The following is a 44,844-nucleotide window of genomic DNA, read 5'->3' on the forward strand; positions in this document are numbered from 1 at the left end:
CTCTGATCAAACGTTATGCGAAGTCAGCGGACTTCACAGTGATGGCCTGTGATGAGTTCATCGACAAGATCTTTTACAAATATGGCTATGAGTTGTTCGGAACGATCGTCGGTTTCAATTTGCCCTTCGATTTGTCTCGCCTCGCCATCAGCCACACGGCAGCTCATACTACCAAACGGGACAAGAGTATGCATGGCGGCTTTAGCGTCAAGCTGTCTCCATATCCGTGGTGTCCGCCGATCCAAGTGAAACACCTTTCGCGATTTGTATGTTTCATGAGATTCGCCGGATACGAATCTCTCACCAACAGAAGCCAGCGCAAGCACGGACGGCGTGTGCCATACAAGCGGGGCTACTTTCTGGATGTGAGGACGCTTGCCGCAGCGCTGTTCAGCCAGTCATTTACGTTAGAGACACTTGCCAAATCATTGGCCGTCGCCTCTCCGAAGCAGGCAACCGAGGAACACGGGAAGACCCTGACGTTAGAATACCTCGAATATGGCAGGCGGGATGTCGAGACCACCTGGGAATGTTACCAGGCTTTGAGGGTGCGTTATGATGCGATGTCTCTGGACACTCCGATAACTCGAATTTTTAGCGAGGCTAGCATCGGAAAGGCCTACTTTGATCAAGCGGGGATCCAAGCATGGTCCAAATTGCAAAACCCTAAAATGCCCGAAAAAATGTTAGCCAGCATTATTTCAACATTCTACGGAGGCCGTTCCGAGGTCCGGATCCGACGAGAATTGCGCCAGGTGGTACTTTGCGATTTTATCTCGATGTACCCCACCGTATGCACCCTTATGGGACTTTGGCAGTTTGTCATCTCCAAGGGAATGACATGGAAGGACTGAACCCGGCAAATTCGACGTTTGCTGGCGAACCGGACTTTGACGGACCTCCAGAAAAAGGAAAATTGGAAGCTGTTGGTGGCCTTGGTGCAGGTAGAGCCGGACGAAGATATCTTCCCGGTCCGCGCTCCCTACGGTCTGGATGGCGACGGGACAATCGGTGCCAACCATTTATCCAGCAAGCGGGAACTCTGGTTTACATTGGCTGACTGCCTAGCCTCACAACAGCTAACTGGCAAACCCGTAACAATTCGCAGGGCAATCATTTTCAGTCCGAAAAATGCACAGCCTGATCTAAAGGAAATCAGAATCGGTGATGGCATAATAATAAATCCACAGAAAATTGATCTCTATAAAAGCCTCATTGAGCTCAGACAGGAAATAAAGCGTCAGCGTGACAATTCGACTGACCTTGAATATGACAAATTAGATATCGCGCAAAATACCATAAAAATTGCCACCAACGCGACAAGCTTCGGGATTTTTGCTGAAATAAACGTCAACGATCGGCCTGAAGACGAATTCGTCCGCGTGACGGGCGCCTGCGACCCAAGCTTCCTCCACTCGACAAACAAGGTTGAACAACCAGGTCGCTTTTTTCACCCGCTGCTCGCCGCAACGATAACCGGTGCCGCCAGATTAATGCTGGCCATCGCCGAAAAGCTGGTGACCGAAGCCGGCCTGGAATGGGCCTTCTGCGATACCGACAGCATAGCGATCGCCAAACCTGAGGGCATGCCCGTTGAAGTGTTTTACGAAAAGGTCGATCAGATCGTCGGTTGGTTTAAGGAACTGAATCCCTACGATTTCGGCGGCGATATTCTAAAAATCGAGGACGTCAATTACGGCCTCAAGAATCCGACGATTAGAAAGCCACTATTTGTTTGGGCTGTTTCGGCTAAACGTTATGTATTGCTTAATGTAAAAAATGGCGATCCACTGATTCGAAAAGCTTCCGCTCATGGCCTAGGTCATCTTCGCGCGCCTTATACAGCAGGAAATCCCGCGCCAGGAATTCCAACGCCGCAGGTGAAATTGTCAAAAATTGGCGTCCAACTTTGGCAGCACGATTTGTGGTGGACGATCGCGAAAGCTGCCATCGACGGAAAATCAGATCACGACCTGAAATTCGATTTCCACCCAGCGCTAGCGCAGCCTGCAATAACTCAATACGCGGCGACAACTCCCAAAAACCTTAAGTGGTTTGATAATTACAATTCTGACCGGTCTTATTGGGACCAGGTAAAGCCGTTTGGGTTTGTGTGTGCCTTTTACGCTCGCAAGTTCGCGGAAGAGGACGTAGCTAGCACCGGCGACGGAAAAAAAGCAGAGTCCAAGTCAGTAGCCATAAGGCCGGTTGGACCGTTCGAGAAAGATCCCCGGCGAGCCGCGAAAATGGCATTTGATCGGATCACCGGTCTAGCCGTTCTGCCTAAACAGCTAATGACCTACCAGGCAGCGCTCGCTCAATATCATCTTCATCCCGAGGATAAATTCCTCAATGGCGATTACTTCGATCGAGGCACCACGCTACGCCGCCACGTGTTCGCGAAGGAAATTCGATACATCGGCAAGGAAAGTAACAAGTGGGAGGAGATGCAGAATTTTGGCTTCGATCCCGAGGAGGAAATCCACTATGGGGCCAAACCACCGACGCGCAAATCAATATCATATGCCCTGGCCAAAATTGTCGGTGCCCAAGGACTTAGGGCCACCGCAACTGAAATTGGCATTTCCCGGACGAAATTGACGAAATTGCTGGAAAATGAATTAGTCGGGTGCCCAGCCGCATTTTTGCAGCGAATATCCCGAATTGCTGTGGCGATTAATTCGAGGAAAAATCGGGAAAATGAGCAAGATGCGGAATTAATGGGCTTGGTAAAGGCGGAAATTCGAAAAATTGGCATTTCCGAGCTTGCTCGACGTCTACAAGTTGATCCCGCGAACCTTGCTAAAATAGTCGCTGGAAACCGTGCTTTACCGCGCTTGCTACGGGACCTTTTGAGAGCTTATTTTGGTGCAAAATCATGAGTCAATTTAAGCAGTTCCGTCTGGTTAATTCCTTTGAATGTCCCGCGATCTCTCAATTCCGGTAATTTTGGCCATGAGATAGTTACTCTCGGCAAGCGCCTGTTCTTCCGTCATTTGCCCCTGATCTATCTTTCTCGCAATTTCCAGGCGTTTGGTTGTGAGGAATTGCACCAGGTCCATGTAACGATACTTTGCGTCCGCGAAAGCCTGCGCGACGCGAGGATTTGAGCATTGTGTTGACTGGACGTGAGTTTTTAGCTCGCCTTTCAATCGTCTGTCGCGGCATTCTCCCATGATTGCATTTGCCCGTTGAAGCGCAACATCAAAATCGTTCGGCGGTGTTGACACGGGCTGAGCTACCGACGCTTGGACTTGTCGCGGTAGAGTCGCAGCGACCTGAGCCGGCGCTGGTCCGCTTCGACCGCTCAATAACAGACCAACGCATTTTCCAGGGTTAAGCGATCCATATTTTCCGATTAGAGCTATATCTACGATTGCGTCGGGCAATATCGCCGCGAGGCCGTCCAGCTTCCGTTCCGTCTCTCGGAGCATTCCGCAGGGAGAGAGGGTGCCAAAGGCTGCAAGCAACGTCACGGCTGCGACCGCAACCAAGGCAAAGAGCAATTTCATGATGGTGCCCCATCCGCGCAAAAATGCACCTAATAAGGTATATTTATACCCTTATAGTGGCGGTGGGTCGAGAGTCGGTTTTGGTGGTCCAAATGATCACCGCACGACAGATTCGGGCCGCGAGGGCCCTTTTAGGCCGGTCTCAACAGCAGCTAGCCGACAAGGCCATCGTCTCGTTGAACGCCTTGGTGAGACTTGAAAAGGGCAGCGTTGACTCCCGGGTTAGCACTGTCCTGGCTGTCCAAAAGGCGCTTGCAAAGGCTGGGATTGAATTTCTGGAAGCAGATCAGAAGGGTGAAGGGGTGCGGCTCAAGAGCCCGAAGGCGTAGCGGGCACGGCCTGTCCTCGGCGCTCTCAAAAAAACTATTTCGATCAGGCATTTTCTGACATTCGACCAACAAGCTCAGGTGAAGGCGCTTCGCGATCACCAGATAGGCATGCTGCACTTGCACAAAGGTTCAAGAGACCTTGTAGTTCGGCCTCGATATCCTGCCACTCTCCACCAAGGTCGACCGTGGCTACAATAATTGGAATGCCGAGCAGGCGATAACGTAAGCGAAGCGTTTTTCCAACGTCTGGATATATCAGCATACCCGAAAGGCCTCTACCTGGCTGGCGCGCTCGTTCATGCTGAAGATAAGTGATTAGTTGATAGAGGTGCTGAGACCGTACCCGTTCCCCGTAGGGGCCCTGGGCCAGAGCATTTTTATAGAACTTTGCATCTATAATTATCGTGTGATCTGGGTGCCGCAATGTCAGATCCGTGACCATGCGCGGCAGCAGTGCGAGATCGTCTTGGGTCGCATCACTGACGTACCAAGTCGGCGACTCGGCCCGCACGCGATACTCGCTTCGATGCAATTGAAAGAAGCTACGTAGGAAGTCCTCAAATACCGCCGACATTCGTACTTCGTCGTCGAGGACGCGCTGAAACCGCGTTTTACTTCCATGTTCATCTGGCATCAGCGACCAAAAAACAAATTCGCAGAGTCGCATAAGAAAGATGTACTCGCGATTGTTACGTGAAACGGCGATCCGACGGAAATGGCTCGCTGATAGACGCAAGTCTTCAACGTCATAAAAACTCTTGGCCAACGATCTGAGATCGTGCCCAATCGACTTCTCAACATCCATGCAGTCCGCAAGGTTCTTGAGTGTTGCTTTCAAGATCTGATTATGCAGAACGTCATGGGTGAGCTCATCGAAATCGCAGACTGCCGTACCCCGGAGTTGTGTTGCTTCTTTAATCATGCGGTCCAAGCGAAGGCGGCCACGGGGCCCAACCATTTCGTCGGTGAAGGTCTTGTATCCGCGATCGAGACCGCGCCTAAAAAGTCTGCGAGTCCCGGCTACCAACAGTTTGGCAAATAAGCTTGGGAGATCTGGACTTTCGTCGATCCCGGCTTCTCCTATTGCCCCACCTGGAAATCGAGCCCACGCGTACAAGAACAGGTAGTAGAGATTCCGAATAGGAATCATCACGACACACCCTGGAGAAGCTGTTGGCGCCAGCTATCAGCCTTATCCGGATCGTCGAACCAATACTCTTCTAGCAGAGGAATAATTTCTGTTTCGATCACGCGTCGATACCAGCCTGGATCGTAATCAAAGTCTCCCAGGGGGACAAAAAAGCTGTGTCCGATCCGATAGCCTGGCCCAAGGTTGGAGCGATCGTCGCCGATTGCCTGATTAAGAGCCGTCATGCGAGTGATAATCATGTCGACCATCGTCTCCGGAACGCCATGGTCAATAAGGAAGCTCCTGAATTTATTGCTTCCATACATTGGCTCAAGCGAGGCAAACGAAAACCGCCGCCGAAGCGCGTAATCAACCATCGACAGCGATCGATCAGCCGTGTTCATCATGCCAAGTAGATGGACGTTTTCGGGGACAAAGAACCGGGGCTCGTCAGGCTGGGAGTAAGTCAGGCTGGCGGCCCAGGCTGGACCCCGCTTGTCGCTCTCGACAAGAAGCATGAGTTCGCCGAGGATCTTCGAGAGGTTGCCCCGATTGATCTCATCAATGATGAAAACGTGCTTGCGACTGGGCGATAGTCTCGCCTTCTCACAAAAACGATGGAAGACCCCATCACGAAGCGTGAAACCCCCTTTCCCGTCGGGGCGATATCCCTGAACAAAATCTTCGTAACTGTAAGATTGGTGAAACTGAACAGTTTCAACTCGGCCGGAGTCTTTTTGCTCAAGAAGCAGGTATGCGAGGCGTTTCGCTACAAAGCTCTTACCGACGCCCGGCGCGCCCTGGAGGATCAGGTTCTTCTTTCCGGCCCAAATCGCAAGTAAGCGCTCCAGAAACGGCTGCTCAAGAAAAAGCTCAGAAAGTGCATCATCCATCCCGTATGGTTCGATGGCTGGCGGCGTGTCAGTCGGCGTGTGCCTGGAGTCCGGAGTCTTCGCCGGCGGCTCATCGACGGCTCGATCGTAGGCATTCAGGACCGCCTCGAGCAATTCGTTCATTTTTTCGTCGTTCGGAATATCGTTTAGCCCGAATTCGACGTGGGCAATTGTTCCAATCTCGTAATTCTTTGCGAGCCACCCACCGCCACCTAATTTGATCTCGTTATCAAGAATAAATCCTGTCGCCACGAGATCAGGAACAATCGTCCGTGTCTTGACGGCAACATCGAGCATTTGCTTCTGCGCTTCTCGTTGCCCAAGTTCGCGAACCAGGTTTGTTGTTCCCTGGTTTAGGGTCAGATAAATGCGATCTAGTTCGGTTGAAATAAGAAAGACAACATAGATCCCTTCTTGGGTTGATCTCGTAATCTTTGTATTTAAGAGCGCGATCCACGGCACGGTTGCCCAGTTGCCTTGGCCAACACTGATGTTAACCAGCAAATTAGGGCGACTCCGAACTGCAGGGAACTGCTCGAGACGGGTCTTCACGTCGGTCATGGCATTCCAAAGCGGATCAGACTTCTGGAAGGGTCCGAGTTGCGCTTTGGCCAGTTCGCCCAAAAACACATGAATTAGATCACTAAAGGGTCCCAACGCAGCAAGAGGCGTCGCTGTTAACGGGGGTTCGGAGCCGAGTTTGGTGGCAGTGGTGGGCGGAGCATCTGCAATAACGCGCTCCATAAGAGGTCGGAACAGTTGAGCCATATGCCGAACCTCTTCTTCAAAATTTGTCGCGTCGACCTCCTCAGCGAGCGCGTAACGTGAAATTCCGCCTCCGGCATTTTTAATACCGTCGTCGGAACGCAAGAAGGATAGCCATTCCTGGAGAGTTTTAAACTCAGATTGGTTTGGATCTAGCCGTTGTTTGCTTCTAAAACACCATTTACTGGACTTAGACAGTTGACCCGCAAGATCCGCGGCTTCTTGCGACTGGGGCGCGGGCAACTGTTCCAGGACCAACCTAGCAATCTCACGTGTACGCCGTTTGATGTCCTGGTTGGAGAAGTCATCAGGATGCGTTAGAGGCGCAAAGCCCCACTCAATTCCCCGACTAGAAACAATCATGAACACCTGAGGATTGCCGAGAAATCGTTCCTCATTCTCTTTGCGATAAATGCCAAACCATAGGTCCTTCGGCTTCCCTCCGCGAATTCCTGAATTAGGATGAAATCCTGAAGTTAATTTCAGTACGTAGTCCCGTGGTCCGCCGAGTTCCTCAACGGCTATCTCACCGAATCGGCGAAGCGCATCGTGGACGCGCTTGTAGGCAGCCCGTTCGTCAGTAGAAAAATCGGTGTACTTGTCGCGGGACCGACTTTGGCGAATTAATTCAACGTCGTGCTCTGAAAGATTTGCCTCTTTCCATCGTTCGACAATTGGCGACCTGTAGAAATGAAAGCCATCTCCTTGTTGACTCACTAGTTGTCTTCGAATTTCCAACAGATCCGAGTCTATATTCTCGGTAGGGCCCCCTTTAAGGCGGTCGTAAAAAGCGTCACGAATCCGCCGCTTGTCTTTTCTGGAAGAAATGTTCTCAAATGTCTCAGGAAAGATGATATGGAGCCACGCTTCTTGCATGGGCTGATAGGCTCCGCGAGAGAATTCGACGCTCCGAACGTCATCGGCAAAACGCAACGGCTCCTCGAGCAACATGTTCCGGTCGCTCTCTGGTAGCTCTTGCCAATGAATAAGGTACTCATTTAGCCAAGCTAAATGAAATGGCCGGTGTTGGTTGAAGCTTTGATCACCAGCGATTCCATGTTTCACCCCTTGAATTGCCCACTCAGGAATTGACGCCGGATTCGCACACCAACCAAGGACGACATTCACGTTTTCGAGTTTCTTTTCTGGGCCGGTTAGACTCGTGAAAAACTGCTGGACGTACAGCAGTTCCGCTGCCAGCTGAAGAATTTCATCGTTTGCGCCCTCGAGCTGCTTTCTCCACTTTTCTAGAAAGGACCCTTCGCCAGCATCAAAGCGCTCAACAAAAAGCGCGTGAAATTGCCGAAGGTTCTGGAGGGTCCACAGCTTTCGGCCGGGCGAGAACAAACTGTCAAAATCAACCAGAGCCGTCTCGCGGATGCGCTGCATCGCAGCAAACGTCTCGTCGGGAAACCCCTTAAGCTTAGCCATCCCGCCCCCTCTAGCCTTAGGATTTAGAGCTTACCAAGTGATACTAGACCGAAAATTGTATTTGTGGCCTACCCATATTTAGCGCTGACACGCCTTTGAACGTGTTTTCTGAATTCGGTCTGCAGCAGGCTCGTCCAAAGCCGGCATAGCGACGTGCCGGGATCGCCCCAACAAATTGGAGATACCGCCAATGACGGATGGTCGCAAAATTCCTGGTGATCGGCTCGTGCTTGGTATGCTTTCGGTCCTTCGCACTCTGGTGATTGAGTTGTCTAAAAGAGGGGTATTGGACGCGAATGAGTTTGTTCATATAGTCCAGGAGACCGCGATCGCTCATCGCGAGGCCGGCGACCCAAATAACCTTGCTGATGCAATTCATGCCATCAGTATGCAGCTGAGCGATTCCATCACGGATTGACAATCCAGGACTCGCCTGTGTCTGCGTAAGGATGAAAGTTAGATGATCGCTGAGGACGTCAAACACTTTGTTGCATATCACAACAGCGATAAATTTGGTCGGTACCGCACGTCCAAGGGCAAAGCTGATAAGAAACATACATTCTGGACTGCAAAATCATTCAAGAATGAGACACTGCTTGGGCAACACATTTGGGCTTTCGAGGGAATTGGTTCACCAAAGAAATATTGCCTAGTGGCGGCGGGAAAAATCACAAAGATCCGCAAGGCCAGAGGAAACGCCAAGGCTCGACTTGTATATTTTGAAGTCGGACCAAACAATCAACCCATCGACGTCACCGGTTTGAGCTGGTTCAAAGCTCTTCTGAAGCAGCAACAATCGTTTCGCAACGGGCTAAATCGGCTAGGTGATCGAGACGTAATTCGCTCGCTCGAATCCCTTGTTGCATCTAAAAAAGCAAAACTCGGCCAGAAAGTCCGATTGAATGCGTCCTCAGCAATATTGCGGGATGTAAGCCTCCGGTTTTCGAGGCTCGTGCCTCACAGACAGGCCAATGCAGTACTTCAGGCACTGGGTCATTCGATAGATATAGCAAACCAAGCAGACCCAACGAAGTGGGGGGTCCGGATTAATGATCGATCTATAATGCTCAAGGTTGGATTCGTGGAGGTATTGCAGATTGGCAAGGGCTGGTTTCATGAGCTAATTAAAAATGGTCATCGCGTGAGAAACTTGAAGCCTGACCCGACTATTACTTTCTCTAAAGAGCCGTATACAAATGCGCCGGACTGCGACACTTGCAATTTCGATACACAAAACGTGGCACGACTGTATCCGAGATTAAGTAACGCACACGAAGAAGCGATCCGCGTCGCAGCACTCAGCCGCAGGCATACGTCAACGATCAAAGATCACTCACAGGAGCTAGTCGAGTTTCTCTCGAAGACGCTCGGCAGGCGGCTACCTCAGCCGGGGTACATCGAAAAGATTTCCGAACCTAGATTTTTGCAAAAAAAGCATCTCACGGTTAATGATTTCGAAGAAGGAAGGGTAATTCAAGTACTTGCTAATCGCTATGAGCGCAATCCAGCCGCACGAATGCGCTGCATTGAATACTACGGCACTAATTGCTTTGTCTGCGGCTTATCATTAGTCGATCAATATGGCCCAGAAATATCGGGACTAATCCATGTTCATCATCTAAACCCAATATCGAAGATTGGACGTCGGTCATCCGTAGATCCCATTCGCGACCTACGGCCAGTTTGCCCAAATTGCCATGCAGTTATTCACTGGACCGAGCCGCACCAAAGCGTCAAACAAGTCAAAGAGAAGTTGCGCAAAGCAGCAAAACGTTAAGCCACACGACCGGACGGCAGCGAAGCTGTCGGCAGTTTTGGTCCGCTGAACTGTGACGTGCAGGAAAAGAAGTGCCGGACCGAACAGGAGGTTAAGGTACTGATACGTTTGTTCATGGAGGATTAGGTGTGAGCACTGGCCTCTCCGACAAAGATATGGCGGTCATTTTCAAAAAGGATGCTGGCGACTACATGATCGCTGCGGAAAATCTCCGGGTCGACGAGAACAGCATATGGCTAGTCGGTCCGACCAACTTCATGCGCTCGCACGCGATCGAGCTGCTTCTGAAAGCCGCACTTTTGGCGAACGGGTGGACTGTCGAACAATGCCGGAAGAAGCTCGGACATAAGCTGGTCGAAGCGATGGACGAGGCTGAGGCGTTGGGGCTCACGCTCACCGATCAGACAAAAAACGTGATCCGGACCCTTTCGCCCCTCCACGAAGACTATACGTTCCGTTACCAAACTCGTACGCATTTCCCAATCAAGCAGTCGCGACTGATGCAGTCGCTGAACTATTTGATCGGGTACATTCAATAGTGTCCGACAAGTGCTTCGCGGAGCGTCCGACTTAGATGTATCGGCGCTAGTGTTTGCTTTTATGCAAAGCGCTCCACGAGCAATACTTCCTATACACTGGAGCACACCAACATGGATCGGGTTATTCAGTGGATGTTGGCCAACAAGGATCTCATAACGAGCTGGACGGCAATCTTCGCGGTCCTTGCGTCTGCAGTTTCCTTTACCATTGCAGCTATCAATATGATGATGCAACGGAAACACAATCGTAAGAGTGTCTTGCCGATCGGTCATATCAGCGTCGGAGATTACGAGAACCAAATCTTTGTACGCATTTGGAACTACGGTATTGGCCCGATGCTAATCAAAAGAGTCGTTGTCGCAGGAGAAGGAGGCGTTAAGCAAGAAGCCGCCATAATCGATTTGATGCCGAAATTGCCCGGCGAATACCACTGGAGCACTTTTGTTGGGAATATTTCTGATAGGACTATTCCAGCAGCGGACCACATTAGCCTTATTTTGCTGGAAGGCGATGAAGACAACGGGGAATTTGTTGCAGCAAGAGAAATGGTACGAAGGGCTCTGTCGCGCTTGACTGTAACGGTTGAATACAAAGATGTTTACGGAAACAACATGCCGGCTGCTATCCGAAACCTCGAATGGTTCGGTAGGCATTGGGCGCAGGATTCGTAGCAAGAAAAAATCTGGTCAAAACTGGCCTAGATTCTCTATATCACTATACCCCCCCCCCTCCAGGGGAGGGTAAAGCAAAGACGATTCGGCTGTTTGAAATTTTGAATAGGACGCGTCGAAAAAATTACCGCGGGGCGCGCTTGGCCAGAATGCGCTGCAGGGTGCGGCGATGCATGTTGAGCCGCCGCGCGGTTTCGGAGACGTTGCGGTTGCACATCTCGTAGATGCGCTGGATGTGTTCCCAGCGCACGCGGTCCGCCGACATCGGATTGTGCGGCAGTTCGGACTTCTCGTTGCCGCTCGCCAGCAGTGCCGCGACCACGTCGTCGGCATCGGCCGGTTTCGACAGATAGTCGACCGCCCCCATCTTCACCGCGGTCACGGCGGTGGCGATGTTGCCGTATCCGGTCAGCACGATGGCGCGCGCTTCCGGCCGCTTGCGTTTCAAGGCCGACACCACGTCAAGGCCGTTGCCGTCGCCGAGCCGCAAATCCACCACCGCGAAAGCGGGTGCGGCCTTTCCGATCTGCGCCAAACCATCGGAGACGCTGTCGCAGGAGGTTACCGTGAAGCCGCGGGTTTCCATGGCGCGCGACAGGCGCTCCAGGAACGGCTTGTCGTCCTCCACGATCAGGAGGGAGCGGTCGGCGTGGCCGGTCAGTTCGGCGATGGCGGTCAAGGCAAGATATCCCGATGTTGAACGATCAACATATGGCGTGGCAATGCGGTGCTGCCAAGGCCGCCTATAGTCGACCCCGGCGATCCGGAGGGTTCTAGGGTGCTGGTTCCGCGGCGATTTCGCCTGCTTCGAAACGGCTTCGCGGCCACGCGATCTGAACCACGGCGCCATGGTCGGGAAATATCCGGTTGGTGAAGGAGACCTTGGCGCCGGTGCGCTCCAGCAGCGTGCGGGCGATAAACACCCCGAGACCGAGGCCGGTGTGCTCGCCCTGATTTGCTCCCTGATTTAACCCTTGATTCAACCCTTGGGTCTCGTCCGCGTTGCGCCGCCGCGACAGATAGGGTTCGCCGATCCGCTTCAGTATGTCGGGTGCGATCCCCGGCCCGTCATCGGAGATCACGATCTCGACCGTTTCGGTGTTCCACCATGCGTTTACCTCCACCATGGACCGCGCGAAATCGACGGCGTTTTCCAGGATGTTGCCGACACCATAGAGTATCGCCGGATTGCGGGTGCCGACCGGCTCGCGGGTGCCGGCGACCGCGATCCTCACCTTGATGGTGACGCCGAAGTCGCGATGCGGCGCCACCGTTTCCTCGATCAGCGTGGACAATGGCATGCGGTCGAACGGGGCGCCGGTGGAAGACAGTTGGGTGATCTTGGCCAGGATGTCGCGGCAGCGCTGCGCCTGTTCGCGCAGGGTTTTGAGATCGCCGGCGAACTCGCTGTTGTCCGGCGCGGCCTGCTCCAGTTCGCGCGAAATCAGGAAGATGGTCGAGAGCGGGGTGCCGAGTTCATGGGCGGCGGCGGCGGCAAGGCCGTCGAGTTGCGTCAGGTGTTGTTCGCGGGCCAGCACCAGTTCGGTGGCCGCCAGCGCGTCGGAGAGTTTGCGGGATTCCTCGGTGACCTGGAATGCGTACAGGCTGGTGACGCCGATCGCGACCGCGATCGAGAGCCAGACGCCGAACAAATAGATCGTCGGCAGTTCCAGCGGCTCATCGCCATCCCACGGCAGCGGCAGGTGGAAGAAAACCAGCACCGAGGCGCAGGCGACCGCCAGCATGCCGAGCGCGATCGTCAGCCGGATCGGCAACGCGGTGGCGGAGATCAGGACGGGGGCCAAAAACAGAAACGAAAACGGATTTTCCAGGCCGCCGGTGAAGAACAAAAGGCCCGCAAGTTCCGCAATGTTCAAGGCCAGCAACGCCGCGGCATAGGCCGGTTCCAGCCGCTGCATCGGGTTGAAGGCGATTTGCAGCACCAGATTGAGCAGCGCCGACAGGCTGATAATGGTCACGCAGGGAACGATCGGTACATCGAACTCGAGTCCCTGCACCACGATAAAAATGGCGGCGAGCTGGCCGAGCACCGCCAGCCAGCGCAGCCGCAAAATCGTATCCAGGCGGACATAGCGGCGCGGATGGCGAAAATCGGGAACGGCAATTTCGGTCATGGCGGGAGCTTAGCGGCGCAACGCCCCGACCACAAATTCGCCAGTCCGCTTGCGGTTCTAAGCCTTGCGCTTGTGGCCGCGATGGCCCAATGAACGGCCCGCATGATGATGAACGATCCGATATCGCCAGGCCTGATATCGCCAGGTCTGACAAGCCTGCCTGCGGCCGGTCCGGCGATCGAGGTCGCGCACCTCGTCAAGCTGTACAAGACCACCCGCGCGGTCGACGATGTCTCGTTTGGCATTGCGCGCGGCAGCATTACCGGCTTGCTCGGCGGCAACGGCGCCGGCAAGACCACGACGATTGCCATGATCATGGGGCTGGTGCTTCCGACCTCGGGGCGCATCCATGTGCTGGGTTATCCGATGCCCGAGCAAAGTGCCGAGGTGCTGGGCCGGATGAATTTCGAAAGTCCCTATGTCGACATGCCGATGCGGCTCACGGTGCGGCAGAATCTCTCGATCTTCGGCCGGCTCTATGCGGTGGCGGATCTGCGCGCGCGCATCGAACAACTCGTCGCCGATCTCGACCTCGGCGACTTCCTCGATCGCGCCAACGGCAAGCTCTCCGCCGGGCAGAAGACCCGCGTGGCGCTGGCGAAGGCGCTGATCAACCAGCCCGAGCTTTTGCTGCTGGACGAACCCACCGCATCGCTCGATCCCGATACCGCCGACTGGATCAGGCAGCATCTTGAGACCTATCGCAGGACGCATGGCGCGACCATCCTTTTGGCGTCGCATAACATGCTCGAGGTGGAACGGTTGTGCGACCGCGTCATCATCATGAAACGCGGCCGCATCGAGGACGATGACAGCCCGGACAAGATCATGGCCCGCTACAACCGGGCGACGCTGGAGGAAGTGTTTCTCGACGTCGCGCGCGGCCGCGTCCAGGAAGGTGCGTCGTGAGCAACCTCGTGATGGCCGGTGGCATCGCGCCTCACCGCATCGGCGCGATGATCCTGCGCTACTGGTACCTCCTGATCTCGTCATGGCCGCGGCTGCTGGAATTGCTGTACTGGCCCGCGCTGCAGATCGTCACCTGGGGGTTCCTGCAGAGCTACATCTCGCAGAATGCCGGCTTTTTCGCCCGCGCCGGCGGCACCCTGGTCGGCGCCGTGATCCTGTGGGACATCCTGTTTCGCGGGCAGCTCGGCTTCTCGATCTCGTTTCTCGAGGAGATGTGGGCGCGCAATCTCGGCAACCTGATGATGAGCCCGTTAAAGCCGATCGAGTTCCTGATCTCGCTGATGATCATGAGCCTGATCCGGCTTGCGATCGGCGTGATTCCGATGACGCTGTTGGCGATCGCCTTCTTTCACTTCAACCTGTACAGCATCGGGTTGCCGCTGATCGCCTTCTTCTGCAACCTGATTTTCACCAGCTGGTCGGTTGGCATTTTCGTGTCGGGGCTGGTGCTGCGCAACGGGCTCGGTGCGGAAAGCATCGTCTGGACGCTGATGTTCGGCCTGATGCCGCTGGCCTGCATCTACTATCCGGTGACGGTGCTGCCGCACTGGCTGCAGTACGTTGCGTGGACGCTGCCGCCCACCTATGTGTTCGAGGGCATGCGCGCGCTGTTGATCGACCACGTGTTTCGGACCGACCTGATGGTGTCGGCGCTGGCCATCAATGCCGTGCTGTTTATTGCGTCATTCGCGATATTCCTTGCGCTTTTGCGCAGCGCGCGGCGGCACGGTTCGTTGATCGGAGGCGGCGAATAGCTGCAGTTTTCAAGGCATTTCACGGTTTTTGCGGCTATTAACCGTGCACATCGCTTCAACTGCGCATTGACGCTTTATTGCCCAGCGGTCACTATGCTGCGGCGCAAAACAGGGGTTTGAGAGAGCACATGCCGATTGGTGAATTTGGCCAGGCGCCGCCACTGGTGGCCGAAGGCAGTCCAGCGCTGACCACGCCGATGTACTGGATTTACGAGATGGCGCAGGCGTCGCTCAATCCGGCGCGCGCGGTCACCGATGCGGCCAAAATCCTGTTTCAAAATCCGCTCAATCCGTGGTCGTATACCGAACTCGGCAAATCGATCGCCGCCGGCTGCGAAGTGTTCGAGCGCACCACGCGGCGCTATGGCAAGCCGGACTGGGGTATTCAGGATACCGAAGTCAGCGGCGTGCGCACGCCGATCGAAATCCGCACCGTGTGGGAAAAGCCGTTCTGCCGCTTGCTGTATTTCGAGCGCAGGCTGACGCGGCCATTGCGCAGTCCCCAGCCGCGGGTGCTGATCGTGGCGCCGATGTCCGGTCACTACGCGACGCTGTTGCGCGGCACGGTCGAAGCTTTCCTGCCGACGCATGAAGTCTACATTACCGATTGGTCGGACGCGCGGATGGTTCCGGTGACCGAGGGTCGCTTCGATCTCGAGGACTATGTCGATTACGTCATCGAGATGCTGCATGTGCTCGGCGGCAACATGCACATCATTGCGGTGTGTCAGCCTTCGGTGCCGGTGGTGGCGGCGGTATCCATCATGGAAGCCGAACGCGATCCCTTCGTTCCGATCTCGATGACGCTGATGGGCGGCCCGATCGATACCCGCCGCAATCCGACCGCCGTCAACAACCTCGCCGCCGAGCGCGGCATCGAGTGGTTTCGCAGCAACGTCATCACCAAGGTGCCGTTTCCGCATCCCGGGGTGATGCGCGACGTCTATCCGGGCTTCCTGCAGCTCAACGGATTCATCACCATGAATCTCGATCGCCACATGGACGCGCACAAGAACCTGTTCAAGGATCTGGTGAAGGGCGACGGCGACCTGGTCGACAAGCATCGCGATTTTTACGACGAATATCTCGCGGTGATGGATCTGACGGCCGAGTATTATCTGCAGACGGTCGACACCGTGTTCGTCAGGCACGCGCTGCCCAAGGGCGAGATGACCCATCGCGGCAAGCCGGTCGACCCGTCGAAGATCTCGCGCGTGGCGCTGATGACGGTGGAAGGCGAGAACGACGACATTTCCGGCCTCGGGCAGACTGAGGCGACGCACGCGCTGTGCAGTTCGATCCCTCGGGATCGTCGCGTGCATTACGTTCAAAAAGGTGTCGGACACTACGGCGTGTTCAACGGCTCCCGTTTCAAGTCGGAAATCGTGCCACGGATCTCCGATTTCATGATGTCTGCGGCCAGCGCGAAGCCTTCTTTGGCTGCGGCGGCGGAATAACGCGCGGTTTTGCGCGGTGAAACGCGTTGGTGTGATTCGGTGGGGTCAGTAACCTCCTGAATTGGCCCAAAGAAACCCGTTTTAAGAGTCTCGCCAAGGAATGAGTCCAACCTCAATCCTTGAATGCGCGTCTGACAGGCCTGTTGAGCCGAAATTTTCCGGTCTAACCCCTTCCTGTAGGGGTGGATGGGCGGCGACCCCCTGTATATTGGGCAAATGATTTGTTTTTGCGCCGAGCGATTTCACTGGCGGCGGATATGGCAGAATCCGGGCGAACTCCTGATCCCCGGACTTGCAGATATGGCCACTCGCGCCCTTCTTTACCGGCGGCCTGCCGAGCCTTCCAGACTTCTGGTCAAGCACGGCTCGCAAATCTATTCGGTTCGGCTGCGCCGACATCGGCGGGCGCGGCGCTACACCTTGCGCATTCATCTAAGCGACCGCGAAGCGATCCTGACCATGCCGCCGCGCGGCACGCTCGCCGAGGCCAGGGACTTTGCGCAGCGTCATGGCGGCTGGATCGCCGCGCGTCTCGGCCGGCTGCCGAAGGCGGCGCCGTTTCATCCCGGCACAGTCGTGCCGTTGCGCGGCGTCTCGCATCGAATCGTGCATCGCCCCGGCGTGCGCGGCACGGTGTGGACCGAAATGCGCGATAGCGGCGAACGGATTCTCTGCGTGGCCGGAGGAGTCGAGCATATCGAACGGCGGATCCACGATTATCTCAAGCGTGAGGTGCGCGCGGATCTGCAAGACGCCGTGCAAACCTGCGCGGCGGCGCTGGGCGTCAGAGTGAAGCGGCTCTCGATCCGCGATCAGTCGAGCCGGTGGGGCTCCTGCACCTCCGCGGGCTCCCTGTCGTTCTCGTGGCGGCTGATTCTGGCGCCGCCCTATGTGCTGGATTATCTCGCCGCCCACGAGGTCGCGCATCTGGTCGAGATGAATCATTCGGCGCGGTTCTGGCGGGTCGTCGCCAAAACCTGCGGTCATGTCGAGCGCGCCAAGAGCTGGCTCGATACCCACGGCAACGACCTGCATCGCTACGGTATCAGGGACTAGCGGAAAGCGGTCGCCATCGGGTTGTCAGCCCGGCGTAACCGCGAACTGCCACGATCTCGTTGGCAGTCATCGCCAAGCCGTCGCGCTGGTTATCGTCCGAACAGCCGATCCATCAGCCAGCCGTCCAGGCCACTCGCCGCCTCGGGGCGTACCGACGCGCGCGTCGGCGCCGGTCGCACAGCCCCGCCGGCAGGTAACGGAGCGCCTGTGGGCGCGCTGATTTGCGAAGTAGCTTGCGCGAAGTTCGAGAACAGGCCGCCGCCTTGCGAGCCCGGCAATGCCACGACCGGGACGCCCTGATGGGCGGCCTTCATAAAGCGGGTCCAGACCTCCACCGGCAGGCCGCCGCCGGTGGCCTTCCTGGTCGGCGAATTGTCGTCATTGCCGAGCCAGACTCCGGTCACGAGATTGGCGGTGTAGCCGATGAACCAGGCATCGCGGAAATCCTGGCTGGTGCCGGTCTTGCCGGCGGCCATCCAGCCCGGAATCTCCGCCTTGCGCGCGGTGCCGCTGAGCAAGGTCTCCTGCATCATGGTGTTCATGGCCGCGACATTGCGCGGATCGATCACCTGGCCAAGCTGGTCGGCAGGCCGCTCATACAACACCTTGCCGTCGGCGGTGCGGATCCTGGTCACGACATGCGGGGCGACACCCTGGCCGCCATTGGCGAACGGGGCATAGGCGCCGACCAGTTCGGTCAGGGTGACTTCCGAGGTGCCGAGTGCGATCGAGGCGTTGGCTTCCAGCTTCGACGAAATACCGAGCCGGTGCGCGGTCCGTATCACGTTCTTGGCGCCAACTTCGAGGCCGAGCCGCACTGCGACGGTGTTGAGCGACATCGCCAGCGCTTGCGTCAGCGTCACCGCGCCGAAATATTCATGGCCGTAGTTCTCGGGCTTCCAGCCCTTGACGTCGAGCGGCGCATCCTGCCGGATCGTCTCCGGGGTGAGACCGGCTTCGATAGCAGTGAGATACACGAAGGGCTTGAACGCCGACCCCGGCTGGCGCTTGGCCGTCACCGCACGATTGAACTGGCTTTCGGCATAGTTGCGCCCGCCGACCATGGCCCGCACCGCGCCATCGGGCGTCATCGCCACCAGCGCGCCCTGGCTAACATTGAACTTCACGCTTTTGGCCGCTAGTTCGTCGATCACCGTGGTTTCAGCAATGCTCTGCAATTTCGGATCGATCGAGGTTTCGACCACAATGTTCTGATCGATCGGGCCGACGAGATCATCCAGCACTTCGCCGATCCAGTCCGCCACATAGTTGATGGTGCCGGCGCCGACCGCCTTGACGTTGTAGGAGGGATGCCCGATCGAGGCTTGAGCCTGCGCCTCGGTGATGAATTTGGCGTCCGCCATCGCCGCCAGCACGGTTTGCGCGCGTTTCTCGGCGCCCTCCGGATTGCGGTTCGGTGCCAGCCGGGTCGGCGATTTCACCAGCCCTGCGAGCATCGCGGCCTCGGCGATCGTGACATTCCTGGCGGACTTGCCGAAATAGCGTTGCGCCGCCGCCTCGACGCCGTAGGCGCCTGAGCCGAAATAAACCCGGTTGAGGTAGAGCTCCAGAATCTCGGCTTTGGAATGCTTGCGCTCCAGCCACAGCGCGAGTTCGACTTCCTGCAATTTGCGTTGCAGCGTACGTTCCTGGGTCAGAAACAGGTTCTTGGCGAGCTGCTGGGTCAGCGTCGAGCCGCCCTGTGAAACGCCGCGATGCAGGATATTGGCCACCGCGGCGCGCGCGATGCCCAGGGGATCGATGCCGTGATGCGAATAGAACCGGCGGTCTTCGATCGCGATGAAGGCGTTAGGCAGATAAGGCGGCAGGTCTTTCAGGGAGACATTGGCGCCGGCCATTTCGCCACGCGTCGCCAGCACGCTGCCGTCGACGCCGGCGATCTGGATCGTCGGCGGCCGTTTCGGGATTTCAAGCGCCTGGATCGCCGGCAGGTGCGCGCCCACCCAGGCGACGACGCCAACCAGCGCGATGGCAGCCCAGAGGCCGAGCACGGCGCCCCAATAGAACAGGCGATACAGACCTGCGCGCGAGCGCGCCCTGGATTTGCGCTTGCCGCTCGCCCGATTTACCCGCGGTTTTCGCTCGCGCGGCGCATCGTCGTCGCCGTCGTCGGTTTTGCGCCTGGAAGGTGACTTCTTTGGCCGCTCGTCGGCGGCCGGGACGCGATCCTGCGGACTCAGACGCAATTCAGCCAGCGATGCGGCGAGCCCGAATTGCGGCTCGCGGCGTCCGCCGCCCTTTTTCCGTCCCCACGCCATACCCAAACGCTCACGCCGCCCGAATGCGGCAGATTAGCGAACGGGGTTTAAGGGGCAGTTAAGCGACAATTAAGGCTGATGCTTTGGCCGACGCACAACGGCTGATAACAAAAGGGTTTCAGATGGCTTAACCCGATCGTTAGCCCGGACGCGGTCACGGCCGGGCTTTGTCCCGGCCATGACGAATTTGCTACTAGAGCAAGATTAGCTTTCGCGGTGCAGCTTTCCTAGCCCGCCGCGCCCTTGTCCTCAAGGATCGGGCCGAACAATTCCCAACGCTCGCCGTTGAACTTCATCATCTGCAACTGCTTGTTGACGCGGTAGTCGTCCGGGGTGGTGTTGGCACGGATTCCGGGCAGTGCCAGGTCGAGCTCGACGTTCTTCAGGCTGGTGGCCTGCTTCATGATGTTCTCGCGGGTCAGATCGTCGCCGCACTTCTCGAGTACGTAGATCATCAGCTGCGAGGTCGAGTAGCCATAGGCGTTGAAGCTCGAATCCTTGTTGCCGTCGGGATAGTACTTCGCCATGAATTCGAAATATCGCTTCATGCCGGCGTCGTCCTTCCAGGTCGGATCGAGTGGATCCTTGCCGTAGTTGACGCTGATCACGCCCTTGGAAGCTTCAAGGCCGGCAGGCTTCATCACGGCGTCGACCGAGGTGGCGTTGATGTCGAGGATTTGCACAGGATGCCAGTCGAGTTCGGCGATCTTCTTGATCGCTTGCGCCGCCTGCTTGGGTGTCGTGGCGCTAAAGAACAGATCGGCGCCTGAGTCCTTGATCTTGAGAACCTGCGAATCGATGGTGGGATCGGTGACTTCGTAGGAAGCTTCCGCTACCACCATCTTGGCCGCCTTGTCGCCAAGGCCGGCCTTGATGCCGTTCAGATAGTCTTTGCCGAGATCATCGTTCTGATAGAGGATTCCGACCTTGGCATTCGGATATTCCTTGATGATGTACTGGCCGTAGATTCGCCCTTCGACGAAATAGTTGGGGTTGAAGCCCATCGTCCACGGGAAATTCTTCGGGTCGGTGAACTTCGACGCGCCGGTGGCGGCGAACAGTTGCGGGACCTTCTTCTGGTTGAGATATTTCTGCACGGCCGCGTTCGACGGCGTGCCGAGCAGCTGGAAGGTGAGCAGCACTTCGTCGCTTTCGACGAGCTTGCGCACCTGCTCGACCGCCTTGGGCGGCGAGTAGGCGTCATCATACTGAATCAGATTGATCTTGCGGCCGTTCACGCCGCCCTTGTCGTTGATCATCTTCATATAGGCAGCCTGCGTCTTGCCGATGGTGGCATAGGCGGAAGCCGGTCCGCTGAACGGATTGGTCTGGCCGAGCTTGATCTCGGTGTCGGTCGCACCGGTGTCGTATTTTTTCTGCGCGTAGGCCGATGTCGCCGATAGCGCGATGGCAACCGCGGTACCGGTAACCAGATGAAAAATGCCGTTCCTCATGTCTGTGCTTCCTCTGTGGGTGATTGGGCCGATGATCTTTTCCGGTGGCCTTGGCGAGACCCCGGGTAGACGCCATCGCTGGCGCGATACTGGATGAGCGGATACGGCATTGCAAGGCAGCGTGGATGGAAAGGTGAACGGTCTCACCCCAGCCAGAGTAGAATCAGGGCAATTGCGGCGGGCATGGCCTGAACCACCAGAATCCTGCGGCTGACGGTCGCAGCGCCGTAGATGCCGGCCACCACGACGCAGAGCAAAAAGAACACCTTGATCTGGAACGCGAAACCAGGGGCGCTCTGGAGCAGTCCCCAGACCAGTCCTGCGGCGAGAAAGCCGTTGTAAAGGCCCTGGTTAGCGGCCAGCACGGCGGAATCGCTGGCCTTCTCGGGCGAATTCCGAAAGGTCTTAAGTCCCAATGGTTTGGTCCACAGGAACATCTCCAGAATCAGGAAATAAACGTGCATTGCCGCGACCAGCGCTACCAGCAGATTGGCGATCCAGATCATGTTGCGCTCCCCAAAGCCGGTTGCCGGATTTCGGGTGGACGCTAGCACGCTCGCGGTGAAAAGTGTGACGGCTCACCCCCTTTCGCCAAATGACAATGTCCAAAGGCAAATCCATGCGCGCGAAGCAGCCTTCATCGTTCGGCCTTGACCGGCTGCGAACACCGATCGGAACTGCATTGCTGGTGACCGATGGCGATGGCGTCCTCCGCGCGCTGGATTGGGAGGACCATGAGCCGCGCATGAGGGATCTGCTGCGGCTGCAGTATGGCGCGGTGAGTTTGAAAGACACGCGTGCCCCTGCTGCTATCAAGGCAGCGCTGAAAGGATATTTCAAAGGCGATCTCGACTGCCTCCGCACAATCCGATGGCGTGTCGCTGGCACGCCATTCCAGCACAGGGTGTGGACCGCGCTGGCGAAGATTCCGGCCGGGACGACCATGAGCTATGGCGCGCTGGCGGCGAAACTACATGCGCCAAAAGCGATGCGCGCGGTTGGGCATGCCAACGGCTCAAATCCGATCAGCGTGGTGGTGCCCTGTCATCGCTTGATCGGGGCCAACGGCTCGTTGGTTAAATATGGCGGCGGACTTGAGCGGAAACGTTGGCTGCTGGAGCACGAGGGCGTGGTGCTTTAGCCGGTTTCCTGAGCGGCCTGATGCCGGTCAAGCCGCGGGCTCGGTCACGGCTTCGTCGCTGGCGAGCAGATGGATCAGCGCGCTCTTGATCGCGGCCTGCCGCGTCGGCGCGTTGATCTGGGCGCCAAGCAGGTCGGTGACGTAGAATACGTCGCGGGCGCGCTCGCCGAAGGTCGCGACATGTGCCGAGGCGATATTGAGGTTGAGCTTCGAAATCGAAGTGGTCAGCTCATACAACAGACCGGGCCGGTCGAGGCCCGACACTTCGATCACGGTGTAGCGGTCCGACCACTGATTGTTGATGGTCACTTCCGGCTCGACCACGAACGGCCGCGCTTTGCCGCGTCCGGCGGCGCGCCGCGCCACCACTTCGGGCAAGCGCAATTTGCCTTCCAGCACGTCCTCGATCATCTCGCCGATCCGTGTCGCGCGCCGACCCTCATCCTCGTCGCGGTCGTATTCCCGCGATATCGCGATGGTGTCGAGCGCGCGTCCGTCGGTAGTGGTGTAGATCTGCGCATCGACGACGTTGGCGCCCGCCGAGGCGCAAGCGCCGGCGATGATCGACAACAGCCAGGGATGATCCACCGCCAGGATGGTCAGTTCCGTGACGCCGCGCGCTTCGTCGAAGCCGACATTGATCGCGAGCTTGTGGCCGGCCTGTTCGCTGGCACGCAGGAAACGCGCATGGCGGATCTTGCGCGGCAGTTCGACCTTGAGCCAATACGCCGGATAATGCCGCGAGATATAGGCATTGAGCTCCGCCTCCGGCCATTCGGTGAAAGCCGCGCGGAATTCCGCCTGCGCCACCGCGATGCGCTGCGCGCGGTTGACTTCCGAGAAGCCGCCGGTCAGCACCGGCTCGGTTTCATAATACAGCGTGCGCAGCAATTGCGCCTTCCAGCCGTTCCAGACGCCGGGACCGACGCCCCGGATGTCGGCGGTGGTCAGGATCGTCAGCAGCTTCATCTGCTCGACCGATTGCACGACCGCTGCGAAATTCTCGATGGTCTTGCGGTCCGACAGATCGCGCGACTGCGCCACCGTCGACATCGTCAGATGCTGTTCGATCAGCCACGCGATGGTCTCGGTGTCGGCGGCGTTGAAACCGAGTCGCGGGCACAGCCGCCGCGCCACTTTTGCCCCCGCAATCGAATGGTCTTCCAGCCGGCCCTTGGCGATGTCGTGCAACAGCGTGGTGATGTAGATCACCGAGCGGTGCTCGGGGCGGATCTTGCGCATCAGGTCGCTGGTCACGGTGAATTCTTCGTTGCCGCCGCGTTCGATGTCCTGCAGGTAGCCGACGCAGCGCAACAGGTGCTCGTCGACCGTGTAGTGATGGTACATGTTGAATTGCATCATCGACACGATCTTGCCGAAGGCGCGAATGAAATGACCGAGCACGCCGGTCTCGTTCATGCGCCGCAGCACGATCTCCGCGTCGTTCGAGGTCAGGATTTCCATGAACAGCCGGTTGGCTTCCGGATTCTCGCGCAGTTGCGTATTGATGAGCTTGAGCGACCGCGTCACGGTGCGCATGGCGTCGGGGTGAAACGCCAGATTGTTTTTCTGCGCGAGCCGGAAAATCCGGATCAGGTTGACCGGATCGTGCTTGAAGACGTCGGGGGCGGCGAGGTTGATACGGTTGTTGTCGACGATAAAATCGTCGCTGTCGGGAACCCGCCGCTGTTTCGGGCTCGGCCGCAAGCGCGCCATCATGCGGCTCAGCACCGGCGCCGGCTTGGCCTGCTGGTCTTCCAGCTTGGCACACAGGATCGCGGTGAGATCCCCGACGTCCTTGGCGATCAGGAAATAGTGCTTCATGAAGCGTTCGACATCCTGCATGCCGGGATGCGAGGTATATCCGAGCCGGATCGCGATCTCGCGCTGCATGTCAAACGACAACCGCTCTTCGGCGCGGCCCGAGAAGAAATGGATATTGCAGCGGACCGACCACAGGAAATCGGCGCAGCGGCGGAAGGTGCGGTATTCCTGCGCGTCGAACACGCCGCGTTCCAGCAGTTCGTCGGTCTCGCGCACGCGATAGACGTACTTGGCGATCCAGAACAGCGTGTGCAAATCGCGCAGGCCGCCTTTGCCGTCCTTGACGTTGGGTTCAACCAGATAGCGCGATTGCCCGGCGCGGCGATGTCTCTCCTCGCGCTCGGCAAGCTTGGCGGTGACGAATTCGGCCGCGGTGCCCTGTACGACTTCCTGGTCGAACCGCGCGACCAGCTCGTTGTAGAGTGGCTGGTCCCCGGTCAGGAATCGGGTCTCGAGGATCGCGGTGCGGATCGTCATGTCGCCGCGTGCCTGCCGGATCGATTCATCGACCGAACGCGTGGCGTGGCCGACCTTCAATCCCATGTCCCACAGGCAATACAGGATGGCCTCGGCGACCTGCTCGCCCCATGCGGTTTGCTTGTAGGGCAGGATGAACAGCAGATCGATGTCGGATTCAGGCGCCATCAATCCGCGGCCGTAGCCGCCGGTGGCGACGACGGCCATGCGCTCGGCGCCCGACGGGATCGGCGAGTGATAGAGATGACGCGTGGCCGCAGCGTACAGGATACGGATGATTTCGTCCTGAACGAAACACAGCCGTTCGGCGCAGCGTCTTCCGTGACGATCTTTCAACAGCAGGGCTTGCGCGACCGCGCGGGCTTCGATCATCTCGGCCTTCAGCAATCGTGCTGTGGCGGAACGAAAAACGTCTTCGCGGCCGGCATGTTTTTCGGCGAGCGCGTCGACCGCGGCGGAGATCCGCGCGGTATCGAAACGCTCGTCGGTCCCGGGCCGGGTTGCCATCACGATGCTGTCCATGCCCCATCCGGATAACGGACGGCGCCGACGCTGTCACGGGACATTCTGCGATAACAGCAAGTCCATGCTTGCATCGCCCGTGCCTTGAGCAAGGTCGCTCTCATCGCCGGCGATAGCGAAAGCATAGTTTCTCATCGTCGGCCTCCTTAACTTATTGAGATAAAAAGAATTTCTTATGCGGGGGATGCGGCCGTGACATCCGCGCGCCGATCCCCTACATCCGACACGTATTCATCTCCCGGAGAGAAGAAGATGGACGCCGCCGAACTCCGCGCCACCCAGGCCCCGATCAAGGATCGCTACAAGACCGATCCCAAGGCCGCGATGATCACGCTGAAAGCCAGGGGCTCGATCGAAAATGAAGGCATCGCCTGCAAGGTCGAAACCGGCCGCGCCTTGGCCGTGGCCGGGCTGCACCCGGCGACCGGCGGTTCCGGGCTTGAACTGTGTTCCGGCGACATGTTGCTGGAAGCGCTGGTCGCCTGTGCCGGCGTCACCTTGAAGTCGGTGGCGACCGCCATCGAGGTGCCGCTGAAGAGCGGCATCGTCACCGCCGAGGGCGATCTCGATTTCCGCGGCACGCTCGGTGTCGACAAGGAGGCACCGGTCGGTTTTGCGGAAATTCGCCTGCGCTTCGACATCGACACACCGGCGCCGCAGGACAAGCTCGATCTGCTGCTGAAACTCACCGAGCGCTATTGCGTGGTCTATCAGACCATCAGGAACGGCCCCAAGGTTTCGGTGACGATGCAGCGGGTGTGAGTTTGGTGACACTAACCACCATGCCGTCACCCTGAGGTGCGAGCCAAGCGAGCCTCGGAGGGCGACATTGCCCATCCTTCGAGGCCCGCGCGTCGCGCGGGCACCTCAGGATGACGACAATCGCCTTGTCCCCCCAACTCGTCTTCATCCTGACGCTCGCGTTGCGCATGGCGATCACGGCCGCGTTCGTGGTGTCGGCGTCCGTGATTACCGAGCGTTCGGGGCCGGTGATCGGCGCGCTGGTCGCGACCTTGCCGATTTCGGCGGGGCCTTCCTATGTGTTTCTGGGGCTCGATCACGATGCGGCCTTCGTCGCCGAAGGCGCGCTCGCGAGTCTGCCGATCAATGCCGTGACGGTCTTTCTCGGGCTGGCTTATGTCCTGCTGGCGCAGCGCCGCAGCGCGCTGGTCAGTTGGGCAGGTGCCGCTGCGGTCTGGATCGTTCTGGCGCTGGCAGTGCAGACCGTTCACTGGTCGCTGGCCGGCGGCCTGCTCGCGAATGCCGTTGCCTTTGCTGTGTGCGTGCCGACGCTGCGGCGTTTCCGTCACGTCAAGATGCCGCTGGTCACGCGCCGCTGGTACGATATCCCGTTGCGCGCATTGCTGGTTGCCACGCTGGTGGCAACCGTCGTTACCCTGTCGGGCTGGGTCGGCCCGAAGATCAGCGGCATCATCGCGCTGTTTCCAGTGGTGTTCAGCAGCATGATGTTGATTTTGCATCCACGCATTGGCGGACCGCCGACCGCCGCGGTGATCGCCAACAGCGCCGGAGGATTGATGGGATTGGGCATCGCGATTGCGGTGCTGCATGTTGCCGCATTGCGCTTCGGTTCAGCGGTCGGGCTCAGCCTGGCGCTGATGACCTGCGTGAGCTGGAATCTCGGGCTGTGGTGGAACGGGCGGCGGAAGCTTGTGCGCTGACGGTTACCGCTTCGGCAGTTTCGCCTTCAACGCATAGAGCGCCTCCAGCGCGTCGCGCGGCGACATCTCGTCGGGGTGCAGCGCCTTTAATGCCTCGATCAACTGTTCGGCTTCGCTTGGCGGCGCCGGCTCGGCGGCGGCGCGAGAGGGCACCGCGAACAGCGGCAGGTCGTCAGCCAGCGCGCGTGCGGTCTGGCCGCGGTCTTGCGCCTCGAGTTTTGCCAGCACCGCTTTGGCGCGTGCGATCACCGGCGCAGGCAGCCCCGCAAGCTTCGCCACCTGGATGCCGTAGGAGCGGTCGGCCGAGCCCGGCAACACTTCGTGCAGGAATACGACGTCGCCCTGCCATTCCTTGACCCGGACCGTGGCGTTGAACAGCCGCGGCAGCCTGGCCGAGAGCGCGGTCAGTTCATGATAGTGCGTGGCGAACAGCGTACGGCAGCGATTGGCCTCATGCAGATGCTCGATCGCCGCCCACGCAATCGACAGGCCGTCGAAGGTCGCGGTACCCCGTCCGATCTCGTCGAGGATAACCAGCGACCGTTCGCCGGCCTGATTGAGGATAACAGCGGTTTCCACCATCTCGACCATGAAGGTCGAGCGTCCGCGCGCCAGGTCGTCGGCCGCACCCACCCGCGAGAACAGCCGGTCGATGATGCCGATCCGCGCCCGCGACGCCGGCACGAAGCTGCCGATCTGGGCCATCAGCGCGATCAGCGCGTTCTGGCGCAGGAAGGTCGATTTGCCCGCCATGTTGGGGCCGGTGATCAGCCAGATCTGGCCAGCTCCTACCCCTCCCTCCCCCGCTTGCGGGGGAGGGTAGGGAGGGGGTACCGGCGACAGGTCGCAGGCGTTGGCGATGAAGGGGTGGCCGTCGCGCCGGAGCGCCTGCTCGACCACCGGATGCCGGCCGCCCTCGATGGCAAAGCTGAGCGAATTGTCGACCTCGGGCCGCACATAATTATCGTCGGCCGCGAGCTTCGCCAGCGCGGTCGAAACGTCCAGCAGCGCGAATGCATGCGCCGCCGCGCGCAGATCGTCGCTGGCGGCAAGCACCATGGCGCTGAGCCGCTCGAAGATTTCCAGCTCCAGTCCGAGCGCACGGTCGCCGGCATTGGCGATTCTGGCCTCGATCTCGCCGAGTTCCGATGTGGTGAACCGGATCTGCCCGGCCAGCGTCTGGCGATGGATGAAGGTCGCGTTGAGCGGCGGCGCCATCAGTTTGTCGCCGTGCTGCGCCGTCACCTCGACGAAATAGCCGAGCACATTGTTGTGACGGATCTTGAGGCCCTTGACGCCGGTATCGTCGGCGTAGCGCGCCTGCATCGCTGCGACGACGAGGCGCGAGGCGTCGCGCAGATTGCGGGTCTCGTCGAGTGCTGCCTCATAGCCTTCGCGTACGAACCCGCCGTCGCGCTTCATCAGCGGCAATTGTTCCGCCAGCGCGCGTTCGAATTCGCGGGCAAGATCCCGTGACGGACGCCGCAACGCTTCCATGACCGCGGCGATTTCCTGCGGCGGATCATCGAGCTGCGCAAGCCGCGCCAGCGCGGAATCGGCGGCGAGGATGCCGTCGCGCAATCCTGCAAGATCGCGCGGACCGCCGCGTCCGACCGACAATCGCGCCAGCGCGCGCGACATGTCGGGCGCGGCGCGCAGCGTGGTCCGGATGTCGTCGCGGGCCGCGGTGTCCGCAACGAAGATCGCGATCGCATCAAGCCGCCGCGCAATCGCAGTGCTGTCGGTGAGTGGTGCCGCCAGCCGTTGCGCCAGCAGACGCGAACCAGCCGCGGTCACGGTGCAATCGATGGCGTCGAGCAATGATCCGCGCCGCTCGCCGGCGAGCGTGCGCGTCAATTCGAGATTGGCGCGGGTGGCAGGATCGATCGCCATGGTGGTGCCGGCGGCCTCGCGCGAAGGCGGCGACAGCGGCGGGCGTTTGCCCACTTGCGTTCGATCGATGTAGGTCACGGCGGCGGCGGCAGCGGTGGCTTCCAGCCGCGACATCGCGCTGAGGCCGTCCATGGTGGCGACCGCGAAATAATCGCACAGCCGCCGTTCGGCGGTGGCGCTGTCGAAGAAATCGCGGGTCAGCGGCGTCACCGCCGGCAACTCGCGCAACAGCGGTCCCAGATCGGCGTCGCCATACAACGCGTCGGTGACGATCACTTCGTTGGGATTGATCCGCGACAGCGTGGCCGCCAACTCGCCGGTCGAGCATTCGGTGACGATGAATTCGGAGGTGGAAATGTCGATCCAGGAAAGCCCGATGCGATCGCCGCCCGACGAGCCACGCGCGCGTGCGATCGCAAGCAGGTAATTGTTGGTCTTCGCATCCAGCAGCGTGTCTTCGGTGAGCGTGCCCGGCGTCACCAGCCGCACCACGTCGCGGCGAACCACGCTTTTGTTGCCGCGTGCCCGCGCCGCGGCGGGGACTTCCATCTGCTCGCATACCGCGACGCGGTGACCTGAGGCGATCAGGCGATGCAGATAGTCGTCGGAGCGTTCCACCGGCACGCCGCACATCGGGATGTCGACGCCCTGATGCTTGCCGCGCTTGGTGAGCATGATGCCGAGGGCGCGCGAGGCGATCTCGGCGTCCTCGAAGAACAACTCGTAGAAGTCCCCCATCCGGTAGAACAGCAACAGGCCGGGATTGGCGGCCTTTATTTCCAGGTATTGTTCCATCATCGGCGTGACCCGCGCCGCCGTCTCGGCGGCGTGCTGAGCCTCTGATGGTGGGGGAAAGGATTGCTGGATCGTCATCGCCGCGCAAACTACAAAATTTTGGCCCGCGATCCTATCGGTTTGCCGCCGCATTGCAGGTTTTCCACGTTCTCGGCTGCACCTCCCCCGCAAGCGGGAGAGGGGCGATAGAGCGGGAATTGACCTGCCGCGAAGGCGCTCCTAAAACTCGCCATCAATTCCGGCGTTGAGGCGCGGGTGACGGCATTCTCAGGGAGAGATTCGATGGGTGATGTGTTTGTGTGCGACGCCGTACGAACCCCGATTGGGCGCTTCGGCGGCTCGCTGGCCAAGGTCCGCGCCGACGACCTGGCGGCGGCCCCGATCAAGGCGCTGATGGCGCGCAACCCCAAGCTCGACTGGGCCGCGGTCGATGAGGTCTATTTCGGCTGCGCCAACCAGGCCGGCGAGGATAACCGCAACGTGGCGCGCATGGCGCTGCTGTTGGCGGGATTGCCGGAGTCGATCCCAGGCCTGACGCTCAATCGGCTCTGCGCTTCCGGCCTCGATGCCGTCGGTGCCGCGGGACGCGCGATCCGCGCCGGCGAGATCGACCTTGCCGTCGCCGGCGGCGTTGAATCGATGACGCGCGCGCCGTTCGTGATGGGCAAGGCGCCCGAAGCGTTTTCGCGCTCGGCCGATCTCTACGACACCACCATCGGCTGGCGCTTCATCAATCCCCTGATGAAGGCGCAATACGGCGTCGACGCCATGCCGGAAACCGGCGAGAACGTCGCCGAGGAGTTCCAGGTGTCGCGCGCCGATCAGGACGCGTTCGCGATCCGCTCGCAGCAGCGCGCCGGGAAAGCGATCGCATCGGGCTATTTCGCCGAGGAAATCACCCCGATCTCGGTGCCCGGCGGCAAGGCCGGACCCATCACGGTCGACAAGGACGAGCATCCGCGTCCCGAAACCACGCTCGAAGGCCTGGCAAAACTGAAGCCGATCGTGCGCAACCCCGGCACCGTGACGGCCGGCAATGCGTCGGGAATCAATGATGGCGCCGCGGCGATGATTCTGGCCTCCGAGGCCGCGGTGAAGAAGCACGGGCTGACGCCGCGGGCGCGGATCCTGGGACTGGCCTCGGCCGCGGTGCCGCCGCGCATCATGGGGATCGGCCCGGTGCCGGCGACGCGCAAGCTGATGGAACGGCTGGGACTCAAGATCAGCGATTTCGATTTGATCGAGCTCAATGAAGCCTTCGCCAGTCAGGGCATAGCCTGCCTGCGCCAACTGGGCGTCAAGGACGATGCCGACTTCGTCAACCCGCATGGTGGCGCCATCGCGCTCGGCCATCCGCTCGGCATGAGCGGGGCGCGCCTCGCCATGACCGCGGTGCACGGCATGGAGAAGCGCGGCGGCAAGCGCGCGCTCGCTACCATGTGCGTCGGCGTCGGCCAGGGCGTCGCGATGGCGATCGAGAAGGTGAACTAGATCCGATCCTCATCCTGAGCAGCGGCCTCTTGGCCGCGTCTTGAAGGATGGCGGCAAATTTCATGGTTCGAGACGGCGCTGAAGCGGCGCCTCCTCATCATGAGGCAGAAGGCTGGAGTCCGCATGACCCTCAATTATCCCATTGCCAGCAACGCCGCGCATCCGGCGCGTCTGTCGCCGGCCTACCGCAGCACGATCAAGCGCTCGCCGCAGAGGCCGCTGATCATCATGCGCCATACGCTGTCGGAACTGACCGGGCCGGTCTATGGCCACGAGACGGTGCGCGAGAACGATGCCGACCTCACCATCCAGCACACCGGCGAGCCGCTCGGCGAGCGCATCATCGTCCATGGCCATGTGCGGGACGAAGACGGCCGCGGCGTCCCGAACACGCTGGTCGAGATCTGGCAGGCCAATGCCTGCGGCCGCTATATCCACGTGGTCGATCAGCATCCGGCGCCGCTCGATCCCAATTTTACCGGGGCGGGCCGTGCGCAAACCGATGCCGAGGGCTATTACAGGTTCGTCACCGTTAAGCCCGGCGCCTATCCCTGGGGCAACCATCACAACGCCTGGCGCCCGGCCCATATCCACTTCTCGGTATTCGGCCATGCCTTCATCGCGCGGCTGGTGACGCAGATGTATTTCCCCGACGATCCCTTGTTCGAATTCGATCCGATCTTCAATTCGGTGCCGGACGAGAAAGCGCGGATGCGGATGGTCTCATCCTTCGATCTGGAAAACACCCAGCCGGAATGGGCGCTGTGCTACCGCTTCAACATTGTGCTGCGCGGTCGCGGCGCCACGCCGATGGAGACGAAATAGTGCCGGACGCCGATATCAAGGGCATCACGCCGTCGCAGACCGTCGGTCCGTTTTTCAAATATGGACTGACGCCGAACGGCGCCTATGACTGGAACGACGCCTTCACCAACAACCTCGTCACCCCGGACGCCTCGGGCGAGCGCATCCGGGTGGAAGGCCGGGTGTTCGACGGCGATGGCCAGCCGGTGCCGGATTGCATGCTGGAGATCTGGCAGGCCGACGCGCAGGGCCGCTTTGCCGATCCGCAGGACAAACGCGCGCTGCCGAATTCGACGTTCCGGGGTTTCGGCCGCTGCGGCACCGATCCGAACGGCGGATATGTGTTCGATACCATCCGGCCGGGCCAGGTGCCCGATCCTGACGGCAAGCCGCAGGCGCCGCATCTTTTGCTGGCGATTTTTGCGCGCGGCATGTTGCTGCAGCTCTACACGCGGATCTATCTCGACGGCGAGGCGGCGAACGTCGCCGACCCCATCCTGGCGCTGGTGCCGTCAGATCGCCGCGACACCCTGATCGCCAGACGCAAACCGGGCAGCGGCAACGCGGTCTATTGTCTCGACATTCATCTGCAGGGTGACAACGAGACCGTGTTTTTCGACGTGTGAGGTTCCTGTCATGGCCGGGCTTGACCCGGCCATCCATCTGTTTCGAAGAATGCTTGTTGTGAAGATTGATGGATACGCGGGTCCGCGTATGACAGGGAAGCGCCCCGTTACTCGATCACCGCATGCTCGGGCGCCAGCGACTGCTTGCGTAGTGCGACCTTGGTCGAGCCGATCATGATCGCGAGCGGGATTGCACACAGCGTGAAGATCATCACCATCTGGTAATCTTGCGAGAAAGCGATGATCTGCGCCTGCAGGCCGACCATCACATCCGCCATGGCGCGTCCGGCATCGCTGTTGAGGTCTATCATGCTGCGCACGTCAGGCATCTGCAGCGCATGGTTGAACGGATTGATGTGCTCGGACAACACCGCGTAAACCCGTCGTCCTCCTTCCGTCAGTTCCGCGATGACAACTGAGATTCCGATCGAGCTGGCGACATTACGCATCAGGGTCAGCATCGAGGTGCCGTCGGTGCGCAAATGGTTGGGCAGCGTCAGGAACGCCACCGTGCTCAGCGGCACGAACACGAGCCCGAACCCGAAGCCTTGCAAGATACTGACGACGACGATCGACGGCACGTCGGTCTGATCGGTCCACCCGGTCATGTAGAACAGCGACAGGCAGGTCAGGCTGAGGCCGCTGACGATCAATGTGCGCGCCTCGATATACCGCATCATCCGGCCGACCAGCATCATCGCGACAAAGGTGCCGCAGCCGCGTGTCGCCAGCAGCAGGCCCGCGGTGATGATCGGATAGCCGATCACGTTCTGCAAGAACGGCGACGACACCGCCATGGTCGAGAACAGCACCAGCCCCATCACCGCCATGAACACGCAGCCGCCGACAAAATTCCGGTCCTTGAAGATCGCAAACTGGATGAACGGCTTCGCGGTCGTAAGCGAATGGGCAAAGAAATAATAGAAACCGACGATCGAGACGATCAATTCGGCGATAATCTCGTTCGATTCAAACCAGCCGAGCTGTTCGCCGCGATCAAGTGCGATCTGCAAGGCGCCGATGCCGACCGCGAGCGCGGAGAATCCGAACCAGTCGAAGCGCAGTTCGAGATTCTTTTTGGTCTCGTCCATGAAGACCAGCAGGCCGAGCACCGTGAAAATGCCGAATGGCAGGTTGACGAAGAACACCCAGTGCCAGGAATAGGTTTCCGTGAGCCAGGCGCCGAGCGAAGGCCCCATGATGGGCCCCATCATCACGCCCATGCCCCAGATCGACATTGCCTTGGCGCGCTCATGCAGCGCGTAGGAATCCAGCATCACCGCCTGCGACAGCGGCACCAGGGCGGCGCCGAACATGCCCTGCATCAGGCGGAACAGCACCATCTGGTTGATGTCCTGGGCCACGCCGCACAGCACCGAAGCGACCGTAAAGCCGCCCGAACACAGGATGAAGATGCGCTTGCGGCCGAAGCGGTTGGCGATCCAGCCCACCGGCGCGGTCATGATCGCGGCGGCGACGATATAGGAGGTCAACACCCAGTTGATCTGGTCTTGCGAGGCCGACAGGCTGCCCTGCATGTAAGGCAGCGCGACGTTGGCGATGGTGGTGTCCAGCGCCTGCATGATAGTCGCCGTCATGGCGCAAATCGTCACCATGTTCCGGCGCAGGCCGGGAACGGCAATCGGTGCTGCTGCCGTCGTCGCCATGTTCGATCAGTCCTGGTTCGCCACCGCCGGCGAGAAGCCGAGCAGGGCCGCAAGCGAACGGCGATGGCCGGTGTCGATCGTGGTATAGGCGCTCATGCCGGCTTTCAGCTTCTGCACATACCTGTCGTTGCTGTCGAAATAGATCCGCACCGGCACGCGCTGGACCACCTTGACGAAATTCCCGGTGGCGTTCTGCGGCGGCAGGATGGCGAACTGCGCCCCGGTACCGGGACTCAATGAGCCGACAGTGCCCTTGAAGGCATGGTCCGGGAAGGCATCGACGTCGATGGTGACTGGTTGCCCTACCGCCACGTAGGTGAAGTCCGATTCCTTCGGGTTGGCGTCGACCCAGGGCTTGGCGGTGTCGATGATGGAGAATACCGGCGTGCCGGCGACGACGAAGCGGCCGAGCTGGATCTGGTCGACCTGGGTCGCAACGCCGTTTATCGGCGCGCGCATCACGGTGTGGTCGAGATTGCGCTCGGCCTGCGCGAGCGCGGCCTTGGCCAGAGCATAGGGCGGAAATTGGTCGAGCGGCAAATCGGGGTTGCCGAGCAACTGGGTTTTCGCGTTGGAAAGCTGCTGCTTGAGGTATTGCAGCTGCGCGCTCGCGGTGACCAGGGCTGTTCCCGCATTGTCGAGATCGAGCTGCGAGCCGAAATTGCTCTTGGCCAGCGTCGCCTTGCGATCGACGTCGCGCTGTTTCAGGTCGACGCCCTGCTGCGCAAGGTCCTGCATCTGGCCGTAGATCTTGATGTTTGCCGCCAGGTTGTCATAGGTCGTCTGGGCCTGGTCGAGCGTGGCCTTGGCCTGCCGCTCGGCGAGTTGAAACGGCACCGGGTCGATCTCGAACAGCACGTCGCCTTCGTTGACCTGCTGGCCTTCGCGAACCACGACCTTTTCGATCTTGCCGGAAATGTCGGGCGTGATCAGAACCTTTTGGGCGCCGACATAGGCGTCGTCGGTGGTGACGTAGCGGCCGCCATTGAGATAGAAGACCAGCCCGGCGATCAGCGCCATCAGCGGCAGCACCACCAGCAGAAGCACGCGACGGTAACGCCGCATCCCGGCCATCAACCGGCGGCGCGGTTCGGCGGCAATTTTCACCCTCGGCTTCGCCGGCGGATTGCCCTTCTGCTCGGGCGGGAACTTGAGGATCGGATCAGCCATAACGCTGCTCCTTCCTTGGCGGCTCACCGGCCGGGTTCTGGATCGCGTTGCGCACGTTTTCCTTGATCGCTTCCAGCTGGGTGAGCAGGCGGTGGGCGTCGGCCGGATTGATGCCCTCGAGCGCGGTGGCCGTCAGTTCCGAACGCAACCCGCTCAACTTGCCGAGCAGCGGGCGCGCGGCCTTGCGCAGATAGAGCCGGTTGACGCGGCGGTCGGTTTCGTCGCCGCGGCGCTCGATCCAGCCGGCGTCGCAGAGACGGTCGATCAGCCGCGTCAGGGTAATCGGCTGCATTTCCATCTGTTCGGCGAGTTCCGACTGCTTCAGCCCCTCGGTGCGTTCCACCTTGGCCAGTACCGCCCATTGCGCGCGGGTAATGCCGTAGCGCGCGGCCTGCTTGTCGGCATAAAGCCGCACCAGCCGCTGCAATTCGCCAAGCGTGAACAGGAAGTTCATATCCACCGAACCGCGGGGCATCCGCGTCGTCTCCATAGGCCGTGGCCTCATAAGCTTTTGATATAATAAGCTAGCTTATGAATATAACATGGCAACTTTTAGGAAGGCTGCCCCGCTGACAGCACATGGCTTGGTCGGGTGGGACACCGAAACCCCCCGGCGGCATTGGGAATTGCCGGTCAAAATGCTACAGACGGCCGCAAATGACCCTGACCAAACCGGCATTTCCCGCACCCGACCATGATCACGACCGCTGCGCCGCGGACGCACTGCAACATGCCGAGGGGGTTTGCGCGCGGCGGGCGCAGAAATTCACCCCGATCCGCCGCCAGGTGCTGCAGGCGCTGTTGTCCAGCCATCGTCCGCTCGGCGCCTATGAGGTGATCGATGAACTCGCGAAATCGATGCCGCGGCCGGCGCCGATCACGGTCTATCGCGCGCTCGATTTCCTGATGGAAAATGGTCTCGTTCATCGCATCGAAAGCCGCAACGCGTATCTCGCCTGCGCACACGACCATGATGCAGCCGCCATGGTGGCGTTTCTGATCTGCGAGCGCTGCGGCTCGGTCGGCGAGATTCCGGCAGCGCCGGTGGCGCAGAGCCTGAACGCCGCGGCGCGCGCGACCGGCTTTGTGCCGAAATTGTCGGTCGTCGAGATCACCGGCGTTTGCACGCATTGTCAGGCCGCCGGATAACAACACGGCGACAAGCCGGGTACGGGGATCGATGTCATCAAATGAGTTGCCGATAAATTCGGCCGGGCGTCCGCTCAGCCCGGGCGCCGTCGCATTGATGCTGATGCTGTGCCTGAGCTGGGGTTTTAATCAGATCGCGGTGAAACTGGCGCTGCCCGACATTCCGCCGATGCTGCAGGCCACGATCCGCTCCGCGGGGGCGCTGCTTGTGTTGCTGCTGATCGCGCGGCTGCGAGGCGTGAAAATCTTCGTTGCCGACGGCACGCTGGGCGCCGGCCTGTTTGCGGGCCTCTTGTTCGGGCTTGAATTCGTTTCGATCTTTCGCGGCCTGTTATTGACGTCCGCGTCGCGCGCGGTGGTGTTTCTCTATACCGCGCCGTTTTTTGTGGCGCTGGGTTCCTATCAGTTTCTCGGCGAACGGCTGAGTGCATTGCAATGGGGCGGGCTGGCTTTGAGCTTCGCGGGCGTGGCGCTGGCGATCGGGGTTCCCCAGGCTGATGTTGATGCCAGCGTGCTGCTCGGCGACCTTTTGATCGTCGTCGGCGGCGCGTTGTGGGCGGCGACCACGTTGCTGGTAAAGGCCACCCGCCTGCTGCAGGCCCCGCCGGAAAAGGCGCTGGGATACCAGGTGGCCGTGTCCGTCCCGATTCTGGCGTTTGCTGCCTGGATTTCCGGCGAAACCCTAACTCGGGTTCCCGGGCCGCTGGCGCTGTCGCTGATGGCCTATCAGGCGATCTGGGTGGTCGGATTGACCTTTCTGTTGTGGTTTACGCTGGTCAAAACCTATTCCGCCAGCAAATTGTCGGCTTTTACCTTCATCACCCCTTTGTTTGGCGTGGTGGCTAGCTATTTCATCATGCACGACACACTGACCCCGGTGTTCGGGGCGGCGGCTCTGCTGGTGATTGCAGGGCTTTATCTGGTTAATCGGCCGAGCCCGGTGGTCCCGGTTCCCACTGATCCATTGCTGAATGTCACAGAAACCTGATATTTGAGACCCCATGAACAAGCCCGAAAAACCCCCGTTGGACGACGTCGCCGGCCCCTGCGCCCGGCATCAAACCACCCAGGTCATGGTCGGCAACATCGCCGTCGGTGGCAGTGCGCCGATCGTGGTGCAGTCGATGACCAATACCGACACCGCCGATATCGAGGGCACCATCGCCCAGGTGGCGGCGCTGGCGCGCGCTGGCTCCGAACTGGTGCGCATCACGGTCGATCGTGAAGAAGCCGCCGCCGCCGTGCCGCATATCCGCGATGGCCTGCGCAAGCACGGCATCACCACGCCCTTGATCGGCGATTTCCATTACATCGGCCACAAGCTGCTGGCGGATTATCCGGCCTGCGCCGAAGCGCTCGACAAATACCGCATCAATCCGGGCAACGTCGGCTTCAAGAACAAGCGCGATACGCAATTCGCCGACATCATCGAGATCGCCAACAAGAACAATAAGCCGGTGCGGATCGGCGCCAATTGGGGTTCGCTGGATCAGGAACTGCTGACCAAGCTGATGGACGAAAACGCGCTGCTCGCATCACCGAAGGATGTCCGCGCGGTGACCCGTGAGGCGATGGTGCAGTCGGCGTTATTGTCGGCCGCGCGCGCGCAAGAACTCGGCATGCCCAAGAACAAGATGATTCTGTCCGCAAAAGTCTCCGCGGTGCAGGACCTGATCGCGGTCTACCAGACGCTGGCCGAACGTTCGGATTACGCCATCCATCTCGGCCTCACCGAGGCCGGCATGGGATCCAAGGGCATCGTGGCCTCGTCGGCTGCGCTCGGCATCCTGCTGCAGCAGGGCATCGGCGACACCGTGCGGATTTCGCTGACGCCGGAGCCCGGCGGCGATCGCACGCTGGAAGTCCAGGTCGCGCAGGAACTGCTGCAGACCATGGGCTTTCGCACCTTCGTGCCGCTGGTAGCGGCGTGCCCCGGCTGCGGCCGCACCACTTCGACCACGTTCCAGGAACTGGCACGCAGCATCCAGGATTTCATCCGCGACGAGATGCCGAACTGGAAGACGCGCTATCCGGGTGTCGAATCCCTCAACGTCGCGATCATGGGCTGCATCGTCAACGGTCCCGGCGAATCCAAACATGCCGACATCGGCATTTCCTTGCCCGGCACCGGCGAGACTCCGGCAGCCCCCGTGTTCGTCGACGGCAAGAAGTTCCGCACCTTGCGCGGTCCGAACATTTCGACGGAATTCCAGGCGATGGTGATCGACTATATCGACCAGCGCTATGGGTCGGGCAGCAAGGTTCCGGCTGGCCCGGCGTCGGCCGCGGAGTAGGTCGCACGTCCACGCCTGAGGCGTGTTCAGCGATAAGCTTCGCGAATCCGGGACAGTTTGCATAAGAGAATTCAGCCGGTTCTGGATTGCGCTTCGCTCCATCCGGGCTACGATGGCTGCCAACCAGAAATCGCCGGAGGATTCCCCCATGTCGTCACTCGCCAGCAAGCAAGGTCCGCGCTATCGCCAGACGGCCGGCGAGGAAGAACCTTATGAGACCATCGGCGTCGAGAAGCTCACGCCGGTGATCGGTGCGGAAATCTCCGGCGTCGATCTTGCCAGCACCCTCTCCAACCGGACCATGGATGAGATCCACCGCGCGCTCGCCGAGAACCTCGTGATCTTCTTCCGCGATCAGCACATCACCCCGCAGCAGCATCTCGCCTTCGGGCGCCAGTTCGGCGAGTTGCACATCCATCCGGCGGCTCCCCACGAGCCGGGCGAGCCGGCGCTGATGAAGATCTATGCCGACAAGGATTCGCCGCGCGTCAATGGCGAGGGCTGGCATTCCGACGTCTCCTGTGACGAAGAGCCGCCGATGGGCTCGATCCTCCAGATCAAGCAGTGCCCGCCGAGCGGGGGCGACACCCTGTTCGCCAATATGTACGCGGCCTATGACGCGCTGTCGGATCGGATGAAGACCTATCTCCACGGGCTCACCGCGCTGCATGACGGCGAGCCCGCCTATCGCGGGCTGTACGCCAATTACGGCGTTGCCGACCGGCCGTCCTATCCGCACGCCGAGCATCCGGTGGTGCGCACCCATCCGGTGACCGGCAAGAAGGCGCTCTATGTCAACAGCGGCTTCACCCGCCATATCAACGGCATCCCCCGCGACGAGAGCGACGCGATCCTCGGCTATCTCTACAGGCACATGGAAAACCCGCTGTTCCAGTGCCGCTTTCGCTGGACCGAGAATGCCATCGCGTTCTGGGACAACCGCTGTGCCCAGCACCGCGCACTGTGGGACTACTGGCCGCATACGCGTTCCGGCACGCGGGTGACGGTGAAGGGCGAACGGCCGGTGTGAGGGCGCGATAGCTCTGGAGGGCACCCCATGCTCCGCGCAGAGGACAATCAATTCCTGACCGAAAGCGGTGCGGGCACGCCGATGGGCGAGTTGCTGCGCCGGTTCTGGCTGCCGGTTCTGCTCTGCGAGGAATTGCCGGAAGCCGACGGGCCGCCGAAGAAGATCGTGGTGATGGGCGAGGAGTTGCTGGCGTTTCGCGACTCCCGAGGCGTGGTCGGCGTCATCGACCAGTATTGCCCGCACCGCGGCGCCAACCTATGGCTCGGCCGCAACGAGGAATGCGGTATCCGCTGCGTCTATCACGGCTGGAAGTTCGATACCGACGGCCGCTGCGTCGACATGCCGACCTCCTATCCCGATCTCAACGCCAAGGACCTGATCCGGATCAAATCCTATCCGGTGCGCGAATGGGGCGACATGATCTGGGCCTATATGGGCCCCGCGGACGCCATGCCCGAATTGCCGGCGCTGGAGATGGCGCTGGTGCCGGCCTCGCACCGCTACGTCACCAAGAAATGGCAGGACTGCAACTGGGCGCAGGCGATGGAAGGCTCGATCGATACCGCGCATTTCACCTTCGCGCATCTATCGTTCGAAAAGGAAGAGAACGAGATTCTGGATATCAAGAAGCACTTTGTGAACCCGCTGACGCGGGTCGCAACCGATCACATGAGATGGATCGCCGAAGACCCGCGACCGGTGATCAAGATCATTCCGCACGAGGCCGGGCTGACGGTCGCGGGCGGCCGGCTCACCGGCAGCGACAACATCTACTGGCGCATCGCCCAGTTCCTGATGCCGGTGCATGCCTATGCGCCGAGTTCGATGCCGGGCGAGAACATCTTCGGCCAGAGTTTTATCCCGGTGACCGATACCAACTGCTGGATCTACACCTATGCCTGGAATCCGGAGCGGCCGCTGACGCAGGCCGAGCGGGAGGGCTACGCCAACGGCAATGGCGTGATGTCGGTCGTCGACGAGAATTACGTGCCGCTGCGCAACAAGGCCAACGACTACCTGATCGACCGCAAGCTGCAGAAGACCAAAAGCTACACCGGCATCAAGGGCGTGTCCGAGCAGGATGCCGCGGTGCAGGACAGCCAGGGGCCGATCGCCGACCGCACCCGCGAGCACCTCGGTCCGACCGATCTCGGCATCATGCATTTCCGGAAACTAATGATGGAATGCGCCCGCGCGCTGCAGCAGGGCGAAGCGCCGGCGCACCTCGCGCACCAGGATCGCTACACGGTCCGCTCCGGCGGCTGGGTGACGCACAAGGCCAAGGATTTGCCCGCGGTGATGGTCGAGCGCTTCGGCCACGAGAACGGTTATGTCGGACGGGCCGGACGGGACGCGGCGGCGGAATAGGCATGTTTGCCGTTCCGGCAAAGCCGGACGACAAGCGGCTAAAGCGGTGTCCGCCGATACTCGCGGTTCGCGAGACTCGCTTCTTCCAGATCGAGGTCGCGTTCGATCCGCCGCCTGGTCTCATCTGTGATCTTGCCGTCGCGCAGTTGCAGGTGGATGAACTTCCGCTCCGCCGAAATCAGTTCCCGGGTCAGCGCGATCCCTGTCGCCGAGACATCGTGCTTGTCGGGATCGAGCGAGTCGGGCAGCTGGCTGATGCGGGTCTCGTGCCGCGCGCGCAGCAGCTTTATCACGTCATCCGGCAATTCGCGCTCGTCCGTGATGGTGTCGAGCGACGCCAGCGCGGCGGCGAGCGCCTCGCGCCGCGCCGAGATTTCCGATTCGTGCTCCGCTACGCTTTCGGCGCGACCTGCGTCGCCGATGCCGAGGCATCTCACCACGACAGGCAGTCCCAGCCCCAATCCGACCAGCGTGACGAAAATGACGCCGAAAGACACGAACAGAATGAGGTCGCGGTCGGGAAAGCCCTCGCCGTTCGGCAGCGCGAACGGAAGCGCCAGCGCCGCGGCCAATGAGACCGCACCGCGCACCCCGGTAAAGCCGATCACGAAGGTGGCGCGCCAGGTCGGCGCCGGATCGCGGATGCCGTGGCGATTGATCCACATCCGCGGCAAGTAGGTCGCGGGATAGACCCAGGCAAAGCGCGCCACAATGATGATGACGGTGACCAGCGCGGTCGCAGACAGAATATCGTCGAGCGGAAACGCCTTCGATTTTTCCAACAGCGAACGCATCTGGAATCCGGTCAACAGGAACAACAGGCCCTCGATCAGATAGATCACGAGGTCCCAGAAGAAGATGCCTTGCAGCCGGGTCGCCGCAGAGATCAGCCGCGGCCCGTTCCAACTGATATAGAGCCCGCAGGCGACGGTTGCGATGACGCCCGAGCCGCCGAAATGCTCGGGCACCCAATAGGCGATGTAAGGGGTGATCAGCGACAGCGTGATCTCTACCTGCGTGTCGTGCGCACGATGGCGCGCCCGCAAGCTGAGCCAGCCGACTGCCGCACCAAACAGAATCTCGCCGGCGACGATGGCGGCGAAGGTGCCCGCCGCCTTTGACAGTGAAAACATCCCGGTCGAAATCGCCACCACCGTGAAGCGATAGAGAATCAGCGCGGTGGCGTCGTTGGCCAGCCCTTCACCCTCGAGCACGACCAGGATTCGCCTGGGCAGTCCGAGCTTGCGGGCGATCGCCAACGGCGCCACCACGTCCGGCGGCGCGACGATGGCCCCCAGCAGGAAGCCGACGTTCCACGGCAGTCCGATCAGGTAGTGGGTCGCGGCGGCGACCGCGAGGGCGGTGAAGATCACGCAGCCGACCGCCAGCAGGATGATGGGACGCAGGTTCGATTTGAACTCGCGCCAGCTCATGGCGACGCTGGCCGAATAGATCAGCGGCGGCAACACCACCAGCAGCACCAGTTCCGGCGGCAATTCCAGCGACGGCATGCCCGGCACGAAAGCCAGGGCAATGCCGGCCAGCAACAACAGGATCGCGGGCGCGACATTAAGCCTGCGCGCCAACAGCGCCGTGCCCGCCAGCACGGCGAGCAGGATCAGAAATATCTGGAACCTGGCTTCCACGTTCCCGCAATCCTTCCGCCCCTCAATTGGCGCGGAAGGCGAGCGAGGTCAATGTTGCGGTATCATTCCTTCAAATCGTAGCGGTAGGATTTGGAAACGATCTGCCAGCCGTCGGCGAGTTTCATCGCCACCAGATAGTCGGTAAAATAGCGCGGCGGCAACTGGCATCGTACCTTGACGAAGGCGGTGGATTCGTCCGAACGGTCGATGGTCACGATGAAGTCCTGGCGCGGTTTGCCCTCGGCCTTGGCGGAGGGCCGCTTCCGGATCCAGCCCATCCAGTCCGGGACCGTGAGGATTTTCAACTCGCCCTTTTCCACCCAGCGCAGATCGGCGGAGGGATGGAAAACCGCGCCGATCTTGTCGGCATCGCCTTCGTAAAGCCCGTCGAAATAGTGCTGGACCACGGCTTCGACGGTGGAACGGTCGTAACTCATTTGCTGCTGCTCCCTGTTGAGTTGCTTGCCGGACAGTCGGCGTTGCGCATTCGGCGCACACCACGGAACGACGACGTCACATCAAAAACACGCCCTTGCCGTCGACCTGCTTGTCGAACAGCTTATAGGCTTCTTCCGCCTGGTCGATACCCCAGCGGTGGGTAAAGAGCTTGTCGACGTCGATGCCGCGCTCGACCGAAAACCGCGCACAGTCCGCCTGAATGATATTGGAGAAGGTCCATGACGCGACAAGCGTCAATTGCCGGCGCAGCAGATGCGGGCTGACATCGATATGGACGTCGCCGCCTTCGCCGACGAAGCACATCGTGCCCCACACCCTGGTGGAGCGGATCGCGTTCAATCGCGCGTCCGGGTTGCTCGACGTATCCAGCGTCAGATCCGCGTAGCGTCCATGGGTGAGTTCCCTGATGGCCGCGACCGGATCGTTCGAGCCGGGGTTGACCACCGCATCGGCGCCGAATGCCCCGGCGCGTTCCAGCCGCTGCGGGCTGATGTCGAGCGCGATCACCCTGGCGCCCATCGCCTTGGCGTATTGCGTGGCCGCCAGTCCCACCGGCCCCTGGCCGAAAATCGCGATGGTGTCATTGCCGGAAAGGTTCATGCGTCGCAGCGCGCTGTAGGCGGTGCCGGAGCCGCAGGCGATCGCCGCACCGGCCGAGAACGACAGCTCATCCGGCAGCGGCACCAGCGTGTTGGCGGGCACCCTCAGATATTGCGCGTGGCCGCCATGGGCGTTGTTGCCGTAGACCTTGACGGGGACTTCCTGGCAGAGCTGCTGCCAGCCGGCGCGGCAATGGTTGCACTGGGTGCAGCCCTGGTAATGATGCACCATCACGCGCTGGCCGACCCGCGCTTCCCTGGCATCGACGGCGCTGCCGACCGCGACCACGACGCCGCAGGGTTCGTGCTCGGCAATGACCGGACCGTCGTTCACCGGGATGCCGGTCGTCCGCGGCTGTCCTTTCGGGCGGCGGTACTGATGCAGGTCGCTGCCGCACATGCCGGACGCCTTCATCTCGATGACCACGTCATGGGCTTCGGGGGCTGGATCGGGGAACGTCATCAGTTCCAATCCGCGTTCGCCGGTAAACACAACGCCGCGCATCGCTTTCCTCCGCTTGTTCTTGTTTGCGGACCGATCTTGAACGGAAAAACGGGATTGGCAAGGCGCGAACCAAACGCCGGCCGGCGTCACTAACAATAAGGTTCCACCACCACAGTCGATGGTTCGGCTATATTGGTTCGGTTCGTGACCTGGCCCACAAAGCCGGCATTGGCTTGTGCTATGCAGGTGGTACAAAAGGACGTAGTTCCGGAGGCCTCACGATGGGTTCGCCTGGATATCCCCACTTGAGAGGATTCATTCTCGCAGCCGCGCTGCTGCTGGCGTGCCAGCCGGCTCTCGCCGAGAAACGGGTGGCGCTCGTGATCGGCAATTCCGCATATCAAAACGCGCCGCTGCTTGCAAATCCGGTCAATGACGAAACGGTGGTTGCCGCGACATTCAAGGCCGCCGGATTCGATTTCGTCGATTCGCGTCACGATCTTTCGGCCTTGGAGGTTCGGCGAGCGCTGCGCGACTTTTCCGACCATGCCCGCGATGCCGACATCGCGGTGATCTATTACGCCGGCCACGGCATCGAGGTGGACGGCAC

General features: G+C 60.2%; 39 protein-coding genes. 23 read left to right on the plus strand and 16 right to left on the minus strand.

Translation table 11 applies throughout. The annotated features are described in order from the left end of the window. Positions 1-854, plus strand: an 854-nt coding sequence (locus E7813_RS08380) for a hypothetical protein (RefSeq protein WP_291572731.1), incomplete at its 5' end; no start/stop codon positions are given. A 36-nt stretch (positions 855-890) separates the two neighbouring features. Further along, positions 891-2,882: a hypothetical protein gene (locus tag E7813_RS08385; protein WP_291572732.1), complete on the plus strand. Its 1,992-nt coding sequence runs from the start codon at positions 891-893 to the stop codon at positions 2,880-2,882. 24 nt (positions 2,883-2,906) lie between these two features. Here the strand turns inward: E7813_RS08385 and E7813_RS08390 are convergent, their stop codons facing one another. Beyond that, entirely contained in the window at positions 2,907-3,512 is a 606-nt protein-coding gene (locus tag E7813_RS08390) for a hypothetical protein (protein WP_291572734.1), read from the minus strand. A 92-nt stretch (positions 3,513-3,604) separates the two neighbouring features. Between E7813_RS08390 and E7813_RS08395 the strand changes: the two genes are divergently transcribed. Beyond that, complete coding sequence (locus tag E7813_RS08395; protein ID WP_291572737.1) at positions 3,605-3,841, plus strand: helix-turn-helix domain-containing protein; 237 nt, start codon at positions 3,605-3,607, stop codon at positions 3,839-3,841. A 43-nt stretch (positions 3,842-3,884) separates the two neighbouring features. Here E7813_RS08395 and E7813_RS08400 read toward each other — a convergent pair whose 3' ends face one another. Together E7813_RS08400 and E7813_RS08405 are read right to left on the minus strand one after the other, a co-directional pair. Further along, positions 3,885-4,991, minus strand: a complete 1,107-nt coding sequence (locus E7813_RS08400) for a hypothetical protein (protein WP_291572739.1) — start codon at positions 4,989-4,991, stop codon at positions 3,885-3,887. After that, positions 4,991-8,059 carry a DUF3578 domain-containing protein gene (locus tag E7813_RS08405; RefSeq protein ID WP_291572741.1) on the minus strand — a complete coding sequence of 1,023 codons (3,069 nt, stop codon included), beginning with the start codon at positions 8,057-8,059 and terminating at the stop codon, positions 4,991-4,993. The genes E7813_RS08400 and E7813_RS08405 overlap by 1 nt, the downstream gene beginning before the upstream one ends. Before the next feature lie 190 nt (positions 8,060-8,249). Here E7813_RS08405 and E7813_RS08410 point away from each other — a divergent pair, with 190 nt between their 5' ends. From E7813_RS08410 to E7813_RS08425, 4 genes are all read left to right on the plus strand, one after another. Continuing rightward, the gene (locus tag E7813_RS08410; RefSeq protein ID WP_291572743.1) at positions 8,250-8,477 is read left to right on the plus strand and encodes a hypothetical protein; all 228 of its coding nucleotides are present in this window, start codon (positions 8,250-8,252) and stop codon (positions 8,475-8,477) included. Positions 8,478-8,519: 42 nt separating this feature from the next. Then, on the plus strand, positions 8,520-9,836 hold the full coding sequence (locus E7813_RS08415) for a hypothetical protein (protein ID WP_291572745.1): 1,317 nt from the start codon (positions 8,520-8,522) through the stop codon (positions 9,834-9,836). A 128-nt stretch (positions 9,837-9,964) separates the two neighbouring features. Further along, positions 9,965-10,375: a hypothetical protein gene (locus E7813_RS08420; RefSeq protein ID WP_291572747.1), complete on the plus strand. Its 411-nt coding sequence runs from the start codon at positions 9,965-9,967 to the stop codon at positions 10,373-10,375. Between the two features lie 111 nt (positions 10,376-10,486). After that, entirely contained in the window at positions 10,487-11,047 is a 561-nt protein-coding gene (locus tag E7813_RS08425) for a hypothetical protein (RefSeq protein WP_291572749.1), read from the plus strand. A 124-nt stretch (positions 11,048-11,171) separates the two neighbouring features. On the opposite strand, the gene E7813_RS08430 is transcribed toward E7813_RS08425, so the two are convergent. Further along, positions 11,172-11,726: an ActR/PrrA/RegA family redox response regulator transcription factor gene (locus tag E7813_RS08430; RefSeq protein ID WP_291572751.1), complete on the minus strand. Its 555-nt coding sequence runs from the start codon at positions 11,724-11,726 to the stop codon at positions 11,172-11,174. A 94-nt stretch (positions 11,727-11,820) separates the two neighbouring features. Beyond that, entirely contained in the window at positions 11,821-13,182 is a 1,362-nt protein-coding gene (locus E7813_RS08435) for an ActS/PrrB/RegB family redox-sensitive histidine kinase (protein WP_291572753.1), read from the minus strand. A 102-nt stretch (positions 13,183-13,284) separates the two neighbouring features. On the opposite strand from E7813_RS08435, the gene E7813_RS08440 reads away from it, so the two are divergent. The 4 genes from E7813_RS08440 to E7813_RS08455 all read left to right on the plus strand — a co-directional run bounded on the left by E7813_RS08440 (position 13,285) and on the right by E7813_RS08455 (position 17,419). Continuing rightward, positions 13,285-14,091 carry an ABC transporter ATP-binding protein gene (locus E7813_RS08440; RefSeq protein WP_291572755.1) on the plus strand — a complete coding sequence of 269 codons (807 nt, stop codon included), beginning with the start codon at positions 13,285-13,287 and terminating at the stop codon, positions 14,089-14,091. Beyond that, positions 14,088-14,906 carry an ABC transporter permease gene (locus E7813_RS08445; RefSeq protein WP_291572757.1) on the plus strand — a complete coding sequence of 273 codons (819 nt, stop codon included), beginning with the start codon at positions 14,088-14,090 and terminating at the stop codon, positions 14,904-14,906. Before E7813_RS08440 ends, E7813_RS08445 begins: the two co-directional genes overlap by 4 nt. A 128-nt stretch (positions 14,907-15,034) precedes the next feature. Next, positions 15,035-16,363, plus strand: coding sequence for a polyhydroxyalkanoate depolymerase (gene phaZ, locus E7813_RS08450; protein WP_291572758.1), 1,329 nt, complete (start codon positions 15,035-15,037; stop codon positions 16,361-16,363). A gap of 216 nt (positions 16,364-16,579) precedes the next feature. Then, a complete protein-coding gene (locus E7813_RS08455; protein WP_291572760.1) occupies positions 16,580-17,419 on the plus strand; it encodes a SprT family zinc-dependent metalloprotease in 840 nt (279 codons plus the stop codon). 89 nt (positions 17,420-17,508) lie between these two features. Here E7813_RS08455 and E7813_RS08460 read toward each other — a convergent pair whose 3' ends face one another. The 3 genes from E7813_RS08460 to E7813_RS08470 form a co-directional block, all read right to left on the minus strand. Next, complete coding sequence (locus tag E7813_RS08460) at positions 17,509-19,698, minus strand: PBP1A family penicillin-binding protein (RefSeq protein ID WP_291572762.1); 2,190 nt, start codon at positions 19,696-19,698, stop codon at positions 17,509-17,511. Positions 19,699-19,925: 227 nt separating this feature from the next. Continuing rightward, entirely contained in the window at positions 19,926-21,152 is a 1,227-nt protein-coding gene (locus tag E7813_RS08465) for an ABC transporter substrate-binding protein (protein ID WP_291572764.1), read from the minus strand. A 143-nt stretch (positions 21,153-21,295) separates the two neighbouring features. Then, a complete protein-coding gene (locus tag E7813_RS08470) occupies positions 21,296-21,658 on the minus strand; it encodes a DUF1304 domain-containing protein (RefSeq protein WP_291572766.1) in 363 nt (120 codons plus the stop codon). A gap of 113 nt (positions 21,659-21,771) precedes the next feature. Here E7813_RS08470 and E7813_RS08475 point away from each other — a divergent pair, with 113 nt between their 5' ends. Continuing rightward, a complete protein-coding gene (locus E7813_RS08475) occupies positions 21,772-22,293 on the plus strand; it encodes a methylated-DNA--[protein]-cysteine S-methyltransferase (RefSeq protein WP_291572768.1) in 522 nt (173 codons plus the stop codon). Between the two features lie 27 nt (positions 22,294-22,320). Here the strand turns inward: E7813_RS08475 and E7813_RS08480 are convergent, their stop codons facing one another. Then, entirely contained in the window at positions 22,321-25,116 is a 2,796-nt protein-coding gene (locus E7813_RS08480) for a [protein-PII] uridylyltransferase (protein WP_291572769.1), read from the minus strand. A gap of 252 nt (positions 25,117-25,368) precedes the next feature. On the opposite strand from E7813_RS08480, the gene E7813_RS08485 reads away from it, so the two are divergent. Beyond that, positions 25,369-25,878 carry an OsmC family protein gene (locus E7813_RS08485; RefSeq protein WP_291572771.1) on the plus strand — a complete coding sequence of 170 codons (510 nt, stop codon included), beginning with the start codon at positions 25,369-25,371 and terminating at the stop codon, positions 25,876-25,878. 125 nt (positions 25,879-26,003) lie between these two features. Beyond that, positions 26,004-26,798, plus strand: coding sequence for a hypothetical protein (locus E7813_RS08490; protein ID WP_291572772.1), 795 nt, complete (start codon positions 26,004-26,006; stop codon positions 26,796-26,798). A gap of 3 nt (positions 26,799-26,801) precedes the next feature. Here the strand turns inward: E7813_RS08490 and mutS are convergent, their stop codons facing one another. Continuing rightward, positions 26,802-29,564, minus strand: coding sequence for a DNA mismatch repair protein MutS (mutS, locus tag E7813_RS08495; protein ID WP_291572774.1), 2,763 nt, complete (start codon positions 29,562-29,564; stop codon positions 26,802-26,804). Positions 29,565-29,768: 204 nt separating this feature from the next. On the opposite strand from mutS, the gene pcaF reads away from it, so the two are divergent. From pcaF to pcaG, 3 genes are all read left to right on the plus strand, one after another. Then, positions 29,769-30,977 (plus strand): 3-oxoadipyl-CoA thiolase, encoded by a 1,209-nt coding sequence (pcaF, locus tag E7813_RS08500; protein WP_291572776.1) that lies wholly within the window; start codon positions 29,769-29,771, stop codon positions 30,975-30,977. A 123-nt stretch (positions 30,978-31,100) separates the two neighbouring features. Further along, positions 31,101-31,802, plus strand: coding sequence for a protocatechuate 3,4-dioxygenase subunit beta (pcaH, locus tag E7813_RS08505; protein WP_291572778.1), 702 nt, complete (start codon positions 31,101-31,103; stop codon positions 31,800-31,802). Positions 31,803-31,816: 14 nt separating this feature from the next. Continuing rightward, a complete protein-coding gene (gene pcaG / locus E7813_RS08510; protein ID WP_291572801.1) occupies positions 31,817-32,407 on the plus strand; it encodes a protocatechuate 3,4-dioxygenase subunit alpha in 591 nt (196 codons plus the stop codon). A gap of 107 nt (positions 32,408-32,514) precedes the next feature. Here the strand turns inward: pcaG and E7813_RS08515 are convergent, their stop codons facing one another. Genes E7813_RS08515 through E7813_RS08525 form a run of 3 tightly spaced genes read right to left on the minus strand, consistent with a single transcriptional unit; the run spans position 32,515 to position 35,719 of the window. After that, positions 32,515-34,074: an MDR family MFS transporter gene (locus tag E7813_RS08515; protein WP_291572780.1), complete on the minus strand. Its 1,560-nt coding sequence runs from the start codon at positions 34,072-34,074 to the stop codon at positions 32,515-32,517. Positions 34,075-34,080: 6 nt separating this feature from the next. After that, complete coding sequence (locus tag E7813_RS08520; RefSeq protein WP_291572782.1) at positions 34,081-35,244, minus strand: HlyD family secretion protein; 1,164 nt, start codon at positions 35,242-35,244, stop codon at positions 34,081-34,083. Beyond that, positions 35,237-35,719 (minus strand): MarR family transcriptional regulator, encoded by a 483-nt coding sequence (locus tag E7813_RS08525; protein WP_291572784.1) that lies wholly within the window; start codon positions 35,717-35,719, stop codon positions 35,237-35,239. The genes E7813_RS08520 and E7813_RS08525 overlap by 8 nt, the downstream gene beginning before the upstream one ends. A 182-nt stretch (positions 35,720-35,901) precedes the next feature. On the opposite strand from E7813_RS08525, the gene E7813_RS08530 reads away from it, so the two are divergent. The 5 genes from E7813_RS08530 to E7813_RS08550 all read left to right on the plus strand — a co-directional run bounded on the left by E7813_RS08530 (position 35,902) and on the right by E7813_RS08550 (position 41,085). Further along, a complete protein-coding gene (locus tag E7813_RS08530; protein ID WP_291572786.1) occupies positions 35,902-36,393 on the plus strand; it encodes a transcriptional repressor in 492 nt (163 codons plus the stop codon). Positions 36,394-36,424: 31 nt separating this feature from the next. Beyond that, positions 36,425-37,381 (plus strand): DMT family transporter, encoded by a 957-nt coding sequence (locus E7813_RS08535; protein ID WP_291572788.1) that lies wholly within the window; start codon positions 36,425-36,427, stop codon positions 37,379-37,381. A 13-nt stretch (positions 37,382-37,394) separates the two neighbouring features. Continuing rightward, a complete protein-coding gene (gene ispG / locus E7813_RS08540; RefSeq protein WP_291572790.1) occupies positions 37,395-38,687 on the plus strand; it encodes a flavodoxin-dependent (E)-4-hydroxy-3-methylbut-2-enyl-diphosphate synthase in 1,293 nt (430 codons plus the stop codon). 148 nt (positions 38,688-38,835) lie between these two features. After that, on the plus strand, positions 38,836-39,717 hold the full coding sequence (locus tag E7813_RS08545; protein ID WP_291572792.1) for a TauD/TfdA family dioxygenase: 882 nt from the start codon (positions 38,836-38,838) through the stop codon (positions 39,715-39,717). A 27-nt stretch (positions 39,718-39,744) separates the two neighbouring features. Further along, positions 39,745-41,085 carry a Rieske 2Fe-2S domain-containing protein gene (locus E7813_RS08550; RefSeq protein ID WP_291572794.1) on the plus strand — a complete coding sequence of 447 codons (1,341 nt, stop codon included), beginning with the start codon at positions 39,745-39,747 and terminating at the stop codon, positions 41,083-41,085. A 38-nt stretch (positions 41,086-41,123) separates the two neighbouring features. Here E7813_RS08550 and E7813_RS08555 read toward each other — a convergent pair whose 3' ends face one another. The 3 genes from E7813_RS08555 to E7813_RS08565 all read right to left on the minus strand — a co-directional run bounded on the left by E7813_RS08555 (position 41,124) and on the right by E7813_RS08565 (position 44,294). Then, a complete protein-coding gene (locus tag E7813_RS08555) occupies positions 41,124-42,731 on the minus strand; it encodes a Na+/H+ antiporter (RefSeq protein WP_291572795.1) in 1,608 nt (535 codons plus the stop codon). A 62-nt stretch (positions 42,732-42,793) separates the two neighbouring features. Continuing rightward, complete coding sequence (locus E7813_RS08560) at positions 42,794-43,168, minus strand: nuclear transport factor 2 family protein (protein WP_291572797.1); 375 nt, start codon at positions 43,166-43,168, stop codon at positions 42,794-42,796. 76 nt (positions 43,169-43,244) lie between these two features. Further along, the gene (locus E7813_RS08565; RefSeq protein ID WP_291572799.1) at positions 43,245-44,294 is read right to left on the minus strand and encodes a zinc-binding dehydrogenase; all 1,050 of its coding nucleotides are present in this window, start codon (positions 44,292-44,294) and stop codon (positions 43,245-43,247) included. A gap of 221 nt (positions 44,295-44,515) precedes the next feature. Here E7813_RS08565 and E7813_RS08570 point away from each other — a divergent pair. Further along, the coding region (locus E7813_RS08570) for a caspase family protein (RefSeq protein WP_291572803.1) at positions 44,516-44,844 on the plus strand (329 nt) is incomplete at its 3' end.

The organism is Bradyrhizobium sp. (assembly GCF_004799405.1).
Taxonomy (GTDB): domain Bacteria; phylum Pseudomonadota; class Alphaproteobacteria; order Rhizobiales; family Xanthobacteraceae; genus Bradyrhizobium.

Excerpts from the sequence above, each read along its gene's own strand:
- mutS (WP_291572774.1), bottom strand. The coding sequence starts at position 29,564 with ATGACGATCCAGCAATCCTTTCCCCCACCATCAGAGGCTCAGCACGCC.
- E7813_RS08410 (WP_291572743.1), top strand. The coding sequence starts at position 8,250 with ATGACGGATGGTCGCAAAATTCCTGGTGATCGGCTCGTGCTTGGTATG.
- E7813_RS08520 (WP_291572782.1), bottom strand. The coding sequence starts at position 35,244 with ATGGCTGATCCGATCCTCAAGTTCCCGCCCGAGCAGAAGGGCAATCCG.
- pcaH (WP_291572778.1), top strand. The coding sequence starts at position 31,101 with ATGACCCTCAATTATCCCATTGCCAGCAACGCCGCGCATCCGGCGCGT.
- E7813_RS08535 (WP_291572788.1), top strand. The coding sequence starts at position 36,425 with ATGTCATCAAATGAGTTGCCGATAAATTCGGCCGGGCGTCCGCTCAGC.
- pcaF (WP_291572776.1), top strand. The coding sequence starts at position 29,769 with ATGGGTGATGTGTTTGTGTGCGACGCCGTACGAACCCCGATTGGGCGC.
- E7813_RS08550 (WP_291572794.1), top strand. The coding sequence starts at position 39,745 with ATGCTCCGCGCAGAGGACAATCAATTCCTGACCGAAAGCGGTGCGGGC.
- E7813_RS08470 (WP_291572766.1), bottom strand. The coding sequence starts at position 21,658 with ATGATCTGGATCGCCAATCTGCTGGTAGCGCTGGTCGCGGCAATGCAC.
- E7813_RS08425 (WP_291572749.1), top strand. The coding sequence starts at position 10,487 with ATGGATCGGGTTATTCAGTGGATGTTGGCCAACAAGGATCTCATAACG.
- E7813_RS08515 (WP_291572780.1), bottom strand. The coding sequence starts at position 34,074 with ATGGCGACGACGGCAGCAGCACCGATTGCCGTTCCCGGCCTGCGCCGG.
- E7813_RS08545 (WP_291572792.1), top strand. The coding sequence starts at position 38,836 with ATGTCGTCACTCGCCAGCAAGCAAGGTCCGCGCTATCGCCAGACGGCC.
- E7813_RS08565 (WP_291572799.1), bottom strand. The coding sequence starts at position 44,294 with ATGCGCGGCGTTGTGTTTACCGGCGAACGCGGATTGGAACTGATGACG.
- E7813_RS08475 (WP_291572768.1), top strand. The coding sequence starts at position 21,772 with ATGCGCGCGAAGCAGCCTTCATCGTTCGGCCTTGACCGGCTGCGAACA.
- E7813_RS08390 (WP_291572734.1), bottom strand. The coding sequence starts at position 3,512 with ATGAAATTGCTCTTTGCCTTGGTTGCGGTCGCAGCCGTGACGTTGCTT.
- E7813_RS08395 (WP_291572737.1), top strand. The coding sequence starts at position 3,605 with ATGATCACCGCACGACAGATTCGGGCCGCGAGGGCCCTTTTAGGCCGG.
- E7813_RS08485 (WP_291572771.1), top strand. The coding sequence starts at position 25,369 with ATGGACGCCGCCGAACTCCGCGCCACCCAGGCCCCGATCAAGGATCGC.
- E7813_RS08460 (WP_291572762.1), bottom strand. The coding sequence starts at position 19,698 with ATGGCGTGGGGACGGAAAAAGGGCGGCGGACGCCGCGAGCCGCAATTC.
- E7813_RS08560 (WP_291572797.1), bottom strand. The coding sequence starts at position 43,168 with ATGAGTTACGACCGTTCCACCGTCGAAGCCGTGGTCCAGCACTATTTC.
- ispG (WP_291572790.1), top strand. The coding sequence starts at position 37,395 with ATGAACAAGCCCGAAAAACCCCCGTTGGACGACGTCGCCGGCCCCTGC.
- E7813_RS08415 (WP_291572745.1), top strand. The coding sequence starts at position 8,520 with ATGATCGCTGAGGACGTCAAACACTTTGTTGCATATCACAACAGCGAT.
- E7813_RS08400 (WP_291572739.1), bottom strand. The coding sequence starts at position 4,991 with ATGATTCCTATTCGGAATCTCTACTACCTGTTCTTGTACGCGTGGGCT.
- E7813_RS08465 (WP_291572764.1), bottom strand. The coding sequence starts at position 21,152 with ATGAGGAACGGCATTTTTCATCTGGTTACCGGTACCGCGGTTGCCATC.
- E7813_RS08455 (WP_291572760.1), top strand. The coding sequence starts at position 16,580 with ATGATTTGTTTTTGCGCCGAGCGATTTCACTGGCGGCGGATATGGCAG.
- E7813_RS08530 (WP_291572786.1), top strand. The coding sequence starts at position 35,902 with ATGACCCTGACCAAACCGGCATTTCCCGCACCCGACCATGATCACGAC.
- phaZ (WP_291572758.1), top strand. The coding sequence starts at position 15,035 with ATGCCGATTGGTGAATTTGGCCAGGCGCCGCCACTGGTGGCCGAAGGC.
- E7813_RS08405 (WP_291572741.1), bottom strand. The coding sequence starts at position 8,059 with ATGGCTAAGCTTAAGGGGTTTCCCGACGAGACGTTTGCTGCGATGCAG.
- E7813_RS08480 (WP_291572769.1), bottom strand. The coding sequence starts at position 25,116 with ATGGACAGCATCGTGATGGCAACCCGGCCCGGGACCGACGAGCGTTTC.
- E7813_RS08435 (WP_291572753.1), bottom strand. The coding sequence starts at position 13,182 with ATGACCGAAATTGCCGTTCCCGATTTTCGCCATCCGCGCCGCTATGTC.
- E7813_RS08440 (WP_291572755.1), top strand. The coding sequence starts at position 13,285 with ATGATGATGAACGATCCGATATCGCCAGGCCTGATATCGCCAGGTCTG.
- E7813_RS08525 (WP_291572784.1), bottom strand. The coding sequence starts at position 35,719 with ATGCCCCGCGGTTCGGTGGATATGAACTTCCTGTTCACGCTTGGCGAA.